The sequence below is a fragment of the Streptomyces akebiae genome, assembly GCF_019599145.1.
In the GTDB taxonomy this organism is placed as follows: domain Bacteria; phylum Actinomycetota; class Actinomycetes; order Streptomycetales; family Streptomycetaceae; genus Streptomyces; species Streptomyces akebiae.
Genome location: NZ_CP080648.1, coordinates 115,344 through 173,014, shown reverse-complemented (window position 1 = coordinate 173,014; position 57,671 = coordinate 115,344). Strand labels below are relative to the sequence as shown.

General features: G+C 75.0%; 3 protein-coding genes and 5 pseudogenes (2 of these 8 cut by a window edge). All 8 read right to left on the bottom strand.

The genetic code is table 11. From position 1 onward, the window contains the following. A protein-coding gene (locus tag K1J60_RS45035; protein WP_220652064.1) for a type I polyketide synthase crosses the window boundary here: on the bottom strand, nucleotides 1-8,945 show its 5' end (the start). 11,221 nt of this gene lie to the left of the window's left edge; only the first 8,945 of its 20,166 coding nucleotides appear in the window; its start codon is at nucleotides 8,943-8,945; the stop codon falls past the left edge of the window. A gap of 258 nt (nucleotides 8,946-9,203) precedes the next feature. Continuing rightward, nucleotides 9,204-10,406, bottom strand: a pseudogene (locus tag K1J60_RS47480) (beta-ketoacyl reductase); the annotation flags it as partial. Nucleotides 10,407-10,982: 576 nt separating this feature from the next. After that, nucleotides 10,983-15,824 (bottom strand): annotated as a pseudogene (locus K1J60_RS47475) (type I polyketide synthase); the annotation flags it as partial. A gap of 93 nt (nucleotides 15,825-15,917) precedes the next feature. Then, nucleotides 15,918-16,202 (bottom strand): annotated as a pseudogene (locus K1J60_RS47470) (polyketide synthase dehydratase domain-containing protein); the annotation flags it as partial. Nucleotides 16,203-16,355: 153 nt separating this feature from the next. Then, nucleotides 16,356-20,399, bottom strand: a pseudogene (locus K1J60_RS47465) (type I polyketide synthase); the annotation flags it as partial. 105 nt (nucleotides 20,400-20,504) lie between these two features. Then, a pseudogene (locus K1J60_RS47460) lies at nucleotides 20,505-38,846 on the bottom strand (type I polyketide synthase); the annotation flags it as partial. 66 nt (nucleotides 38,847-38,912) lie between these two features. Next, nucleotides 38,913-56,198, bottom strand: a complete 17,286-nt coding sequence (locus tag K1J60_RS44960; RefSeq protein WP_220652063.1) for a type I polyketide synthase — start codon at nucleotides 56,196-56,198, stop codon at nucleotides 38,913-38,915. A 242-nt stretch (nucleotides 56,199-56,440) separates the two neighbouring features. Then, nucleotides 56,441-57,671, bottom strand: the 3' portion of a protein-coding gene (locus tag K1J60_RS44955) for a hypothetical protein (RefSeq protein ID WP_220652062.1). It continues 629 nt past the right edge of the window; 1,231 of the gene's 1,860 nt are visible here — the last part of the coding sequence; its start codon lies off the right edge, out of view; the stop codon is at nucleotides 56,441-56,443.

Here is a 57,671-nt window from a genome sequence, read left to right as displayed (position 1 = left end):
ACGGCGCGGCGCTCGGCGGGCCCCTTTCCGGCGAGCGCGGACATGAGGGGTGTGGAGTCGGAGTCCGCCTCCGACATGGGTACGGCGGCGGACGGCGCGACAGCCTCGGGAACGTCGTCGAAGAGTGTGGTGGCGCGGCCCGATCCGAAGGCCGGTGCGAAGCGCGTCCAGTCGGCGTCGGCGGCGACGAGGCAGCCGAGGTCGCGGGTGACCGCGTCCTCCAGGATGGTCACGGCGAGACCGGGGTCGAGCGGGGTGAGGCCGCGGCGGCGCAGGTAGTCCTCGGCGTTCTCCTCGACCAGCATGCCGGCTTCGGCCCAGGGTCCCCAGGCCACCGAGGTGGCGGTCAGGCCACGAGCCCGGCGCTGCTCGGCCAGACCGTCGAGGTAGGCGTTGGCCGCCGCGTACGCGGACTGCCCGCCACTGCCCCACACGCCGGCGATCGACGAGAACAGTACGAACATGTCGGCCTCGGGCACCAGTTCGTCCAGGTGCCGGGCACCCAGCGTCTTCGCCCGCAGCACCTCCGCGAACTGCTCCGGACCGACACCCACCAACGGCACCGTGTCCACGACACCAGCCGTGTGGACCACGCCCGTGACCGGGTGCTCGGCGAGCAGCGCGGCCAGCGCCTCGCGGTCGGCGACGTCGCAGGCGACGACGGTCGCCGTCGCCCCGAGCGAACCCAGCTCGGCGACCAGCTCGGCGGCCCCCGGGGCCTCCATGCCCCGCCTGCTGCTCAGCACCAGCTCGGTGACGCCACGCCGGGCGAGGCGACGGGCGACAGCCGCGCCGAGGGCCCCGGTCCCACCAGTGACGAGAACCGCTCCGGCGGAGGTGAACTCCCCAGGAGCGTCAGCGTGCGGCTCCACACGGGCCACACGGCGGGCGTAGGTGCCGGATGCCCGGACGGCGACCTGGTCCTCGGACCCGGCCAGTACCCGTGCCAGACGCGAGCCCGCACGCTCGTCCAGCACCACCGGAAGATCCACCAACCCGCCCCAACGCTGCGGGAACTCCAACGCGGCAACCCGCCCCAGACCCCACACCTGAGCCTGCTCCGGATCCACCACACCATCAGCACGCCCCGTCGACACAGCACCCGACGTCACGCACCACAACGGCGCATCGATCTCCGCATCACCCAACGCCTGCACAAGCGCCAGCGACCACGCCACCGACACCGGCAACGCCTCCGGCACACCCGCAACACCCACACGCCAATCCAGCGCCGCCAGAGACAACACCCCAGCGACACCACCCCCGAACGCGTCCTCCTCCGTCAGCCGGGCAGCCAACTCCCAACGATCAAGCTCACCATCGTCCAACACCACCACGAACGGCTCCGCACCACCGCCCGCCAAAGCCGCCACACACGCCTCGACCCGCTCCTCAGGCACACCCTCCGTACCCACCACGAGCCAACGACCCGAAACAGCGCCGACCACGTCGTCCGCCACCCGCCACGAAACGCGATACCGCATCCCGTCCGCCCGCGAACGCTCCACCCGCTCACGCCGCCGGCCCGCCAGAGCCGGCAACACCGCCTCCACCTCACCAGCACCCACACGCAGCACCTCGGCCAGCGCCCCACTGTCACCGGCCTCCACCGCCGACCAGAACGCCTCATCCTCACCAACGCCGGAAGCCACCACCTCCGCGACCTCCGCCACCCCCAGCCAGTACCGCTCACGCTGGAACGCATACGTCGGCAGACCCACACCAGGCCCCGACACATACCGACCCCAGTCCACAGCGGCACCCTGGACGTACAGGCCGGCCAGGGCCCGCCCGAAGGCGCTCGTCTCCCCTGCCCCCGAGCGCAGGGCGGGCACGGTGGTCGCGTCCTCGCGGATGTGCGGGACGAGGGCGGAGAGGGTGCCGTCGGGGCCGAGTTCGAGGAAGACCCGCACGTCGGTGAGGGAGGCGATCGCGTCGGCGAAGCGGACGGGCTCGCGGATCTGGCCGACCCAGTAGTCCGGCGTCGCCAGGTCTCCGGGCGCCGTGGTGACGACGGAGATCGTCGGGGGGTTGTACGTCAACGATTCCGCGACGGCGGCGAACTCGGCCTGCATCGGCTCCATCAGGTGCGAGTGGAACGCGTGGGAGACGGCCAGCCGCTTGACCCGTACGCCCTGTGCCCGGAGCCGCTCCTCCAGCACCGCGATCGCGTCGGCGTCACCGGAAACGGTCACCGAGGTGGGCCCGTTCACGGCCGCCAGGTCCACGCCCTCGGGCAGTTCCAGCCCGTCCTCGGCCGTCTCCACGGCCAGCATCGCACCGCCCGACGGCAACGCGTCCATCAAACGACCACGCGCCGACACCAAACGGCACGCGTCGTCCAGGGACAGCACCCCGGCGCAGTGCGCGGCGGCCAGCTCACCGATCGAATGACCGACCAGGACGTCCGGAGTGACACCCCAGGACTCCACCAGCCGGAACAGCGCGACCTCGACCGCGAACAGCGCAGGCTGCGTGTACGCGGTCCGGGCCAGCAGCTCCGCATCCTCCCCGAACACGACGTCACGCAAGGGCCGTTCGAGGTCCACGCGTGCACAGACCGCGTCGAACGCGTCCGCGAACACCGGGAACGCCTCGTACAGCTCACGCCCCATCCCCACCCGCTGCGCACCCTGACCCGAGAACAGGAAGCCCGTACGCCCGTTCCGCACCGTGCCGGTGACGACCCGCTGCGAGGGCTCTCCCTCGGCCAGTGCGCGCAGTGCGGTCAGCAGTTCGTCGCGGTCGTCACCGAGCACGACCGCCCGGTGCTCCAGCGCCGCACGACCCGTCGCCAGCGTGTGCGCCACAGCCGACGAACCCACCTCAGGACGCTCGGCCAGGAACGACCCCAACCGCTCGGCCTGCGCCACCAACGCACCCTGCGACCGCGCGGACAACACCCACGGCCCCACAGCCCCCACCAGAGCCGGCCCAGCCACATCAACAACCTCAGCAGCCTCAGCAGCCTGCTCCAGGATGACGTGCGCGTTCGTACCACTCACACCGAACGACGACACACCGGCCCGACGCGGTCGCCCCGCCTCCGGCCAGTCCCGCGCCTCCGCCAGCAGCTCCACCGCTCCGGCCGACCAGTCCACATGCGGCGTCGGCTCATCCACGTGCAGCGTCCGGGGCAGCACACCCCGACGGATCGCCTCCACCATCTTGATCACACCCGCGACACCCGAAGCCGCCTGCGTGTGACCGATGTTGGACTTCACCGACCCCAGATACAGGGGCTCCACACGGTCCTGCCCGTACGTCGCCAGCAGCGCCTGCGCCTCGATCGGGTCACCCAGCCGCGTACCCGTACCGTGCGCCTCCACCGCGTCGACCTCGGACGTCTCAAGACCCGCCGCGGCCAGAGCCGCCCGCACCACCCGCTGCTGCGCGGGACCGTTCGGCGCCGTCAAACCGTTCGACGCACCATCCTGATTCACCGCCGAACCCCGCACCACAGCCAGCACCTCGTGCCCGTGACGACGCGCGTCCGACAGCCGCTCCAGCAGCAGCAGACCCACACCCTCACCCCAGCCCGTGCCGTCCGCGGCAGCCGCGAACGCCTTGCACCGGCCGTCCCCGGCCAGACCGTCCTGACGGTCGAACTCGGCGAAGACGCCCGGGGTGCTCATCACCGCGACGCCGCCCACGACCGCCATGGAGCACTCGCCGGTGCGCAGCGACTGCGCCGCCAGGTGCAGCGCCACCAGCGACGACGAGCACGCCGTGTCGACGGTCACCGCCGGGCCCTCAAGGCCGAACGAGTACGCGACCCGACCGGACAGCACGCTCCCCGACATACCGGTCAGGAAGTGCCCCTCGGAGCCGGAGTCGGTGGCCCCCACCCCGTACCCCGAGGGAGAGGCGCCGACGAACACGCCGGTCGGCGTCCCCTGGAGCGTGCGCGGGTTCATGCCCGCCCGCTCCAGCGCCTCCCACGCCGTCTCGAGCAGCAGTCGCTGCTGCGGATCCATCGCCAGCGCCTCACGCGGCGAGATCCCGAACAGCCCCGCGTCGAAGTCCGTGGCGTCGTGGACGAAGCCGCCCTCCAGGGCGAAGTCGACGCTCGCGCCCGGGGCCGCCCGCCAGCCGCGGTCGGTGGGGAAGGCTCCGACCCCGTCCCGGCCCTCGGCGACCAGGTCCCACAGCGCCTCGGGGGAGTCCACCCCGCCGGGGTAGCGGCAGGCCATGGAGACGATGGCGAGCGGTTCGTCGGACGCCGCGGTCACCGTGACGGCCGTACGCTCGTCGGCGCTGATCAGCGACAGCAGGTGCCGGGCGACCGCCGAGGGGGTGGGGTGGTCGAAGACGAGCGTCGCGGGCAGTTGCAGACCGACGGCGTCGGCCACGCGCTTACGGACCTGGAGCGCGGTGAGGGAGTCGACGCCCAGATCCTTGAACGGGCGCTCAGCCTCGACAGGTTCGGGGTAGCCGAGGACCGCCGCGGTCTCCCGGCGGACCAGATCGAGGACCGTACGGACCCATTCCGACTCGGGCACCCCGGCCAGCAGGGTCCGCACGGCGGCGGCAGAGGTGCCCGAACGGCCCTCGTCGCCGTCCGCGCCCTTCGCGAGGGCGTCGGCCGCCTCGGGCAGCTCGGCCAGCAGCGGACTGGACCGGCGGCTGGTGAAGGCAGGGGTGAAGCGTACCCAGTCCACGTCCGCGACGGTCACGCACGCGTCGTCGGAGTCGATCGCCCGCTCCAGCGCGGCGATGCACAGAGCCGCCGCCATGGGGCGCAGCCCACGGCGTCTCAGGTACTCGTCGGCGCCGTCCCGCGCGGCCATGCCGACCTCGGCCCAGGAGCCCCAGGAGATGGCGGTTCCGGCCCGGCCGGCCGCCCGGCGGGCGGTGGCGAGGGCGTCGAGATGGGCGTTGGCGGCGGCGTAGGCGCCCTGTCCGCCGCTGCCCCAGATCCCGGCGATGGACGAGAACAGCACGAACAGTTCGGCGTCGGGGAGGAGCGCGTCGAGGTGTTCGGCGCCGCAGGCCTTGGCCCGGAGGCCGTCGGCGAGCTCGGGCACCGATGTCGCGTCGAGCGGGAGGACCGGGTCGAGCCCCGCGGTGTGGACGACGCCGGTGACCGGGTGCTCGGCGAGCAGCGCGGCCAGCGCCTCGCGGTCGGCGACGTCGCAGGCGACGACGGTCGCCGTCGCCCCGAGCGAACCCAGCTCGGCGACCAGCTCGGCGGCCCCCGGGGCCTCCATGCCCCGCCTGCTGCTCAGCACCAGCTTCCGGGTGCCCCGGCGCGCGAGCATCCGGGCGGTCTCCGCGCCCAGCGCACCGGTGCCGCCCGTGATCAGGACCGCTTCGGGCGCGTCAGGGGGAAGGGCGGGGTCACCGGTGGCGGTGGAGGCGGCGTGGAGCAGGCGGCGTACGTAGACGCCTTCGGCCCGCACGGCGACCTGGTCCTCGTCCCCGGTGAGCACCGCGGCGAGGCGGGCCAGCGTGCGGGGCTCGGGGTCGGCGGGCAGGTCGATCAGCCCGCCCCAGCGTTCGGGGTGCTCCAGGGCGGCGACCCGGCCGAGTCCCCAGACGCGGGCGGCGGCGGGATCGGTGATCCGGTCGGCGCGGTTGGCGGCGACGGCGCCGGTGGTGGCGCACCACAGCGGCGCCGTGATCTCGGCGTCGGTCAGCGCCTGTACGACGGTGAGGGTGGCACCGAGCCCGACGGAGACCGCCGGATCCTCGGGGTGCGCCCGGCGGTCGTCGGCGAGCAGGGACAGGATCCCGGTGACCGGCGACTCGGCGGACTCGGCCGTCTCGCGCAGGAGTTGGCTGAGGCCCCACCGGTCGAGACCGGCGTCGGGCACCGTCAGCTCGGTCACGTCCGCGCCTGCCTCGCGCAGCGCCTCGGCGCAACGTGCGGCGTGGTCCGTGTCCGTCCCCCCTGTGCGCAGCAGCAGCCAGTGACCGTCGAGTGCGGTGGCGGGAGCGCGGTCGGCGGGCTGCCAGGCGACGCGGTAGCGCCAGGCGTCGACGGTGGAGCGTTCGGCGCGGCTTCGGCGCCACACCGAGAGGGCGGGCAGTACGGTCTCCAGGCCGTCGCCCGATTCCAGGTGCAGGGTGCCGGCGACCTGGTCGTAGTCGAGCCGGTCGACGGCGTCCCAGAACTCCGACTCGTCCGGATCGGCTCCCGTGGCCGCGTCCAGGGCGCGGGCTACCTCGGGGGGTTCGGTCATCCAGTATTGGGTGTGCTGGAAGGCGTAGGTGGGGAGGTCGACGGGTCGGCTGTCGGGCAGGACACCGGTCCAGTCGACGGGGACACCGGCCACGTGGGCTTCGGCCAGCGCGGTCAGCCAGCGTGTCGCGTCACCACGGTCGCGGTGGAGAGTGGCCAGCGTGACACCCGGATGACCGGACGCCTCCAACGACTGCTCGATACCAGGAGTCAGGACGGGATGCGGACTGGACTCCAGGAACACCGACCGGCCATCAGCCAGCAACGCGGCCGTCGCCTCGTCGAACCGCACCAACGACCGCAAGCTCTCATACCAATAGCCCGCATCCATCACCGCCGTATCGATACGCCCACCGGTCACCGACGAATACAACGGCACCGACGAGGACACCGGCTTCACCGGAGCCAGATCGGCGAGGATCCGCTCCCGCAACTCCTCCACCTGCACCGAATGCGACGCGTAGTCCACCGGCACCCGACGCGCCCGAACCCCACGCCCCTCACACAAAACCATCAAAGCATCGAGCGCATCCGGTTCACCCGACACCACCGTCGAACCCGGACCGTTGACCGCGGCCACCGAGACCCGGCCCCCAAAACCCGCCACCAGCTCCCCGGCCACCTCCGGACCGGCCGCCAGCGACACCATCCCACCCCGGCCCGCCAACACCCGCAGCGCACGCGAACGCAACGCCACCACACGAGCACCGTCCACCACCGACAGACCACCAGCCACCACCGCAGCCGCGATCTCACCCTGCGAATGCCCCACCACCGCCGACGGCACCACACCACACGAACGCCACAACCGCGCCAGCGACACCATCAACGCCCACAGAACCGGCTGGACCACATCCACCCGACCCCACAACACCTCGTCCCCGCTCTCCAACACCTCCCACAACGACCAGTCCACATGCGGCTCCAACGCCACCGCACACTCCTCAAGACCCTCCCGGAACACCGACGACCAGCCCGCCAGCTCCCGACCCATCCCCAACCACTGCGACCCCTGCCCCGGAAACACCAACACCGGAGCACCACCGGAACGCGCGACACCCCGCACCACACCCGCATGCGACACATCCCGCGCCAACGCCCGCAGAGCCCCGGCACGGTCCTCCCCCAACACCACCGCCCGATGCTCCAGCACCGCACGCGAGAGCAGGGAGCGGCCCACGCCCGCCGGGTCGGCCTCGGCCATGCCGGCGAGGCGGGCGGCCTGCGCCGCGAGGGCCTCGGACGTGTGCCCCGACAGCACCCACGGGACCACCGGGAGCACCGGCCGGTCGGCGTCGGCGGTCTTCGCCGCCTCGCCGCCGGTCTCGACGTTCTCGACCGTCTCCCCGGACTCGTCGTCGGCCCGTTCGGCCGTCGCGTCGGGGCCCTCCAGGATGATGTGGACGTTGGTGCCGCTGATGCTGAAGGAGGAGACGCCCGCCCGGCGCGGTCGCTCCGGGTCCTGGGGCCAGGCCACCGGATCGGTGAGCAGCCGTACCTGGCCCTGCGACCAGTCGACGTGCGGGGTGGGTTCGCTGACGTGGAGGGTCGGCGGCAGTTCCTCGTTGCCCAGGGCCAGCACCATCTTGATGAGCCCGGCGACGCCCGAAGCGGCCTGCGCGTGCCCGATGTTCGACTTGACGGAGCCCAGCATCAAGGGCTCGCGGCGGGTTGCCTGCCCGTACGTGGCGAGCAGTGCCTGAGCCTCGATCGGGTCACCGAGCGTCGTGCCGGTGCCGTGCGCCTCCACCACGTCCACGTCGGCGGGGTCGAGCCGGGCGTTCTCCAGGGCCGCCAGGATGACCCGCTCCTGGGCGGGGCCGTTCGGCGCGGTCAGGCCGTTCGACGCACCGTCCTGGTTGACGGCGGAGCCCCGGATGACCGCCAGGATGCGGTCGCCGCGGCGCTTCGCGTCGGCCAGGCGCCGGAGGACGAGCACACCTGAGCCCTCGGCCCACCCGGTGCCGTCGGCGTCCGCGGAGAACGGCTTGCAGCGACCGTCGGGGGCGAGGCCCCGCTGCCGGCTGAACTCGGTGAAGATGCCCGGGCTGGTCATCACGGTCACGCCGCCCGCGAGGGCCGCGTCGCACTCGCCCGACCGCAGTGCCTGCACGGCGAGGTGGGTCGCGACCAGCGACGACGAGCAGGCCGTGTCCACGGTGACGGCGGGCCCTTCCAGGCCCAGGGCGTAGGCGACCCGCCCGGAGACGACGCTGGGCGCGCTGCCGGTCAGCAGGTGCCCTTCCACTCCCTCGGGCAGGGCGCGCAGCCCGGCACCGTAGGCGGACGAGGAGGAGCCGACGAAGACGCCGGTGCGGCTGCCCCGCAGGGACAGCGGGTCGACGCCCGCCCGCTCGAAGGCCTCCCAGGAGGTCTCCAGGAACAGCCGCTGCTGTGGGTCCATGGCGAGGGCCTCGCGCGGCGAGATGTTGAACAGGCCGGCGTCGAAGCGGCCTGCCTCGTGGACGAATCCGCCCTCGCGCACGTAGGTGGTGCCGGCGGTGTCCGGGGCTTCGTCGTAGATGGCGGCAGTGTCCCAGCCGCGGTCCACGGGGAAGGCGGAGATGCCGTCGCGGCCCGTGGAGACCAGGTTCCAGAGGTCTTCCGGGGAGCGCACCTCCCCGGGGTAGCGGCAGGCCATGCCGACGACCGCCACGGGCTCGCTCCCGCGCGCCTCGGCGATCCGCAGGCGGCGCCGGGTCTGCCGCAGGTCCGCGGTGAGCCGCCTGAGATAGTCGAGATACTTCTGGTCGTCGGCCACTCGATGCCACCTTCTCCGGACCCGCAGCACACTTTCGCGGCGGAATTTCGCTGAATTACCCTGCCCGCGCGACAACGCAATTTCGCCTGGAATTTCTCCGACACCGAATGGTTAATTTCGGCAGGGGAAATTCCGTGCGGAAACTCTCGCTGAGCCTACGAACGGCGCCGAGGCATGGACAACCCCTAGCCCGACCCCTTAGGGGGCCGGGCCGGCAGGTGGCATTTGCGAGGGTGTTCGAGCAGGCGGGAAGGGGGTTCAGTCCTCCGGATTCTCGAACGCGGTCTGGATGAGCGCGTCGAGGTCCATCAGGTCGATGTCGCCCTCCGACGGACCCTCTTCGAGGCCGTCCGCGGGGATATCCGCGGAGGCGGGGGCAGGGTCCGGGTCCGTGGTGGGAGCGGCCTCTGCCGCGATCTCTTCCGACAGGTGGGCGGCGAGTGCGGCGGGGGTCGGGTAGTCGAAGATCATCGAGTTGGGGAGCCCCAGTCCGGTGGCTGCGGCGATCCTCCCCCGGATCTCGACGGCGGTCAGCGAGTCGAACCCGAGGTCGGCGAAGCCGCTCCTCGCTGCGATGCCGTCCACTCCCTGGTGGCCGAGTACGTCGGCGACCTGACGGCGCACCAGGTCGAGAAGGGCGCGTTCGCGCCGGGCCGGGGAGAATCCGGCCAGTCCGACGGCGTACGCGGTGAGTCCCTCCTCCGCTGCCTGCTCCTCGCCGGCCCCGCCCTCGGCGAGCGGGACGAACAGCGGGGCGGGCCGGCCGGCCGTGAAGGCGGGCAGGAAGCGGCTCCAGTCCACGTCGGCGACGGTCACGCAGGTGTCCTGCGCGCCGAGCGCGTCGGACAGGGCCCGCAGCGCCGTCTCGGGTGCCATCGCGGTCAGGCCGCGCCGGGCGAGGTAGGCGGCGGCATCGCCGTCGCCTCCGCCGAGTCCGGCCGCGGCCATGCCCTCCCCGGCCCAGGGGCCCCAAGCGAGGGAGAGAGCTGCGCGGCCCTGCGCGCGGCGGCGTTCGGCGAGCGCGTCGAGGGAGGCGTTGCCGGCCGCGTACGCCGCCTGCTCCCCGCTCCCCCACACCCCGGCGATGGACGAGAACAGGACGAACTGCTCGGCCTCGGGGAGGAGTTCGTCGAGGTTGCGCGCGCCGTCGACCTTGGCCCGGAGGACCTCGCGGAAGGTGTCCGCGTCGAGGTTTCGGAGGGGACGGGCGGTGTCGGTGCCTGCGGTGTGCACCACGGCCCGGACCGGGTGTGCGGCGAGCAGGGCGGCGAGGTCGTCGCGGTCGGCGACGTCGCACGCCGCCACGACGGCCGTGCAGCCCAGGTCCGCGAGTTCCGCCACCAGGGCCGCGGCACCCGGCGCCCGGGGACCCGACCTGCTGGTGAGGACCAGCTTCCCGGCCCCCTGCCGGGCGAGCAGGCGGGCGACGTGCCCGCCGAGGGCGCCGGTGCCGCCGGTGATGAGCGTGGTGCCCGCCGGGGTCCACGCCCCGCCGTGCGCCAGCGGTGCGCGGTCCAGGCGGCGGGCCAGGACCCGGCCGCCGCGGAGTGCCACCTGGTCCTCGGTACCGCCGAGGACGGCCGGGATCAGGGCCAGGGTGTCCGCACCGGGCTGCTCGGGCAGGTCGATGAGACCGCCCCAGCGGCGCGGGAGTTCGAGGGCCGCGACCCGGCCCAGACCCCATACCTGGGCCGCGCGGGGGTCGGCCACGGTGTCACCGGCGCCGACCGCCGACGTCGTCACGCACCACAGGGGCGAGCCGAGTCCGGTGCGCACCACGGACAGGACGGTCTCCGGGTCGTCGGAGAGCAGCAGCACTCTGTCGGCGGGGTCCGCCGCGGGCAGCTCGTCCGGCGTGCAGACGGTCGCCCCGGCGCCGCTGTCCCGCAGCGCGGCGGCCACGGCCGCGGCACGGTCGGTGTCCTCGCGTGCTGCGGCGACCAGCCAGTTTCCGTCGGCGGACCGGGCCGCCGGGAGGACGTCCGTCCACTCGACGCGGTACCGCCAGTCGGCCGCGGCCTCGCGCAGCATACGGGTGCGGCGCCAGGCGGCGAGCGCGGGCAGTGCCTCGGCCAGTGCGGCGGCCGTGCCGGGGTCCATTCCGGCCAGGGCCCCGAGGTCGCCGGAGTCGACGGCGTCCCAGAACTCGGTGTCGGCCGGGCCGGGTTCCGCAGTGCGGGCCTTTGGCCAGTAGCGGCTCCGGTCGAACGCGTAGGTGGGCAGTGCGGCCCGGGGGCCGGTGCCGAGGACGGCCTGCCAGTCCACGCCGGTGCCGCGGGTGTGCGCGGCGGCCACGGCGGTCAGCAGCGTGACCGGCTCGGCGCGGCCGGGCCGCAGCGCGGGTACGGCGACGACGTCCTGGCCGGCGGTGGCGCGGGCCAGCGCGGTGAGCACGCCGTCCGGGCCGAGCTCGACGCAGGCACCGACGTCCCGGCGCCACAGTTCGGCGACGGCGTCGGCGAACCGGACCGGCTCGCGGACCTGGCGCACCCAGTACGCGGGAGTCGCCGGGTCGCCCGGTGCCGTGCAGACCAGCGGGATGACCGGTGCGTGGTACGTCAGCCGTTCGGCGATCTCGCGGAAGGCGTCGAGCATGGGCCGCATGCGGTGCGAGTGGAAGGCGTGCGAGACGACGAGCCGCCGGACCTTGCGGCCCTCCGCCCGCCAGTGCTCCTCGCAGCCGGCGATCGCTTCCTCGTCGCCCGAGAGGGTCAGCGCCTTCGGGCCGTTGACCGCCGCGAGGTCCACGCCGTCGGGCAGCGTGATCTCGTCCTCGGCGGCCTCGACCGCGAGCATGGCGCCCCCTGCGGGCAGCGCCTGCATCAGCCGGCACCGGGCCGCCACCAGCGTGCACGCGTCGTCCAGTGACAGCACGCCGGCGACGTGCGCGGCGGCCAGCTCGCCGATCGAGTGGCCGACCAGCACGTCCGGTCGTACGCCCCACGACTCCACCAGCCGGAACAGCGCCACTTCCAGTGCGAACAGCGCGGGCTGGGTGTACTCGGTCCTGGCCAGGATGTCGTCGTCGGTGCCGAACACCACGTCCCGCAGGGGCCGGCCGAGCTCCAGCCGGTCGCAGACGGCGTCGAAGGCTCCGGCGAACACCGGGTACGCGTCGTACAGTTCGCGGCCCATGCCGGCGCGCTGCGCGCCCTGGCCGGCGAAGAGGAACGCGGTGCGTGACTCGTCCGCCCTGCCGGTGGGGGCGCCCGTGACGCCCTCGGTGAAGGCGCGCAGGGCGGCCAGCAGCGTCTCGCGGTCGGCGCCGAGCAGCGCCGCGCGGTGCGCGAGCCGGGCGCGCGAGCCGGTGAGAGCGCGGGCGATGTCCACGGCCGAGGTCTCCGGGTGCGCGTCGGCGAAGGCGAGAAGCCGCGCGGCCTGGCCGCGCAGGGCGGCCGCGGAGCCCGCGGAGAGCAGCCAGGGCAGTACGGCGGGTGCCGCGCCCGGCTCCTGCGGTGCGGTCTGCTCCGCCTGCCGCTCGTGCGGGGCCTCCTCGATGAGGACGTGGGCGTTGGTGCCGCTGATCCCGAACGAGGACACGCCCGCCCGGCGCGGGCGGCCGGTCCGCGGCCAGGGCCGGGCCTCGGTGAGCAGTTCCACCGCGCCCGCCGACCAGTCCACCTCAGGGGTCGGCTCGTCCACGTGCAGCGTCTTCGGCAGCGTGCCGCGCCGTATCGACTCGACCGTCTTGATGACGCCGGCGACACCGGCGGCGGCCTGGGTGTGGCCGAGGTTCGACTTGACCGAACCCAGGTGCAGCGGCTCGTCGCGGTCCTGGCCGTAGACCTCCAGCAGGGCCTGCGCCTCGATCGGGTCGCCGAGCCGGGTGCCCGTGCCGTGCGCTTCCACCGCGTCGACCTCGGACGGCTCCAGGCCGGCCGCGGTCAGCGCGGCGCGTATGACGCGCTGCTGGGAGGGGCCGTTGGGGGCGGTGAGACCGTTGGAGGCACCGTCCTGGTTGACGGCGGAACCACGGACCACCGCGAGCACCGGGTGGCCGTTGCGGCGGGCGTCGGAGAGCCGCTCCAGCAGCAGCAGGCCCACCCCCTCGCCCCAGCCGGTGCCGTCGGCCGCGGCGGCGAACGCCTTGCAACGGCCGTCGGCGGCCAGGCCGTTCTGCCGGCTGAAGCCGATCAGCACGTCCGGGGTCGCGACCACGGTGACGCCACCGGCGAGCGCCATGGTGCACTCGCCCGCCCGCAGCGCCTGCGCGGCCAGGTGCAGCGCGACCAGCGACGCCGAGCAGGCGGTGTCCACGGTGACGGCCGGGCCCTCCAGGCCGAAGGTGTAGGAGACCCGGCCGGAGGCGACGCTGCCGGCGCTGCCGGTGACCAGGTGGCCCTCGGCGTCCTCGGGCATCTGCAGCCCCACGCCGTAGCCGGATCCCATCGCGCCGGCGAAGACGCCGGTCCGGCTGCCGCGCAGGGTCGCGGGGTCGATGCCGGCGCGCTCGAAGGTTTCCCAGGCGGTCTCCAGCAGGAGCCGCTGCTGCGGGTCCATGGTGAGGGCCTCGCGCGGCGAGATACCGAAGAGCGCCGCGTCGAAGTCGCCGGCGGTGTCGATGAACGCGCCGCCGCCGGCCCGGATGGCGTCGCCGCCCCGGGAACCGAGGTTCCAGCCTCGGTCGGCGGGGAACGGGCCGACCACGTCGCGTTCCTCGGCCATCAGCCGCCACAGGTCCTCGGGCGACTCCACCCCGCCCGGGTACCGGCAGGCCATCGCGACGATGGCGATCGGCTCGCCGGCCGGCGGGGTCGGGGCGGCCACGGGCGCGGTGGTTCGCCTGGCGCGGCCCCCGGCGGGCTGCAGGTGCGAGTGGTCCGCCAGGGCGGGGGCTGCCTCGGGCGCGGCGCTCCGCGTGGCGCGGACCGTGCCGGCGAGCCGCTCGTGCAGGTGGTCCGCCAGGGCCCTGGGGGCCGGATGGTCGAAGACCACGGTCGCGGGCAGCTTGAGACCGGTGGCGGCCGAGAGCCGGTTGCGCAGTTCCACCGAGGTGAGCGAGTCGAAGCCCATGTCGCGGAAGGCCCGGTCCGGGGAGACCCGCTCGCCCGGCGCGTGGATCAGCACCGCGGCGACCTCGTCGCGGACCAGGTCGAGCAGCGGCCCGGTCGGGTCGGCGGCCGCCGCCAGCCGCTCCGCCAGGCCGCTTCCCCGGTCCCCGCCGGACGCGCCGGCCTTGCGGAGCTGGGCCGGGACGCGCACCAGCGCGCGCAGCAGCGGCGGCACTTCGTGCGCCGCGCGCACCGGTGCCGGGGAGAAGCGGGTCGGCACCAGGTGGGCCCGGTCGGCGGCGAGCGACGCGTCGAAGAGGGCGAGGCCCTCCTCGGCGCCGAGCGCGTCACCGAGGCGGGTGAGCCGGGCGACGGCCGTGCCGTCGAGGTGCTCGGACATCGCGCCCGGCTGCGCCCACAGGCCCCAGCCGAGCGAGACGGCGGGCAGGCCCCGGTGCCTGCGGTGCGCGGCGAGGCCGTCGAGGACGGCGTTGGCCGCCGCGTAGTTGGCCTGTCCGGCGGCACCGATGGTCGCGGCCAGCGAGGAGTACAGGACGAACATGGCCAGGTCCTGGCCCGCTGTCAGCTCGTGCAGGTGGACGGCGGCCTCGGCCTTCGGCGCGAACACCGCGGCCAGCCGCTCGGGGGTCTGTGCCTCCAGGACCCCGTCGTCGAGGACACCGGCGGTGTGGACGACCCCCGTCAGCGGGTGTTCGGCCGGTATCCCCGCGAGCAGCGCGGCCAGCGCCTCGCGGTCGGCCGCGTCGCAGGCGACGACGCGGACGTCCGCGCCCTGTTCGGCCAGTTCCCGGACCAGTTCCCGCGCGCCGGGGGCGTCGGGGCCCCGGCGGCCGGTCAGCAGCAGGTTCCTGACGCCATGGCGCGCCACCAGGTGGCGGGCCAGCATCGCGCCCAGCGCACCGGTGCCGCCGGTGATGAGAACGGTCCCGTCGGGGTCGAGCCGTACGACGGTGTCCGTACCGTCGGGCCGGAAACGCCGCAGCCTGGGCACCAGCACCCGGCCGTCACGCACCGCCGCCTGCGGTTCGTCCGCCCCGGACAGCATGCCGAGGACCGTCGCCGCCTCTTCGTCGGTGTCCGCGTCGAGCAGTACGAAGCGTCCGGGGTGTTCGGTCTGCGCGGTTCGCACCAGGCCCCATGCGGCGGCGGCGAGCGGATCGGCGACGTCGTCGCCGGTGACGGCGGCGACCGCGCCGCGGGTGAGGACCACCAGCCGCGCGTCGGCCGTGCGCTCGTCGGCGAGCCAGGCCCGTACCCCGGCGAGCGTCGCGGTCGGGTCGGTCGGCGCCCGCCACAGGGCCACCGGCGGCACCTCGGCGAGGCCGTCCGGATCGTCCACGGTCACGCACGCCTCGTCGGCGGCGCTCCCGGCCGTCTCGTCCAGCCGGGTCCACACCACCTCGAACAGGGATTCGACCGCCGGCTCTTGGGCCGACTGCGCGGCCGCTTCCCGCAGCGTCAGCGACGCGACGGACAGCACGGGCAGGCCCGCGTCGTCGAAGGCGTCCAGCGTCACGGAGTCCGGGCCGGCGGGCGTGATGCGTACCCGCAGGGTCCGTGCGCCGACCGCGTGCAGGGCGACGCCCGACCACGAGAACGGCAGCCGCGGTGCCGGTGGCCCCGCGTCCCCGGGGCCCGCCAGGGCCAGCGCGTGCAGTGCGGCGTCCAGCAGTGCGGGGTGCGCCGCGTAGGCGTCGCCGCGCTGCGGGTCCGGCAGCGCGACCTCGGCGTGGAGCACGTCGCCGGACCGCCAGGCGGCCCGCAGTCCCCGGAAGGCCGGTCCGTACTCCAGGCCCGCCGCGTCCAGCAGCTCGTAGTGCCCCTCCAGGTCCACGGGCTCCGCGCCCGCCGGGGGCCACACCGGGTGCGGCGCCGGCTCCGGCGGCAGGGCCGCTGCGAGCACGCCCGCGGCGTGCCGGACCCAGGGTCCGTCGGTGCCGGACTCGGGGCGGGCGTAGACCGCCACCTCGCGTCCGCCTCCGGACGCGCCGTCCTCGGCTCCGACCACGACCTGGAACCGCACGGCCGTCCGCTCCGGCAGGACCAGCGGCGCGTGCAGGGTCAGTTCCTCGACGAGCCGGCCTCCGGTCATCCGGGCGGCCTGCAGCGCGAGTTCGAGCAGCGCGGTGCCCGGGACCAGGACCGTGCCGCCGAGCCGGTGGTCCGCGAGCCAGGGGTGGACCGAGGTGGACAGGCGCCCGGTGAGCACCAGGCCGTCGTCGGTCACCGACGCCACCGCCGCGCCCAGCAGAGGGTGGTCCACGCCGGCGAGACCGGCGCCCTCCACGTCGGCGGGGCCGGATGCGGACAGCGCCCAGTACCGGCGGTGTTCGAAGGCGTACGTGGGCAGGTCTGCGCCCTCGACCGCGTCCAGCGGCCAGTCCACCGTCGCACCCGACACGTGCAGCCCGGCCAGCGTCTGCAGCAGGGCGTCGGGCTCGGGGACGCCGGACCGCAGCGTCGGCACGGCGACCGCGTCGTCCACCAGCTGCTGGGCCACGGCCGACAGCCCGCCCTTCGGTCCGATCTCGACGAACCGCCGCACCCCGCGCAGGCCGCGCACGGCGTCGGCGAAGCGGACGGTCCGACGCATCTGCTCGACCCAGTACTCCGGTGTGTCGAGCCGCCCGGGGCCGGTGGCCGCCATGGGGACGGCGGGCTCGTGGTGGGTGAGGCCGGCCGCGACGGCGGCGAGTTCGCCGAGGGCCGGGTCCACGTGGTGGGAGTGGGCGGCGAGGGAGACGGAGATGTCCTTCACGCGCCGGCCCTCGGCCCGCCAGCGGTCCCCGAGCGCGTCGAGCACGTCCGCGTCGCCGGAGACGACCAGCGACTCGGGCCCGTTGACCGCGGCGAGGTCGACGCCGTCGGGCAGGGGCAGCACGTCTTCCTCACGTGCCTCGACGGCGAGCATCTTCCCGTCCTCGCGCAGGCCGAGCAGTAGCCGGGCGCGTGCCTCCACCAGGGTGCAGGCGTCGTCGAGCGAGAGGATGCCGGCGATGTGCGCGGCGGCCAGCTCGCCGGTGGAGTGGCCGAGCACCACGTCGGGGGCGACGCCCCAGGACTCCAGCAGCCGGGCGAGGGACACCTGGAGGGCGAACGTGCCGGCGTGGGCGTTGCCGGCCCGTTCGAGCTGGTCCCCGTCCCCGAAAAGCAGCTCGGTGAGCGGTGTCCCCATGTCGATCCGGGCCGCCACAGCGTCGAACGCCTCGGCGAACGCCGGGTGGGCGGCATAGAGTTCGCGCCCCATACCGGCGTACTGGGAGCCCTGGCCCGTGAACACGAAGGCCGTACGCCCCTGAACCGCGGTGCCATGGACCACGGAGGCCACCGAGGTCTCCGACACGAGCGCGTCGAGCCCGGCGAGCAGACCGTCGAGGTCGTCGGTCCGCCCGACCACCACAGCCCGACGGTCCAGCGCGGCCCGGCCGGTGACCAGGGTCCGGGCGATCTGCGCCGCGTCCGGACCGGGACGTTCGGCCGCGAACGCGCGCAGGCGGGCGGCCTGGGCGCGCAGGCCCTCGGTGGTGCGTGCGGAGACCGGCCAGGCGACGGGGCGCGCCGGGGCGTCGGTGGCCGGTGCGGCCTCCGGCTTCCGGGCGGGCGGCAGCGCGCGAGGGGCCAGTGCCTCTTCGAGGATGACGTGCGCGTTGGTCCCGCCGATCCCGAAGGACGACACCGCGGACCGGCGCGGCCGGTCCCCGCGGTGCCACGGCCGCGCCTCGGTGAGCAGCGCGACGGCGCCGGAGGACCAGTCCACCTGCCCGGTCGGCTCGGAGACGTTGACGGTCTGCGGCAGGACGCCGTGCCGCATCGCCTCCACCATCTTGATGACGCCGCCGACACCCGCCGCGCACTGGGTGTGGCCGATGTTCGACTTCAGCGAGCCGAGCCAGAGCGGTTGGTCGTCCTCGCGCTCCTGGCCGTACGTCGCCAGCAGCGCCTGGGCCTCGATCGGGTCGCCGAGCCGCGTACCGGTGCCGTGCGCCTCGACGGCGTCGACGCCCGATGGCGCGAGGCCCGCCGCGTCCAGCGCGGCCCGGATGACCCGCTGCTGGGCGGGGCCGCTGGGCGCGGTGAGGCCGTTGGAGGCGCCGTCCTGGTTGACGGCGGAGCCGCGGACCACGGCCAGGATGCGGCGGCCGTTGCGCCGCGCGTCGGAGAGGCGCTCGACGATGATCATTCCGGCGCCCTCGGACCAGCCGGTGCCGTCGGCGTCCGCCGAGAAGGACTTGCAGCGCCCGTCGGGCGCGAGCCCCTTCTGCTTGCTCAGCTCCGTGAAGACGTCCGGGGCCCCCAGCACGGTCGCGCCGCCCGCCAGGGCGAGGTCGCACTCGCCGTTGCGCAGCGACTGCACCGCCAGGTGCAGGGCGACCAGCGAGGCCGAGCAGGCGGTGTCCACGGTGACGGCGGGACCCTCGAGACCGAAGGTGTAGGCGATCCGGCCGCAGACGACACTGCCGGACATGCCGGTGAGCAGGTGCCCGTCCACCTCCTCGGGGAGGTTCGCGCCGCTGGCGTAGCCGACGTTGGTGGCCCCGACGAAGACGCCCGCCTGGGTGCCGCGCAGGCCGGCGGGGTTCATGCCGGCCCGCTCGAACGCCTCCCAGGAGGTCTCCAGGAGCAGCCGCTGCTGCGGGTCCATGGCGAGCGCCTCGCGCGGCGAGATGCCGAACAGGTCGGCGTCGAAGTCGCCCGCGCCGTCGAGGAATCCGCCGAGCCGGACGTCGGAGCTGCCCCGGCGGGTCGGGTCGGGGTCGTACAGCGCGTCGAGGTCCCAGCCCCGGTCCTCGGGGAAGGGCATCGCGACGCTGTCGCCGGCCATGACGAGCCGCCACAGGTCCTCGGGGGAGGCGACCCCGCCGGGGTACCGGCAGGCCATGCCGATGATGGCGATCGGCTCGTCGCTGCGGGCGGCCGTCGCACGGGGCTTCGCGGCGGTCTCCCGGGCGCCGCCCAGTTCGACCAGCAGGTGCTCCGCGAGGGCGGTGGGGTTGGCGTAGTCGAAGACGAGGGTGGCGGGGAGCCTGAGGCCGGTGACCGTGTTGAGACGGTTGCGCAGCTCCACCGAGGTGAGCGAGTCGAAGCCCAGCTCACGGAAGGCGCGGTCCGCCGTCACCTCGTCGCCGGACGCGAACCCGAGCACGGCGGCACTCTCGGCCCGGACCAGGTCGAGGAGCCGACGCGCCGGGTCGGCCGCGGTGGCCAGGGCCGCCGCGAGGCCTTCCCGGCCCCGCCTGCCGCCGACCCGCCCGGCCGTGCTCCGGGTGGTGCCCGCAAGGCCACGCAGGATCGCGGGGACTTCCGTGGCTGCACGCAGCCGGGCCCGGTCCACGACCGCCGCCACCAGGTGCGGGCGGGCGGCGTCGAGCGCCGCGTCGAAGAGGGCACACCCCTGCGCGTCGGACAGGGGAGCGCCGAGCCGGCTCGCGCGGGCGAGGGCGGGCGCATCGAGGTGTCCGCTGATGGCACTCGAACGGGCCCACAGACCCCACGCCACCGACACGGCCGGCAGGCCCAGCGCCGCCCGGCGCTGCGCCACGGCGTCGAGTACGGCGTTGGCCGCCGCGTAGTTGGCCTGCCCCGGGGTGCCCAGGGTGGCGGCCACGGACGAGTAGAGGACGAAGAACGACAGGTCCAGGTCGCGGGTCGCCTCGTCGAGCACGACCGCCGCGTCCGCCTTGGGCGCGAGGACCGAGCGCAGGCGCTCGGGCGTCAGGGTGTCGGCCACTGCGTCGTCGACCACGCCCGCCGCGTGCACGACACCCGTGAGCGGGTGCTCCACAGGAACGCCGGCCAGCAGGGCCGTGAGGGCGTCCCGGTCTCCGGTGTCGCAGGCCGCGAACCGCACCGAGGCTCCCAGGGCCGCCAGCTCGGCGGCCAGTTCGGCGGCGCCCGGGGCGTCGGCGCCGCGCCTGCCGGTCAGCAGCAGGTGCCGGGCGCCGTGCCGCTCCACCAGGTGACGGGCGAGCAGCGAGCCGAGCGCGCCCGTGCCGCCGGTGATGAGGACGGTGCCCTCGGGGTCGAGGGCCGGGGTGGGCCGCGTCTCGGGCGGCTCGCCCGGGGTACGCAGCCGGGTGAGCCGGGGCACCAGCAGGCGGCCCGCGCGCAGCGCCGCCTGCGGCTCGCCGGAGTCGAGCAGCCTCCCGACGGCCTCTGTCAGGCCGTCCTCGGTGTCCGCGTCCAACAGGACCAGCCGGTCGGGGTGTTCGGACTGGACCGAACGGACCAGCCCCCAGGCCGCAGCCCGCTCCGGGTCGGTGATCCCGGCCCCGTCGGCGGCCGCGACGGCGCCACGGGTGAGGACCACCAGGGGCGTGCCCTCCGCCGGTGCACCGGCGAGCCAGGCCTGGAGGCCCGCAAGGACCGCCACCACATCGGCCGGCGCCCGCCACACCAGCAGCCCGGCCGCGTCCGGTTCTGCCGGGTCGTCCACGACCAGGAAGTCAGGTCCCGGGTTCTCGGCCGGAGTCTCCGCCGCGCCGAGCGGCGTCCACGCCACCTCGTACAGCGGGTCGGCGGTCGGTGCGGTCGGTCCGCCGAGGGTGCGCAAGGTCAGCGCGTCGGCCGTCAGCACCGGCATGCCCGACTCGTCGAAGGCGGCCACCGACACCGCGTCCCCGCCGGCCGGTGCCAGGCGGACCCGAAGCACCGTGGCGCCCGGGGAGTACAGGGAGACGCCTCTGAAGGCGAACGGCACCCGGGCCGCCCCGTCCTCACCGAGCGGACCGGCGGCGAGCGCCTGGAGCGCGGCGTCGAACAGGGCCGGGTGGAGGGCGTACCCGGCCGCCGCGCCCTTCCCGGGCAGGGCGACCTCGGCGTACAGCGTCTCGCCGGACCGCCAGGCGGCTCGCAGGCCCTGGAAGGCGGGGCCGTAGGCCAGCCCGGCGTCCGACAGCGCGGAGTAGTGGGCGTCGAGGACGACCGGCTCCGCGTCGGCGGGCGGCTCGGCCGCGGAATCGGCCGGGAGCGGGAGCTCCTCGCCGGTGAGCAGACCGCTCGCGTGCAGGGTCCACGGGTCGTCCTCGTCGGACTCGGACCGCGCATGGACGTCGACCGCGCCGTCGGCCGCGACCCGCACCTGTACCTGTACTCCGCCGCGCTCGGGAAGCACGAGCGGGGTGTGCAGGGTCAGTTCGTCGAGCCGTACGAGCCCGGCGGACGCGCCCGCGTGCAGGGCCAGCTCGACGAACGCGGTGCCGGGCAGCACGATGCTGTCGTGCACGACGTGGTCGGCCAGCCAGGGCTGGGCGGCGGCGGAGAGTCGGCCGGAGAGCAGCAGTCCGCCGCCGACGGCCGGAGACATCTCGGCCCGCAGCAGCGGGTGCCCGCCGGCGCGCATCCCGGCGGCACCGAGGTCACCGGCGCCGGGGCGGGGATGCAGCCAGTAGTCCTCGCCCTGGAAGGCGTACGTGGGCAGGTCGATGCGCCGGGGGGTCCAGGGTGCGTACACGGCGGCCCAGTCGGGCGTGGCGCCGGCGGTGTGCACGTGGGCCAGGGCGGTGAGCACGGACTCGGTGTCGTCCCGGTCACGACGCAGCAGGGGGACGGCGGGCGTGCTGTCGTGCAGGTACGGAACGAGCGCGGACAGCACCCCGTCCGGCCCGAGTTCGAGGAAGACCCGCACGTCGGTGAGAGGGGCGACCGCGTCCGCGAAGCGGACGGGCTCACGGATCTGGCCGACCCAGTAGTCCGGGGTCGCCAGGTCTCCGGGCGCCGTGGCGACGACCGGGACCGTCGGGGCGTGGTACGTCAACGATTCCGCGACGGTCGCGAACTCGTCGAGCATCGGCTCCATCAGATGCGAGTGGAACGCGTGGGAGACGGTCAGTCGCTTGACGCGTACGTTCTCTGCCCGGAGCCGCTCCTCCAGCGCGCCGATCGCGTCGGCGTCACCGGAAACCGTCACCGAGGTGGGGCCGTTCACGGCCGCCAGGTCCACGCCCTCGGGCAGCTCCAGCCCGTCCTCGGCCGTCTCCACGGCCAGCATCGCACCGCCCGACGGCAGCGCGTCCATCAAACGACCACGCGCCGACACCAAACGGCACGCGTCGTCCAGGGACAGCACCCCGGCGCAGTGCGCGGCAGCCAGCTCACCGATCGAATGACCCACCAGCACGTCCGGGGTCACACCCCAGGACTCCACCAGCCGGAACAACGCCACCTCGACCGCGAACAGCCCCGCCTGCGTGTAGACCGTCCGGTCCAGTGCCTCGCCGTCCTCGAACACCACGTCTCGCAAGGGTCGTTCGAGGTCGACCCGCGCGCACACCGCGTCGAAGGCGTCGGCGAACACCGGGAACGCCTCGTACAACTCACGGCCCATACCGACCCGCTGCGCACCCTGACCCGAGAACAGGAACCCGGTCCGGCCCTCACGTGCCGTGCCTCGGACGACTGCGGGGTTCGGGCGGCCCTCGGCGAGGGCGGTCAGCGCCTGCGCCGCCTGCTCCGGGTCGTGCGCCAGCACCACAGCGCGGTGGACGAGCGCGGCCCGGCCGGTCGCCAGGGTGTGGCCGATGTCCGCGGGTCGCGCGTCCGGCGCGCCGAGCAGTCGGCCGGCCTGCGCGGCCAGCGCATCGGCGGTGTGCCCGGACAACGGCCACGGCACGACGGCCGGCTCCGGCTGCGGGGCCGCGGCGGCCTCGGTCTGCTCCGGCTCCTCCGGGGGCGGCTCTGCCAGGACGACGTGGGCGTTGGTGCCGCTGATGCCGAACGACGAGACGCCCGCCCGGCGCGGTCGTCCGGACCGGAACCACGGTCGGGGGCGGTCGAGCAGTTCCACCGCTCCGGTCGACCAGTCGACGCTCGACGCGGGACGGTCGGCGTGCAGGGACGCGGGCAGCAGGTCGTGGCGCATCGCCTCGACCATCTTGATGACTCCCGCGACGCCCGAAGCGGCCTGGGTGTGGCCGATGTTGGACTTCACCGACCCCAGGTACAGCGGCCGCTCGGCGTCCCGGCCCTGGCCGTACGTGGCCAGCAGCGCCTCCGCCTCGATCGGGTCGCCGAGCTTGGTGCCGGTACCGTGCGCCTCCACCGCGTCCACGTCCGCCGGCTCGAGTCCCGCGGACGCCAGCGCGGCGCGGATGACCCGCTGCTGCGACGGGCCGTTCGGGGCCGTGAGGCCGTTGGACGCGCCGTCCGAGTTCGTCGCGGAGCCGGCGACCACGGCGAGTACCGGGTGGCCGTGGCGGCGTGCGTCGGACAGCCGCTCCACCAGCAGCAGGCCGATCCCTTCGCCCCAGCCGGTGCCGTCGGCCGCGTCGGAGAAGGGCTTGCAGCGGCCGTCGGCGGCCAGCCCCTGCTGTCGGCTGAACTCCACGAAGGCACCGGGGGTGGCCATCACGGTCACACCGCCGGCCAGCGCGAGGTCGCATTCGCCGTTGCGCAGCGACTGCGCGGCCAGGTGCAGGGCGACCAGCGACGACGAGCACGCGGTGTCCACGGTCACCGCCGGGCCCTCGAGCCCGAAGGCGTAGGCGACGCGGCCGGACAGGATGCTCGCGGAGCCGCCGGTGGCTACGTGACCCTCCAGTTCGCCGGAGTCGGCGAGGGTGAGCCGGGTGTAGTCCTGGCCGTTGGTGCCGGCGAAGACGCCGGTGCGGCTGCCGCGCAGCGCGTGCGGGTCGATTCCGGCGCGTTCCAGGGTCTCCCAGGAGGTCTCCAGGAGGAGCCGCTGCTGGGGGTCCATCGCCAGCGCCTCGCGCGGCGAGATGCCGAACAGGGTGGCATCGAAGCGGCCCACGTCGTCGAGGAACGCTCCTTCGTCGACGTACGAGGTGCCGGGGCCGTCCCCGGCGGCGAGCGCTTCCAGGTCCCAGCCCCGGTCCGTGGGGAAGGCCCGGACGGCGTCGCGTTCCTCGGTGACCAGCTTCCACATGGTCTCGGGGTCGGTCACCCCGCCGGGGAAGCGGCAGGCCATGGACACGATGACCACCGGGTCGTCGCCGGCGGCGACCGTGCCGCGGGCTTCGGCCGCGAACGATGCCGGGTCGGCGGGCTCGCCGAGCAGCTCGGCGAGGCGGGCGGCGAGGGAGGCGGCCGTGGGGTGGTCGAAGGCGATGCCGGCGGGCAGCCGCAGCCCGGTGGCCGCGTTGACGCGGTTGCGGAGCTCGACGGAGGTCAGCGAGTCGAAGCCCAGATCGGCGAACGCCCGCTGCGCGGCGACGTCCTCGGCGGAACGGTGGCCGAGCGCGGCGGCGGCCTCGGCGCGGACCAGGTCGGTCAGCTGCCGGATCCGCTCGGTGGGCGGCGCGGCCTGCAGCCGGGCGGTGAACTCGGTCGCGGCGCCGGTGGTGGTCTCCTGGTCGGGCGCCGCGACGAACTCCTCAAGGAGCGGGCTCGGGCGGCCGCTGGTGAAGGCGGCGCCGAAGCGGCTCCAGTCGACGTCCGCGACGGTGACGCAGGTGTCGCCCGCGTCGACGGCGTCCCCGAGTGCGGCCAGCGCACGGTCGGGGCGCAGGGCGTTCAGGCCGCGGCGGCGCAGGGCCTCTTCGGCCTCGGCGTCCACGAGCATGCCGGACTCGGCCCAGGGGCCCCAGGCCACCGAGGTGGCGGGCAGTCCCAGGCCGTGGCGGTGTTCGGCCAGGGCGTCCAGGTAGGCGTTGGCCGCCGCGTACGCGGGCTGGCCGCCGCTGCCCCAGACTCCGGCGATCGACGAGAACAGCACGAACGCGTCGAGGTCGGCGTCGGCGAGCAGGTCGTGCAGATGGGTCGCGCCCGCCACCTTGGCCCGCAGGACCTCGGCGAACTCCTCGCCGGTGACGGTCTCCAGCGGCTGCGTCCCGTTCACGCCCGCGGTGTGGATCACGGCTGTGACGGGGTGCGCGGCCAGAGTTGCGGCCAGGGAGTCGCGGTCGGCCACGTCGCAGCTGACGGCCTCGGCCCGTACGCCGCGCTCCGCCAGCGCGGCGACCAGGTCGGCCGCGCCCGGCGCGTCGGGTCCGCGACGGCTGGTCAGCACCAGGTCGCGGGCCCCGCGGTCCGCCAGCCAGTGGGCCACGCGGGCGCCGAGACCGCCGGTACCGCCGGTGACCAGCACGGTCCCCGACGGACGCCAGGGCTCGGTGGCGCCGGACGCTGAGTCGGTCAGCGGGGCCCGGCGCAGCCGCCGGGCCAGCACGCCGGATTCCCGTATCGCCACCTGGTCCTCGCCCGACGCGTGGGTGAGGACGGCGAGGAGCCGGGCGGCGGCACGGCGGTCCAGCGCGGCGGGCAGGTCGATCAGCCCCGCCCAGCCGCGGGGACGTTCGAGGGCGGCGACGCGGCCCAGGCCCCACAGCAGGGCGCCCGAGGGGTCGGTGAGCCGGTCGGCACGGCCCACCGCGACACTGCCGCGCGTCAGCACCCACAGCGGGGCGGGGAGTTCGGCACGGAAGAGAGGCAGCACGTCGTCCGGGGCCGAGGGAAGGCAGACCACTCCCGCGACATCGGTGAAGGCCTCGAGTGCGGCGTCGAACCGGGCGCCGATGAGGCGGCCGGAGAACGCTTCGGCGAGGTCGTCGGGGACCGAGCCGTCGGCGGTGAGCACCAGCCATGTGCCGGTGGGCAGGGCGGTCCGCTCGGGCAGCGGCTGCCAGACGGCGCGGTAGCGCCACGAGTCGAGCACGGCCCGCTCGCGCCGTCCGCCGCGCCAGGCGGACATCGCGGGCAGGACGGCGTCGAGGGTGTCGGCGTCGAGGCCGAGGGTCCGGGCGACCTCGACGGCGTCCTGCCGCTCGATGGCCTCCCAGAATCGGCTCTCCACCGCATCGGCCCCGGCCGCGGGCTGCGGAGTGGGGTCGATCCAGAAGCGGCGCCGCTGGAACGCGTAGGTGGGCAGGCCGTCGGCCCGTACGGCACCGGCGGGTACGAGGGCGGACAGGTCCACGGACACGCCGTTGACGTGCAGCGCCGACACGGCGCACAGCAGCGCCTCGGGCTCGGAGGTCTCGGTGCGCTGTGCGGGCGTAGCCACGACGGGACGCCCGTCGAGGCAGCGCAGGGTGGCCCCGGTGAGGGTCCCGTCGGGGCCCAGCTCCAGGAAGACGTCGGCGCCGGCGTCCGCGGCCTGGCGTACGGCGTCGGCGAAGCGGACGGGCTCGCGGATCTGGCCGACCCAGTAGTCCGGCGTCGTCATGTCGCCGGGCGCCGTGGTGACGACGGAGATCGTCGGGGGGTTGTACGTCAACGATTCCGCGACGGCGGCGAACTCGTCGAGCATCGGCTCCATCAGGTGCGAGTGGAACGCGTGCGAGACGGCCAGCCGCTTGACGCGTACGCCCTCGGAGCGCAGCCGCTCCTCCAGCGCGCCGATCGCGTCGGCGTCACCGGAAACGGTCACCGACATGGGCCCGTTCACGGCCGCCAGATCCACGCCCTCGGGCAGCTCCAGCCCGTCCTCGGCCGCCTCCACGGCCAGCATCGCACCGCCCGACGGCAACGCGTCCATCAGCCGGCCACGCGCCGAGACGAGAGCACACGCGTCGTCCAGGGACAGCACCCCGGCGCAGTGCGCGGCAGCCAGCTCACCGATCGAATGACCCACCAGCACGTCCGGAGCCACACCCCAGGACTCCACCAGCCGGAACAACGCCACCTCGACCGCGAACAGCGCAGGCTGCGCATACACCGTCCGGGCCAGAAGCTCCGCATCCTCCCCGAACACCACCTCACGCAAAGGCCGTTCGAGATCCACCCGCGCACACACCGCGTCGAACGCGTCCGCGAACACCGGGAACGCCTCGTACAGCTCACGCCCCATACCGACCCGCTGCGCACCCTGACCCGAGAACAGGAAGGCGGCACGGCCGAAGGCGTTCGTGCCCCGGACGACGGCCGGGGTCGTGCGGTCCTCCGCGAGGGCCGTGAGGCCCGCGAGGAGGTCGTCCCGGCCGGAGCCGACCACGACGGCACGCTGATCGAGGGCCGCCCGACCGGCGGCCAGGGCGCGGGCGTGGCCGACGAGGTCGGCCTCGGGACGCTCGTCGAGTGCCTGACGCAGCCGGTCCGCCTGAGCGCGCAGTGCGTCGGCCGTCCGGCCGGACACCGGCCAGGCGAGTACCGGCGGGACGGGGACCGGCGCGGGCACACCGCCCGGCACCGAGTCCGGCTCGGTGCCGGGCACCGTGTCCGGCGCCTGTTCGATGACGACGTGTGCGTTGGTGCCGCTGATGCCGAACGACGACACACCCGCCCGGCGCGGGCGGTCCGCCTGCGGCCACGGGCTGTGCTCGGTGAGCAGGGCGACCGTGCCGGCCGACCAGTCCACGTGCGGCGTCGGCTCGTCCACGTGCAGGGTGCGGGGCAGTTCGGCGTGGCGCAGCGCCATGACCATCTTGACGACGCCGGCCAGCCCGGCGGCGGCCTGGGTGTGCCCGATGTTGGACTTCAACGAGCCGAGCCACAGCGGCCGTTCCGGTTCCCGGTCCTGCCCGTACGTGGCGAGGAGTGCCTGCGCCTCGATCGGGTCGCCGAGCTTGGTGCCCGTACCGTGCGCCTCGACCGCGTCCACGTCGGAGGGCTCAAGGCCCGCCGACGCCAGCGCGGCCCGGATCACGCGCTGCTGGGCGGGGCCGTTGGGGGCCGTGAGGCCGTTGGACGCGCCGTCCTGGTTGACGGCCGAGCCGCGCACCAGGGCCAGGACCTCGTGGCCGTTGCGCACGGCGTCGGAGAGCCGCTCCACTAGGAGGACCGCGACGCCCTCGGACCAGCCCGTGCCGTCGGCCGCGGACGCGAAGGACTTGCAGCGACCGTCGGCCGCGAGGCCGTCCTGCTTGGCGAACTCGCTGAAGCCCGCCAGCGTGGGCATGACGGCGACGCCGCCCACCACGGCCAGGTCGCACTCGCCGGTGCGCAGGGCCCGCGCGGCCAGGTGCAGCGCGACCAGCGACGACGAGCAGGCGGTGTCCACGGTGAGCGCCGGGCCCTCGAGCCCGTACGTGTACGCGAGGCGTCCGGACAGCACGCTGTTGGAGGTGCCGGTGAGCAGGTGCCCGCCGACCTCCTCGGGCGGGGTGGTGCCGGTGCCGTATCCGCTGTGGGAGGCGCCGACGAAGACGCCCGCATGGCTGCCGCGCAGCGAGGTCGGGTCGATGCCGGCCCGTTCGAACGTCTCCCACGAGGTCTCGAGCAGCAGCCGCTGCTGCGGGTCCATGGCGAGCGCCTCGCGCGGCGAGATGCCGAAGAGTTCGGCGTCGAACTCGGCGGCGTCGTACAGGAATCCGCCCTCGGTCGTGTGGCCGAGGCCGTCCAGCTGCCAGCCGCGGTCCGTCGGGAAGCCGGAGATGCCGTCGCGTCCCTGGGCGACCAGCTGCCACAGGTCCTCGGGCGAGCGCACGCCGCCGGGCAGCCGGGTGCCCATGGCGACGATGGCGAGGGGCTCGTCGGTGGACACGGTCCGGGAGCCGTGGACCGATGCCGTGTCCGTGCCGCCGAGCAGCGCGCCACGGACATGGGCGGCGAGCAGCAGCGCGGTGGGGTGGTCGAAGGCCAGGGCGGCGGGCAGCGGCAGGCCGGTGGCCGCGGCGAGCCGGTCGCGCAGTTCGACGGCGGTCAGCGAGTCGAGACCGAGGTCGCGGAAGGCCGCCGACGGGTCGACGGCGGCGCGGTCACGGTGACCCAGGACGCCGGCGACGGTCGTGGTCACGAGGTCGAGCAGGACTCGCTCGCGTTCGGCGGCGGGCAGCGCGCTGAGCCGGTCGCGCAGTGCCGCACCGGCGGCGGGCGCGGGAGTGGCGGCGGTGTCCCCCACCTCGGGAAGCTCCGTCAGCAGCGGGCTCGGCCGGGTGGCGGTGAAGGTGGCGGCGAACCGTTCCCACTCCACGTCGGCGACGGTCACGCACGCGTCACCGGAGGCGACGGCCCGGTCCAGGGCGGTGACGGCCAGCTCGGGGTCGAGCGGTCGCAGGCCGCGACGGCGCAGGTGGGTGACCGCCTCGTCGCTCGCGGCCATGCCGGCCTCGGCCCAGGGGCCCCACGCCACCGAGGTGGCGGGCAGCCCGGCGGCGCGGCGGCGCTCGGCCAGCGCGTCGAGGTGGGCGTTGGCCGCGGCGTACGCGGCCTGCCCGCCACTGCCCCAGACGCCGGCGATGGACGCGTAGGTGACGAACGCGGTGAGCGAGCCGAGTTCGGCGGTGAGCTCGTCGAGGACGTGCGCGGCGTCGGCCTTGGCGCGCAGCACGGCGCCGAGGCGCTCCTCGGTCAGCTCCGTGAGGGCGATGTCGTCGCTGACGCCCGCCGCGTGCACCACCGCGGTGAGCGGGTGGGCGTCGGGTACGTCGGCGAGCACGGCGGCCAGGGCGTCACGGTCGGCGGCGTCGCAGGCCACCACCGAGGCGGTCGCGCCCGACCGGGCCAGCTCCTCCACGAGGTCGGCCGCGCCGGGGGCGTCGGGCCCCCGGCGACTGGTCAGGATCAGGTACGGGGTGCCGCGCGCGGCGAGCGTACGGGCAAGGTAGGAGCCCAGGGCGCCGGTGCCACCGGTGATGAGAACGGTGCCGTCCGGCCTCCAGGGCGCGGCGGCCGGCTCGGGTGCGGCGTGGCGCAGACGGCGGGCGAAGACGCCGGTGTCGCGGATCGCGAGCTGGTCCTCGACGCCGATGCCGGCCAGGACGGCGGCCAGTCGGGCGCCCGCCCGGCGGTCCAGCGTCTCGGGAAGGTCGAGGAGTCCGCCCCAGCGGTCGGGGTGTTCCAGCGCGGCGACCCGGCCGAGACCCCAGATCTGGGCGGCGGCGGGGTCGGTGAGCGGGTCGAGGCGCCCGGTGGAGACGGCGCCCCGGGTGGCGGCCCAGCAGCGCACGGTGCCGCCTGCCCGGTCGAAGGCGTGGAGGAGGGCGAGCAGGTCGCCCGCGTCGGGACGCAGGGCCAGGACTCCGGCCAGGTCGTCGGCGAGGAGCAGCTCGGGACGGACGTCGGAGGGCGCGCACTCGGCGACGTCGGCGCCGGCGGCACGCAGCGCGTCGGCCACGTCGGGCTGGGGTTCGCCCACAAGCAGCCAGGTGCCGGTGAGCGCGGTCTCGGGCCCGCTCTCCAGCGGCGTCCAGGCGGTGCGGTACCGCCAGGAGTCCACCACGGAGCGCTTGCGGCTCTCCCGGCGCCAGGCGGTGAGGGCGGGCAGCACGGTGTCGAGGCCCGTGTCGTCGTCGTCCAGGTCGAGCGCGGCGGCCACCGCGCCCCGGTCGGCCGCGTCGATGGCGCTCCAGAACCGCTCCTCGGCCTCGCCGGTCGCCTCGGTCGCGGCACGGGCGGGCGTGGCGTCGAGCCAGTAGCGCTCGCGTTGGAAGGCGTACGAGGGCAGTCCGACCAGTCGGCCGCCTGCGGTGAGGCGAGTGAGTTCGACGTGTGCGCCGTGACTGTGCAGGCGGGCGACGGCGCGCAGCAGGCTCGCGGCCTCGTCCTGCCCGGAGCGCAGCGCGGCGACGGCGGTCGCGTCCTCGGCGATGTGCGGGACGAGAGCGGACAGGGTGGTGTCCGGGCCGAGTTCGAGGTAGGTCCAGATGTCGGTGAGGGAGGCGATCGCGTCGGCGAAGCGGACGGGCTCGCGGATCTGGCCGACCCAGTAGTCCGGGGTCGCCAGGTCGCCGGGCGCCGTGGTGACGACGGGGACCGTCGGGGGATGGTACGTCAACGATTCCGCGACGGTCGCGAACTCGTCGAGCATCGGCTCCATCAGATGCGAGTGGAACGCATGGGAGACGGTCAGCCGCTTCACCCGTACGTTCTCAGCCCGGAGCCGCTCCTCCAGCGCGCCGATCGCATCGACGTCACCGGAAACGGTCACCGACATGGGCCCGTTCACGGCCGCCAGATCCACGCCCTCGGGCAGCTCCAGCCCGTCCTCGGCCACCTCCACGGCCAGCATCGCACCGCCCGACGGCAACGCGTCCATCAGCCGGCCACGCGCCGAGACCAGGACACAGGCGTCGTCCAGGGACAGCACCCCGGCCACATGTGCGGCAGCCAGCTCACCGATCGAATGACCCACCAGCACATCCGGGGTCACACCCCAGGACTCCACCAGCCGGAACAACGCCACCTCGACCGCGAACAGCGCAGGCTGCGCGTACACCGTCCGGGCCAGCAGCTCCGCATCCTCCCCGAACACCACATCCCGCAAAGGCCGTTCCAGATCCACCCGCGCACACACCGCGTCAAACGCGTCCGCGAACACCGGGAACGCCTCGTACAGTTCACGCCCCATACCGACCCGCTGCGCACCCTGACCGGAGAACAGGAAGGCGGCACGGCCACCGCGTACGGCGTCCGTCGGCGCCTCGCCCGCGGCCAGCGCCGTCAGCTCTGCGACGAGTTCCGCGCGGTCGGCGGCCACCAGCGTGGCGCGGTGGTCCAGGGCGGGCCGGGACACGGCCAGGGAGTGGGCCAGGTCGACGGGGCGCAGTGTCTCGTCGCGCTCCAGCAGGTCGAGCAGCCGGGCCGCCTGGCCCGTGAGCGCGGCTGCGGACCGCGCCGACACCCTCACCAGCACCGGATGCGTGGGCTCGGACACGGCGGGCGCCGCGGCCGGCTCAGTCCGGTCGGGCGCCTGCTCGATGATGACGTGCGCGTTGGTGCCGCTCACGCCGAAGGAGGAGACACCCGCGCGCCGGGGCCGCCCGGCCGACGGCCAGGGGTGTGCCTCGGTCAGCAACGCCATGCTGCCGGCCGACCAGTCCACGTGCGGCGTCGGCTCGTCCACGTGCAGGGTGCGGGGCAGCACGCCATGGCGCAGCGCCTCGATCGTCTTGATGATGCCGCCGACGCCCGCTGCGGCCTGGGTGTGCCCGATGTTCGACTTCAACGACCCCAGGTACAGGGGCTCGTCGCGGTCCTGCCCGTACGTCGCCAGCAGCGCCCCGGCCTCGATCGGGTCGCCGAGCTTGGTGCCCGTACCGTGCGCCTCGACCGCGTCCACGTCGGAGGGCTCAAGGCCCGCCGACGCCAGCGCGGCCCGGATCACCCGCTGCTGCGCCAGGCCGTTGGGGGCGGTGAGCCCGTTGGACGCACCGTCCTGGTTGACGGCCGAGCCGCGGACCACGGCCAGCACCTGGTGCCCGTTGCGCACGGCGTCGGAGAGCCGCTCCACGAGCAGCATGCCGACGCCCTCGGACCAGCCGGTGCCGTCCGCGTCCGCCGAGAACGACTTGCACCGTCCGTCGGCGGACAGACCGCGCTGGCGGGAGAACTCGGTGAAGATCGCCGGCGTCGCCATCAGGCTCACGCCGCCGGCCAGCGCCATGGTGCACTCGCCGTTGCGCAGCGACTGCACGGCCAGGTGCAGGGCGACCAGCGACGACGAGCACGCCGTGTCGACGGTGACGGCCGGGCCCTCGAGGCCGTACGTGTACGCGAGGCGCCCCGAGGCGACACTGGTGGAGCTGCCGGTGAGGAAGTGGCCCTCGACCCCTTCGGGCAGGCGTACGCCCACTCCGTAGCCGGACGAGGCGGCTCCGACGAAGACGCCTGCCTGGCTGCCGCGCATGACGTGCGGGTCGATGCCCGCGTGCTCGAAGGTCTCCCAGGAGGTCTCCAGGAGCAGGCGCTGCTGCGGGTCCATCGCCAGCGCCTCGCGCGGCGAGATGTCGAAGAGGCCCGCGTCGAACTCGGCGGCGTCGGACAGGAATCCGCCGGCGCGGGCGTAGGTGGTGCCGACGCGGTCGGGGTCGGGGTCGTACAGCGTCTCCAGCTCCCAGCCGCGGTCGGTGGGGAACGGCCCGGTGGCGTCGCCGCCTTCGGAGACCAGCCGCCACAGGTCCTCGGGCGAGCGCACGCCGCCGGGGAAGCGGCAGGCCATCCCTACGACGGCGATGGGCTCGTCGGCCGGGGCCGCGGCGGTGGCGACGGTGGCGGTCCCGCCTCCGGCGAGCAGCTCCCGCAAGTGGGCGGCGAGGGCGGCCGGGGTGGGGAAGTCGAAGACGAGGCCGGCGGGCAGGCGCAGCCCGGTGGCCGCGTTGACACGGTTGCGCAGTTCGACGGAGGTCAGCGAGTCGAAGCCGAGTTCCTTGAACACCCGGTCCGGGGCGACCGAGTCCACGCCGGCGTGGCCGAGGACGGCGGCGGCCTCGGCGCGTACGAGGCCGGTGAGCAGGCGGTGCTGTTCGGCGGCGGGGAGCGCGGCGAGGCGTTCGGCGAGCCCCGAACCGCCGGTGACCGTACCGGCGATGCGGCGCGCGGGGGCGCGCACCAGGCCGCGGAGCAGCGCGGGCACGGGCCGCAGCGTCCGGGCGGTGGACAGGTCGAAGCGCAGAGGGAGCAGGTACGGCAGACCCGTGTCGTGGGCCGTGTCGAAGAGGGCGAGCCCCTCGTCGGTGGCGAGCGCGCCGCCGACGCGGGTCGCGCGGGCGACACCGGTGGCGTCGAGGCCGCCGCTGATGGCGCTCTCCTCCGCCCACAGGCCCCAGCCGAGCGCGGTCGCGGCGAGTCCGCGGGTACGGCGATGCTGGGCCAGCGCCTCCAGGAAGGCGTTGGCGGCGGCGTAGTTGGCCTGGCCCGGGGAGCCGAAGGCCGAGGACGCCGAGGCGTAGAGGGTGAACAGGGCCAGGTCGTGGCCGGCCGTCAGCTCGTGCAGGGCGAGCGCGGCGCGGGCCTTGGGGCGCAGTACGCCGGTGATCCGCTCGGGCGTCAGTGCCTCGATGACACCGTCGTCGGCGACGCCGGCCGCGTGCACGACTCCGGTGAGCGGGTGCTGGGCGGGGAGGGTGCCCAGGAGCGCGGCCAGCGCCTCCCGGTCGGTGATGTCGCAGGCCGCGACCCGTACCTGTGCGCCGAGCGCGCCCAGTTCCTCCGTGAGTTCCCGGACGCCCGGCGCGGCGGGTCCGCTCCGGCTCACGAGCACCAGGTGCCGTACGCCCCGGTGCTCGACCAGGTGGCGGGCCAGTCGCTGCCCGAGCACACCGGTGCCGCCGGTGATCAGGACCGTGCCGTCCGGGTCGAGGGCGCGCGGCAGCGTCAGGACGTTCTTGCCGACGTGCCGGCCCGCACCGACGTACCGGAAGACCTCTTCAGCCTGCCGGACGTCCCAGGTCCGCGCGGGCAGCAGCGTGAGGCGGCCCGTGCGGAACAGCTCCAGGACCTCCCGCAGCATCTCCTGGAGCCGGTCCGGTCCCGCCTCGCCGAGGTCGAAGGCGCGGTAGGTGCGGTCGCCGAACGAGTCCGGGTCGCGCAGGTCCGCCTTGCCCATCTCCACGAAACGGCCGCCGGGGGCGAGCAGGCGCGCCGAGGCGTCGATGAACTCGGCGGCAAGCGCGTTGAGGACGACGTCGACACCGCGCCCTGCGGTGCGCTCGGCGAAGGCCGCCTCGAAGCCCAGGTCACGCGAGGAGGCGAGGTGTGCGGAGTCCAGGCCGGTCGCCGACCACTTCGCGGGCGAGGCCGTTCCGTACACTTCCGCGCCCAGATGCCGCGCGATCTGCACGGCGGCCATCCCCACGCCGCCGGCGGCGGCGTGGATCAGCACCGACTCGCCGGGCGCGAGTCCCGCGAGGTCCACCAGCGCGTAGTACGCCGTCAGGAAGGCCATCGGCACCGTGGCCGCGTCCGTGAAGGTCCACCCCTGCGGCACCGGCGCCACCATCCGCCGGTCCACCACCGCGAGCGGACCGAAGCCGCCGGCGAACAGGCCGAAGACGCGGTCGCCCGGCGCGAGATCCGTGACGTCGGAGCCGACCTCGACCACGGTCCCCGCGCCCTCCGACCCCATCAGGGCCGTGGGGTCCGGGTACTGGCCGAGCGCGATCAGCACGTCGCGGAAGTTGACGCCGGCCGCACGGACCGCGATCCGTACCTCGCCCGGCGCCAATTCCGCGGTCGTCTCGGGAGCGGGGGTGAGGGCCAGGTCGCGCAGGGAGCCGGAGGCGCGGTCGGCGGTGAGCCGCCACGCTTCCGTGTCGGGCACGGCGAGGGTGCCGGATGCCGACGCGCGGGCCAGCCGGGGGGCGAGCAGCGTGCCGTTGCGCAGGGCGAGCCAGGGTTCGTCGCCGTACGCGAGCACGGCGAGCAGGTCGTCGTCGGGGGTCGTGTCGGTGTCGAGCAGCACGAACCGGTCGGGGTGCTCGGCCTGCGCGGAGCGTACGAGTCCGCCGGCGGCCGCTCCGGACAGACCGGTGACGTCGTCACCGGTCGCGGCGGCCACGGCGGAGCGGGTGACCAGCACCAGACGGGACGCGGCGAACCGTTCGTCGGCCAGCCACGCCTGGAGGCCGGCCAGGACCTCGGTGACGGCGGTGTCGGTGTCCGCGTCGGCCAGGGGCCACGCGACGACGTCGGGTGCCGCGCCGGAGAACCCGGCCAGGAAGATGCCGAGTCCGTCGGCGGCCGTGGCGAGCGAGCCCCGCCGTTCCGGCGTGGGTACGGTCGTCCAGTCGAGGGTGAACAGCGCGTCGTCGTGGCGCGGGCCGACGGCGGTCGCGGCCCGCAGGGTGAGCGACTCGACGGTGGCGACGGGGCCGCCCTCGGGGTCGCTGATCCGCAGCGTCCAGGCGTCCGCCCCGGCGGGTGCCAGGTGGACACGAGCGCTGGTGGCGCCGGTCGCGTGCAGGGTGGCGCCCTCCCACGCGAAGGGCAGCCCGGCCCGCTCCGGGTCGAGGCCGGTCAGGTGCAGCGCCGCGTCGAGCAGGGCGGGGTGCAGTCCGCAGCGGCCCGCCTCGCGATGGGCCGGGTCCGGCAGCTCCACCTCGGCGTACAGCTCGTCGCCCGCCCGCCAGGCGGCCTTCAGTCCCTGGAAGACGGGGCCGTAGGCGAAACCGGCCTGGGCGGCCCGAGCGTAGAAGTCGTCGAGGTCCACCGGCTCGGCCTCCGGCGGCCACACCTGCGCCGCGCCGGCCGGGTCGGCGGCGGAGGCGGTGAGCACGCCGACGGCGTTGCCGGTCCACTCCTCCTCGCCGTCGAGACGCGAGTGGATCTCCAGGCGGCGGGTACCGTCCTCGTTCTCCGCCCCGGCGCTGACCTGGATCTGCACGCCGCCCAGGGCGGGCAGCACGAGCGGTACGGCGAGGGTGAGGTCCTCCACGGTCCCGCAGCCGACGTACTCCCCGGCCTGCCAGGCGAGTTCGACGAACGCGGTGCCCGGGACGAGCACATTCCCGTGGATCGTGTGGTCGGTGAGCCAGCCGTGCGTGGCGGCGTTGAGCCGACCCGTGAGCAGCACTCCTCCGCCGGCGGCCAGCGACACGGCGGCGCCCAGCAGGGGGTGACCCGCCGCGCCGAGCCCGACGGACGTCAGGTCCCCGGAACCGATCCGGGCGCTCGGCCAGTACGCCTGCCGCTCGAACGGGTACGTGGGCAGCTCCACGCGCCGGGCACCCGCCGCGGCGAGCGGCGCCGACCAGTCGACGGGGGCGCCGTGCACGTGGGCACGCGCGATGCCGTGCAGCAGCGACGCGGCCTCGTCCCGGCCGGAGCGCAGGGCGGGAACGGCGGTGGCGTCCTCGGCGACGTGCGGGACGAGGGCGGAAAGGGTGCCGTCGGGGCCGAGTTCGAGGAAGCGGGTGGCGCCGACGTCGTGGGCCTGGCGTACGGCGTCGGCGAAGCGGACGGGCTCGCGGATCTGGCCGACCCAATAGTCCGGCATCGTCATGTCGCCGGGCGCCGTGGCGAGGACCGGGATGGTCGGGGGGTTGTACGTCAACGATTCCGCGACGGTCGCGAACTCGTCGAGCATCGGCTCCATCAGGTGCGAGTGGAACGCGTGCGAGACGGTCAGCCGCTTGACCCGGACGCCCTCGGAGCGCAGCCGCTCCTCCAGCGTGCCGATCGCGTCGGCGTCGCCCGAGACCGTCAGGGAGGTGGGCCCGTTCACGGCCGCCAGATCCACGCCCTCGGGCAGCTCCAGCCCGTCCTCGGCCGCCTCGACAGCCAGCATCGCACCGCCCGACGGCAACGCGTCCATCAGCCGGCCACGCGCGGAGACGAGAGCACACGCGTCGTCCAGGGACAGCACCCCGGCCACATGCGCGGCGGCCAGCTCACCGATCGAATGACCCACCAGCACGTCCGGGGTCACACCCCAGGACTCCACCAGCCGGAACAACGCCACCTCGACCGCGAACAGCGCAGGCTGCGTGTACGCGGTCCGGGCCAGCAGCTCCGCATCCTCCCCGAACACGACGTCACGCAAGGGCCGTTCGAGGTCCACGCGTGCACAGACCGCGTCGAACGCGTCCGCGAACACCGGGAACGCCTCGTACAGCTCACGCCCCATCCCCACCCGCTGCGCACCCTGACCCGAGAACAGGAACGCCGTGCGGCCGGGGGCCGCCATGCCGGACTCCGCCTCCGGCGGGACCGTGCCCTCGGCAAGTCCGGTGAGGGCACGCAGCGCGTCGTCACGCCCTGCCGCCAGTACCACGGCCCGCGAGGCCAGCGACGCGCGCGTCGTGGCCAGCGAGTAGCCGAGGTCGGCCAGACGTGCGTCTGGCTGCTCGGTGAGGAGCACGCGGAGACCTGCCGCCTGCTCGCGCAGGGCGCGCGGGGTGCGGGCGGAGAGCGGGAGCGGGATCAGAGGCGGTTCGGCGGCCGTGGGCGACGGCGCGGCCGGGGCCTCCTCGGAGCCGGGACCGGCTTCGGGGGCCTGCTCCAGCACCGTGTGCGCATTGGTGCCGCTCACCCCGAAGGAGGAGACGGCGGCGCGGCGGGTCCGGCCGGGACCGGACCAGGGTCGGTTCTCGGTGAGCAGCCGGACGGCACCGGCCGACCAGTCCACCTGCCGGGTGGGCTCGTCGGCGTGCAGGGTGCGGGGCAGCACGCCGTTCCGCAGCGCCATGACCGCCTTGATGACGCCGGCCACACCGGCGGCGGCCTGGGTGTGCCCGATGTTGGACTTCACCGACCCCAGCCAGAGCGGGCTGTCGGCGGGACGGTTCCGGCCGTACGTCGCGAGCAGCGCCTGCGCCTCGATCGGGTCGCCCAGCCGCGTACCCGTACCGTGCGCCTCGACCAGGTCCACGTCGGAGGGCGTCAGCCCCGCCGAGGCCAGCGCATCGCGGATGACACGCTGCTGGGAGGGGCCGTTGGGGGCGGTGAGCCCGTTGGACGCACCATCCTGGTTGACGGCCGAGCCACGCACCACGGCCAGCACGTCGTGGCCGTTGCGCACGGCGTCCGAGAGCCGCTCCACGAGCAGCACGCCGACGCCCTCGCCCCAGCCGGTGCCGTCGGCACCGTCGCCGAACGCCTTGCAGCGGCCGTCGGCCGCAAGACCCCGCTGACGGCTGAACTCGACGAAGGCGGCAGGCGTGGCCATCACCGTGACGCCGCCCGCCAGCGCCATGGTGCACTCGCCCCTGCGCAGCGACTGCACCGCGAGGTGCAGCGCCACCAGGGACGCCGAGCACGCGGTGTCCACGGTGAGGGCGGGGCCTTCAAGGCCGAAGACGTACGAAAGACGGCCGGACAGCACGCTCGCGACGGCCCCGGTGGCGAGGTAGCCCTCGGCTGCCGCCGGGTCGGCGGCGAGCGCGGTGGCGTAGTCCTGCCCGTTGGTGGCGGCGAAGACGCCTGTCCGGCTGCCGCGCAGCGACTTCGGGTCGATGCCCGCGCGCTCGAACGCCTCCCAGGAGGTCTCCAGGAGCAGCCGCTGCTGCGGGTCCATGGCGACGGCCTCGCGCGGCGAGATCTCGAAGAGCCCGGCGTCGAACTCGGCCGCGTCGGGCAGGAATCCGCCCTCGTGGGCGTAGCTGCCGCCGGGCCGCTCGGGGTCGGGGTCGCGCAGCGCGTCCAGGTCCCAGCCCCGGTCGGCCGGGAAGGGACCGATCGCGTCGCGGCCCTCGGTGACCAGCTCCCACAACTGCTCCGGGGTACGGACGCCGCCGGGGAACCGGCAGGCCATGGCCACGATGGCGATGGGCTCGGAGTCCCGCTCCTCCTGTTCGCGCAGTAGCTGGTGCGCCTGCCGGAGCTCACCCGTGACGAACTTCAGGTGATCGAGCAGCTTTTCTTCATTCGCCATCAGCGTGACTCCCAGCAGGCGGGACCGTACGTGTCATCAGGACTTGCCGAATTCTTTGTGGATCAGGTCGAAGAGGTCGGACGCGCTCGCCGACTCCAGATCGATCTCGCCGTCGCCGACCGTGGGCCCGGAATGGGCGGGGGGTGCGGCGGTCGCGGTACGGAGCCGGTCGGCGAGGTCGCGCAGCCGGGCGAGCAGAACCGCCGTCTCCCCGGCGTCGGGTGGGGTCTCGAGGAGCCCGGCCTCGAACTTCTCCAGCCGGGCGACCGCGCTCTGCGAACCCACCGCGTCGGTGGCCGGTTCCGGCCCGCCCACGAGGTGCCCGCGCAGGTACGCGGCGAGAGCGGCGGGGGTCGGGTGGTCGAACGCCAGGGTCGCGGGCAGGGACAGTCCGGTGGCGGCGTCGAGCATGTTGCGCAGCTCGACGGCCATCACCGAGTCGGTGCCCAGGTCGCGGAACTGCCGGTCCGGGTCGATGGCGGCCGGGGTGCGGTGGCCGAGTGCGGCGGCGGTCCGGGAGACGACCAGGTCGAGCAGGATGCGCTCCTGTTCCGCCCGCGGCGCCCGGGCGAGCCGTTCGGCCAGGTCCGCCCCCTGCCCCTGCCCGTCGGGGACGGGCGGTGCGGGCCGCGGTGCGGCGGGCAGCAGGTCGAGCAGCCGTCCGCCGCGCCCGGCCTCCAGCACCGGGCCGAAGCGGCTCCAGTCGATACGGGCCACACAGACCGTCGTCCGGTCCTCGGCCAGGGCCTCGTCGAACGCCAGGAGGGCCTGGTCCGGCGGCAGCGGTGTCACTCCGGTGCGCTGCTGCTGCTCGCTCGCCGCCGTGCCCGCCCCGACGCCCGCGCCGGCCCACGGGCCCCACGCGAGGGCCGTGGTGGTGCGCCCGGCCGCGCGGCGCCGCTGGGCGAAGGCGTCCAGCGCGGCGTTGCACGCGGCGTAGGCGGCCTGCCCGAGGTTGCCGACGACACCGGCGAAGGAGGTGAACAGCACGAACCGGTCGAGTCGGTGACCGGCGGTCAGCTCGTCGAGGTGACGGACGGCCGCCAGGCGGGTGTGCAGGAGGTCCGCGACCCCGTCGGCGCCGAGTGAGCTGATCACGCCGTCGACCACCGTCCCGGCCGCGTGTACGACGCCGGTGAGTGGCAGTTCCTCCGGGATGCCCGCGAGCAGTTCCGCGAGCGCGGCGCGGTCGGCGAGATCGCAGGCGGCGAGGGTGACGCGGCTGCCGAGCGCGGTCAGTTCGGTGGCCAGTTCGCCGGCTCCGGGCGCGTCCGGTCCCCGGCGTCCGACGAGCAGCAGGTGCGGGGCGCCCTGCCGGGCGAGCCGGCGGGCGGTGTGCGCGCCGAGCGCGCCGGTGCCGCCGGTGACCAGCACCGTGCCGGTCGGCCGCCACGCGTCGGCCGTACGGTCCCATCGGGAGAGGGCGCCCTCGACGAGACGCCTGCCGAGCACGCCGGTACGACGGATCGCGACCTGGTCCTCGGACCCGTCCGCGCCGAGCAGCGCGGCCAGCCGTACACCGGTCCGGTCGTCCCACTCGGCGGGCAGGTCGACCAGCCCGCCCCAGGTGCGGGGCATCTCCAGGGCCGCGACCCTGCCGAAGCCCCAGAGGGCCGCCTGGTCCGGGTTGGGCCCGGGGTCGTCCGTGGAGACCTGGACCGCGCCCTGGGTGGCGCACCACAGCGGACCCGGCACACCGGCGTCGTCGAGGGCCTGTACGAGGGTCACCACGGAGGGCAGGCCGGCCGCGCCGGGCGGCAGGGCCAGCACACCGGCCGGCGTGGTCTCCTCCGTCGCGGCGCGCAGCCGGGCCGCGAGGGCGGCACGGTCGGTGCCGCCGGGGACGACGACGACACGGGCGCCGGCACGGTGCAGCGCACGGCCCGCCTTGTCGGCCTCCGTGTCCGCGCGGTCGTCCCCGCCGGGCGGCGTGACCAGGAGCCACGTACCGGCGGGCCGGGCGGCTCCTTCGGCCACTGGCACCCAGGTCACCTCGTACCGTCCCTCGCTGGAAGAGGCACGGTGGGCAGCTGGGGCGGCCTGGGGCCAGAAGCGGGTGTGCTGGAAGGGGTAGGGCGGCAGGGTGACGGGCGGTGCGTCGGGGAACGCGGCAGCCAGGTCCACCGCCGTGCCCTCGACCCACAGCCGGGCCAGGGCGGCGAACAGGGACTCCGTCTCCGGACGGTTGCGGCGCATCACGGGTACCGCAGCGGGGACGAGCGCGCTCAGGGTGCCGTCGGGGCCGAGTTCGAGGAAGCGGGTGTGCTCGGTGGCAAGGGAGGCGATCGCGTCGGCGAAGCGGACGGGCTCGCGGATCTGGCCGACCCAGTAGTCCGGCGTCGCCATGTCGCCGGGCGCCGTGGTGACGACCGGGACGGTCGGAGGGTGGTACGTCAACGACTTCGCGACGGTCGCGAACTCGTCGAGCATCGGCTCCATCAGATGCGAGTGGAACGCGTGGGAGACAGTGAGCCGCTTGACCCGTACGCCCTGTGCCCGGAGCCGTCCCTCCAGGTGTGTGACCGCGTCGGCGTCACCGGAAACGGTCAGGGAGGCGGGACCGTTCACGGCCGCCAGGTCCACCCCGTCGGGCAGCTCCAGCCCGTCCTCGGCCGCCTCCACGGCCAGCATCGCACCGCCCGACGGCAACGCGTCCATCAGCCGGCCACGCGCCGAGACGAGAGCACACGCGTCGTCCAGGGACAGCACCCCGGCGCAGTGCGCGGCGGCCAGCTCACCGATCGAATGACCCACCAGCACGTCCGGGGTCACACCCCAGGACTCCACCAGCCGGAACAACGCCACCTCGACCGCGAACAGCGCAGGCTGCGCATACACCGTCCGGGCCAGAAGCTCCGCATCCTCCCCGAACACCACCTCACGCAAAGGCCGTTCGAGATCCACCCGCGCACACACCGCGTCGAACGCGTCCGCGAACACCGGGAACGCCTCGTACAGCTCACGCCCCATCCCCACCCGCTGCGCACCCTGACCCGAGAACAGGAACCCGGTTCGGCCCTCGCGCACCGTTCCGCGGATGGTCCCGGCGGCCGGCTCGTCGGCCGTCAGTGCCGTCAGGCCGGCGGAATAGCCGGCGATGTCCTCGGCGAGCACGACCGCGCGATGTGCCTGCCCGACGCTCGTCGTGGCGAGCGCACGGCCCGCCGCAACGGCGGGGACGCCGGGGGTGTCGCACAGCGTCCTCAGCGTCTCCGCCCGTGCGCGCAGTGCCGCGTCGGAGTGGGCCGAGAAGGCCCAGGGAAGCACGGAATGCTGGGAGGGCGCCGACAGTACGGCGACATCGGCCTGCTCCAGGACGACGTGGGCGTTCGTACCACTGATCCCGAAGGAGGAGACGGCCGCCCGACGCGGCCGGCCGGCCCGTGCCGTCCACGGGGTCGCCTCGGTGAGCAGGCGCAGGCCGCCCGTGTTCCAGTCGACCGCCGGTGACGGCTCGTCGGCGTGCAGCGTGCGGGGCAGCACGCCATGGTGCATCGCCAGCAGCATCTTGATGACGCCGGCGATGCCCGCCGCCGCCTGGGTGTGCCCGATGTTGGACTTCACCGAGCCCAGGTGGAGGGGTTCCGTGCGGTCCTTGCCGTACGTGGCGAGCAGCGCCTCCGCCTCGATCGGGTCGCCGAGCTTGGTGCCCGTACCGTGCGCCTCGACCGCGTCCACGTCCGACGGCCACAGTCTGGCCGAGGCCAGCGCGGCGCGGATCACCCGCTGCTGCGCGGGGCCGTTGGGGGCGGTGAGGCCGTTGGACGCGCCGTCCTGGTTGACCGCGCTGCCCCGCAGTATCCCGAGCACGCGGCGGCCGTTGGCCCGTGCGTCCGAGAGCCGCTCCAGCAGCACGAGGCCGACGCCCTCACCCCAGCCGGTGCCGTCGGCGGAGGCGGCGAACGCCTTGCAGCGCCCGTCGGCCGCCAGGCCGCGCTGGTGGGCGAACTCGAGGAAGGCGATGGGCCCCGCCATGACCGTGACGCCGCCCGCGAGCGCCATCGAGCACTCCCCCGACCGCAGCGACTGCGCCGCCAGGTGCAGGGCGACCAGCGACGACGAGCATGCCGTGTCCACGGTGATCGCCGGGCCCTCGAGCCCGTACGTGTAGGAGATCCGGCCGGACAGCACGCTGGCCGCGCTGCCGGTGGCCACGTGGCCCTCCAGGCCCGACCCGACGGCCGGGAACAGACCGGCGTAGTCCTGTCCGTTGGTGCCCGCGAAGACGCCGATACGCCGGCCCTTGAGGGAGGCGGGGTCCAGCCCGGCCCGTTCGAAGGTCTCCCAGGAGGTCTCCAGCATCAGCCGCTGCTGCGGGTCCATGGCCAGCGCCTCGCGCGGGGAGACGCCGAACAGGTCCGCGTCGAAGCCGGCGGCGTCGGGCAGGAAGGCGCCGCGGCGGGCGAAGTCGGGGGCGTCGCGCAGGTCCCATCCGCGGTCCGCGGGGATGTCGCCCACCAGGTCGAGTCCCTCGGCCAGCAGGCCCCAGTACTCCTCCGGGGTGGCCGCGCCGGGGAACCGGCAGCCCATCGCGACGATGGCTATCGGGTCGTCGGACGCGGCGGACGCCGCGGACGCGGAGGGAACGTGGGAGGCGGCCGGGGCGGCGGCCTCGGCCGCGCCGGTCAGTTCGGCGCGCAGCCGGGCGGCGAGGGCGGCCGGTGTCGGGTGGTCGAAGATCAGGCCCGCCGGGAGCAGAAGGCCGGTGGCGGCCCGCAGGGCGTTGCGGAGTTCGACGGCGGTGAGCGAATCGAAGCCCAGGTCACGGAACGCCTTGTCGGGCGCGACGGTGGCCGCCGTGCCGTGGCCGAGCACGAAGGCGGCCAGCGTACGCACCAGGTCCTCGGTGATCCGGCGCCGCTCGCCCTCACCGGCGGCGGCGAGGCGTGCGGCAAGACCGGTGGCTCCGTTCGGGTCCTCGGCGCCGTCCGGCGGGCCGGCGGGGACGAGTTCGCGGAGCAGCCGGCTCGGGCGCGCCGCGGTGAACCCGGAAGCGAACCGCTCCCAGTCGACGTCCGCGACGACGACGGCCGCGGCGGCCGCCCCGTCGGCGTCCGTGTCCGTGCCGTCGAGCGTCCGGCCGAGGACGGTGACGGCGAGGTCCGGGGACAGGGGGGTGAGTCCGGAGCGGCGCAGCCGCTGGGTGAGGGCCTCGTCCTCGGCCATGCCGGTCTCGGCCCACGGCCCCCAGCCGATCGAGGTGGCGGGCAGTCCCTGGGCACGGCGGCGCTCGGCGAGTGCGTCGAGATGTGCGTTGGCGGCGGCGTAGTTGGCTTGGCCCGCCGTGCCGACGGCACCGGTGAAGGACGAGAAGAGGACGAACGCGTCGAGCGGCAGGTCACGCGAGAGGGCGTCGAGGTTCTCGGCGGCCAGCGTCTTGGACCGGAGCACCTGCTCGAAGCGGTCCGGGGTCAGGCCGTCGAGGACCCCGTCGTCCAGCACGCCGGCGGCGTGGACGACGGCGGTGAGCGGGTGCTGCTCCGGTATGCCGGCGAGCAGCGCGGTGAGCGCGTCGCGGTCGGCGATGTCGCACGCCACGGCCGTCGCGGTGGTGCCCGCTGCCGCCAGTTCGGCGACCAGCTCGGCGGCTCCGGGCGCCTCGGGTCCCCGCCTGCCGACGAGCAGCAGCCGGGTGTGGCCCCGCGCGGCGAGCAGACGGGCCACCTGGGCGCCGAGCGCGCCGGTGCCTCCGGTGACCAGCACGGTGCCATCGGTGCGGGGCCCGGGGGCCACGGCGAGGGCCGGCGGCGCGGCGGCGACGAGACGGCGGGCGTAGACGCCGTCCGCCCGGACCGCCACCTGGTCCTCCACGTCGCCGTCCCCGTCGCGCGCCCTGCCGGTGGCGAGTACGGCGCACAGCCGGTTCCCGGCGCGGACGTCCAGGGTCTCGGGCAGGTCGAGCAGCCCGCCCCAGACGTGGGGCAGTTCCAGGGCGGCGACCCGGCCGAAGCCCCAGATCTGGGCCTGGGCGGGGTCGGGCGGCCCGTCGGCGCGGCCGGTCGAGACCGCTCCCCGGGTGAGGGCCCACAGCCGGACGTCGGCGTCGGCGCAGGCCTGGGTGAGCAGGAGCGTGGCGGCGAGCCCGCTGCTGAGGGCGGCGCCCCCGTGCAGGGCCGTCGTGTCCGTTCCCAGCAGCGAGACGACGCCCGCCAGTTCTCCGTACGAGCGCAGCCGCTCGGCGAGCGCGGCCCGGTCGACGCCGGGGTGCGGCAGGCCTAGGACGGTGGCTCCGCCGCGCCGCAGCGCGTCGGCGATCTGCGCGCCCGCGCTGTCGGAGTTGTCTGCGCGGTGCGTGCTGTCCGTGCTGTCCGTGCTGTCCGGGCTGTCCGGGCTGTCCGGGCCGACGACGAGCCAGACGCCGTCGAGTACGGCGGGCGCCGCGGCGACGGGCCGCCACACGGTCCGGTGGTACCAGGAACCGACGGTCGCGTCGGTGCGCCGGCGGTCGTGCCAGGACGAGAGGTGCGGCATCAGTCCGGCGAGGCCGCGCCGCGCGTCGTCGTCGGGCAGACCCAGAGTGTCGGCGAGCCGCTCGACGTCCCGCCCGGCGACGGCCGTCCAGAAGCCGGCCTCGGCCTGGTCGCGGGCGGCCGTGATGCCGGCGTCGGCCACGGCGTCGGGCCAGTAGCGCTCGCGCTGGAAGGCGTACGTCGGCAGCTCGACGGGACGGCCCCCGAGCGGCGCGAAGTACGTTCCCCAGGCGACGTCGGTGCCGTGTACGTACAGCGCGGCGACAGCTCGCAGCAGCGTGGCGTGCTCGCCCTGCGCGGAGCGCAGGGCGGGGACGGCGGTGGCGTCCTCGACGACGTGCGGGACGAGGGCGGACAGGGTGCCGTCCGGGCCGAGTTCGAGGAAGGCCCGCACATCGGCGAGCGAGGACACCGCGTCGGCGAAGCGGACGGGCTCGCGGATCTGGCCGACCCAGTAGTCCGGCGTCGTCATGTCGCCGGGTGCCGTGGTGACGACCGGGACGGTCGGGGCGTGGTACGTCAGCGACTTCGCGACGGTCGCGAACTCGTCGAGCATCGGCTCCATCAGATGCGAGTGGAACGCGTGCGAGACGGTGAGCCGCTTCACCCGTACGCCCTCGGAGCGCAGCCGCTCCTCCAGCGCGCCGATCGCGTCGGCGTCGCCCGAGACCGTCAGGGAGGTGGGGCCGTTCACGGCCGCCAGATCCACGCCCTCGGGCAGCTCAAGCTCACCCTCGGCCGCCTCGACAGCCAGCATCGCACCGCCCGACGGCAACGCGCCCATCAGCCGACCGCGCGCCGAGACCAGGACACACGCGTCGTCCAGGGACAGCACCCCGGCGCAGTGTGCGGCAGCCAGCTCACCGATCGAATGACCGATCAGCACATCCGGAGTGACACCCCAGGACTCCACCAGCCGGAACAACGCCACCTCGACCGCGAACAGCGCAGGCTGCGCGTACACCGTCCGGGCCAGCAGCTCCGCATCCTCCCCGAACACCACCTCACGCAAAGGCCGTTCCAGGTCCACCCGCGCACACACCGCGTCGAACGCGTCCGCGAACACCGGGAACGCCTCGTACAGCTCACGCCCCATCCCCACCCGCTGCGCACCCTGACCCGAGAACAGGAAGCCCGTACGCCCGGACGACGCGACGCCGCTCGGCGCGTTTCCGCGCCCCACCGCGAGCGCGTCGAGTTCACGCAGGAGCTCGTCGCTTCCCGTCCCCAGGACGACCGCCCGGTGCTCCAGCGCCGTACGCCGGGTCACCAGCGAGAGCCCGACATCGGCCGGCTTCTCGGCCGCGGCCGTGGCGCGCAGCCGGGCCGCCTGGGCGCGCAGCCCCTCCGGCGAGGCTCCGCTGAGCACCCAGGGCACGAGCGTGTCCGGCGCCTGGGACAGCGGATGGCCCGCGGGCTCGTCCGGTGCCTGCTCGATCATGGTGTGCGCGTTGGTGCCGCTGATCCCGAACGACGAGACCGCCGCGCGCCGGGGTCGCCCGGTCGTCGGCCAGGGCCGCTCCTCGGTGAGCAGCTCGACGGCACCCGCCGACCAGTCCACGTGCGGCGAGGGCGCGCCCGCGTGCAGGGTGCGGGGCAGCACACCATGCCGCAGCGCCATGACCGTCTTGATGATGCCGCCGACCCCTGCCGCCGCCTGGGTGTGTCCGATGTTGGACTTCAACGACCCCAGCCACAGGGGCTGTTCGGGGTTCCGGTCCCGCCCGTAGGTCGCCAGCAGCGCCTCCGCCTCGACCGGGTCGCCGAGCTTGGTGCCCGTGCCGTGCGCCTCCACCATGTCCACGTCGCCGGGGGTCAGGCCCGCGTCGGCGAGCGCCGCCTTGATGACGCGCTCCTGGGAGGGGCCGTGGGGCGCGGTGAGGCCGTTGGACGCGCCGTCCTGGTTGACGGCCGAGCCGCGCACCACGGCCAGCACCTGGTGCCCGTTGCGACGGGCGTCGGAGAGCCGCTCCACCAGCAGCACACCGGCGCCCTCGGACCAGCCGGTGCCGTCCGCGTCCGCCGAGAAGGACTTGCAGCGGCCGTCGGGCGCGAGCCCCCGCTGCTTGCTGAAGTCCACGAAGACGCTGGGTGTGGACATCACGGTGACGCCCCCGACGAGGGCCATCGAGCACTCGCCGGCCCGCAGCGACCGGGCGGCCAGGTGCAGGGCGACCAGGGACGAGGAGCACGCCGTGTCCACGGTGACGGCCGGGCCCTCGAGCCCGTACGTGTACGCGATCCGGCCGGACACCACGCTGCCCGCGCCACCGGTGGCCCGGTAGCCCTCGGTCTCGGGGAGGGTCTCGGCGGCCGCCGCGTAGTCGTGGTACATGACGCCGGCGAAGACGCCGGTGTCACTGCCGCGCAGACCGGCCGGGTCGATGCCGGCCCGCTCGAAGGTCTCCCAGGACAGCTCCAGCATCAGCCGCTGCTGCGGGTCCATCGCCAGCGCCTCACGCGGGGAGACGCCGAAGAGCCCGGCGTCGAAGGCGGCGGCGTCGTGCAGGAAGCCGCCGTGCCGCGCGTAGGTGGTGCCGGGGCGGGAGGGGTCGGGGTCGTGGAGGCGGGCGAGGTCCCAGCCGCGGTCGGTGGGGAACCCGGTGATGCCGTCGCGTCCCTCCCGGACCATGCACCAGAGTTCCTCGGGGCTGTCCACCCCGCCCGGGTAGCGGCAGCTCATCGCGACGATGGCGATCGGCTCGTCCGTCGCGGCGGCACGCCGGGGGCGCGGCGCGGTGGTGACGGCCGCGGCTCCGCTCAGCTCGTCGCGGAGGTGGGCCGTGAGCGCGGCGGGGCTGGGGTGGGAGAAGACGAGGGTGGCGGCCAGCCTCAGCCCGGTGGCGGCGGCCAGCCGGTTGCGCAACTCGACGCCGGTGAGGGAGTCGAACCCGAGGTCCTTGAACGTCCGGTCGGCGTCCACGCGCGTACCGGAGGAGTGACCCAGCACGGCCGCGACCGTCGTCCGTACCAACTCCTCGACGGCGCGCGTCCGCTCGGGCTCCGGCAGCGCGGCGAGGCCGTCGGCGTCCGCGGCCGGGTCCGCCGCGGCGGCCGAGCGGAGCACGGGGCGCGCCAGGTGCCGCAGCAGCGGCGGCGCGGAGCCGTCGGGGGCGGGCTCGGCGGCCATGGCCAGGACGTGCGCGGGCCCGGCGGTCGTGGCCGCGTCGAGCAGCTGTACACCCTGGTCCGGGTCGAGCGCGCCGCCCAGCGCGGTGAACCGCGCGCGGTCCGCCGCCCCGAGGCCGTCGGCCATGCCCCCGGCCCCACCCCACAGCCCCCAGCCCACGGCGACGGCGGGCAGGCCCTCGGCACGGCGGCGGGCGGCGAGGCCGTCGAGGAAGGCGTTGGCCGCGGCGTAGGACGCCTGGCCGGCGGTGCCGAAGGAGGCGGCCACGGACGAGAACAGCACGAAGGAGGTCAGGCCGAGATCGCGGGTCGCCTCGTCGAGGAGTGCGGCCGCCTCGGCCTTGGGGCGCAGCACGGCGGCGACGCGTTCGGGGGTGAGCGAGGTGAGCAGGCCGTCGTCGAGGACGCCTGCGGTGTGGACGACGGAGGTGACGGGGTGGTCGGCGAGCACCCGGTCGAGGTCGCGCCGGTCGGCGGCGTCGCCGGCGACGACGGCCACGGTGACGCCCTGGGCGGTCAGCTCGGCGGCCAGATCCGTGGCTCCCGGCGCCTCGGGGCCCCGCCGGCTGAACAGGACCAGTCCCGTGACCCCGTGTGCGGCGGCCAGGTGGCGGGCGACGCGGGCGCCGAGCGCCCCGGTGCCGCCGGTGATCAGAACGGTGTCGTGCGCGCCCCACGGCGGGGTGGCGCCGGCCCGCAGCCGGGCCGCGCGCGGGGTCAGTGGGGTGCCGGAGCGGAAGGCCGTCTGCGGGGTGTCGCCGGGCAGGCCCGCGGCGAGCGCGGAGGCCGACGCGGCCGTACCGTCCAGGTCAACCAGGCCGAATCGGTCCGGGTGTTCGGTCTGCGCGGACCGCACCAGGCCCCAGACCGCGGCGGCGGCCGGGTCGACCGTCTCGCCGTCGCCCGTGGCGACGGCGTTCCGGGTGACGACGACCAGCCGGCTGTCGGCGAGACGCTCGTCGTGCGCCCAGTCGCGGAGCAGGCCGAGGACGGCGGTGACCGTGTCGTGCGTGCGCCGCGCGAGGGCGGCGCCGGTCGCGAGCGGCTCGGGGCCGCCGGCGCCCACGCAGGCGAGCACGGTGCCGGACACGGCCTCCGCCTCCGCGAGGGCGTCCAGGCCACGGAGACCGGTCACCGCGGCGACCGTGTCGAGCAGCTCGGTGGTGCCCACGGGCACGGCCGCGAGCGGCGCCTCACGCTCCCCGCCACCGGCAGGGGTCCAGTCGACGCCGTAGAGCACGCCCGTGGACGCGGCGGCCAACCGGTCGGCGGCCACGGGCCGGAAAGCGAGCGACCGCGCCGTCAGCACGGGCGCGCCCGCCGGGTCTGCGAGGCGCACCTCGTACTCGTCGGGGCCGCGCCGGGTCAGCGTGACGCGCAGCGCGGTGGCGCCGTCGGCGTGCCGGGTCACACCGGACCAGGCGAACGGCAGCAGGGCGGTGCCGTCCTCGCGGAGCAGGCCGGTGGCACCGAGCGCGTGCAGCGCGGCGTCGTACAGCGCGGCCTGCGGCCCTTCGGGCAGCTCGACCTCCGCGTGCACGGTGTCGCCGTCGCGCCAGGCTGCGCGCAGGCCCCGGAAGGCGGGGCCGTAGGAGAGTCCGTACGCCGCGAGTGTGTCGTACTCCGGTGAGACGGCCGCGCCCGCGGGCGGCCAGGTGTCGCCGGGCCCGGGGTCCGCCTGAGGCGGGCGGACGGGCTCCAGGGTGCCGACGGCGTGGGTGGCCCAGGGTGCCCCGGTGTCTCCGGCGGGGCGGCTGTGGATCTCGACGGTCTGCCCTGCCACCGTCATCTGGAGCTGGGTGCCGCCGTGCTCGGGCAGGACCAGGGGCTCGCTCACGATCAGCTCGGCGAGCCCCGGCAGTCCGGTCCGGCTTCCCGCGTGCAGGGCGAGATCGACGAGGGCGGTGCCGGGCAGCACGATCCGGCCGTGGATGACGTGGTCGGCCAGCCAGGGGTGGGTGGCGAGACCGATGACACCGGTCCAGACCTGACCACCGCCGCCCGCGAGCGGCACCACGGCCCCCAGCAACGGGTGCCCGGCCACGGCCAGACCGGCGCCTGCCAGCGCGGTGGTGGAGAGCGCCTGGGACGTCCAGTAACGGGTGCGCTGGAAGGCGTAGGACGGCAGCTCCACGGGGCGGGCGCGGCCGGGACCGGCGACGACTGCCCAGTCCGGCGCCACGCCCCAGGTCCACAGCGCGGCTCCGGCGGTGAGCACGGAGCCGACGTCGCCCTGGTCGCGGCGCAGCAGCGGCACGGCGGTGGCGTCCTCGGCGATGTGCGGGACGAGGGCGGAGAGGGTGCCGTCGGGGCCGAGTTCGAGGAAGACCCGCACATCGGCGAGGGAGGCGATCGCGTCGGCGAAGCGGACGGGCTCACGGATCTGACCGACCCAGTAGTCCGGCGTCGCCAGGTCTCCGGGCGCCGTGGTGACGACGGAGATCGTCGGGGGGTTGTACGTCAACGATTCCGCGACGGTCGCGAACTCGGCCTGCATCGGCTCCATCAGATGCGAGTGGAACGCGTGCGAGACGGCCAGCCGCTTCACCCGTACGTTCTCAGCCCGGAGCCGCTCCTCCAGCACCGCGATCGCATCGGCGTCACCGGAAACGGTCACCGACATGGGCCCGTTCACGGCCGCCAGATCCACGCCCTCGGGCAGCTCCAGCCCGTCCTCGGCCACCTCCACGGCCAGCATCGCACCGCCCGACGGCAACGCGTCCATCAGCCGGCCACGCGCCGAGACCAGGACACACGCGTCGTCCAGCGACAGCACCCCGGCGCAGTGCGCGGCGGCCAGCTCACCGATCGAATGACCCACCAGCACGTCCGGGGTCACACCCCAGGACTCCACCAGCCGGAACAACGCCACCTCGACCGCGAACAGCGCAGGCTGCGCGTACACCGTCCGGGCCAGAAGCTCCGCATCCTCACCGAACACCACCTCACGCAAAGGCAGTTCGAGGTCCACCCGCGCACACACCGCGTCGAACGCGTCCGCGAACGCCGGGAACGCCTCGTACAGCTCACGCCCCATCCCCACCCGCTGCGCACCCTGACCCGAGAACAGGAAGCCCGTACGCCCGGACGACGCGACGCCACGGAGCACGCCCGCCGCGTCGTGGCCCTCCGCCAGCGCGTCGAGGCGGTCCGCCAGTTCCTCGCGGTCGGCGGCGAACACGGCCGCGCGGCGGTCCAGGGAGAAGCGGGTCGTGGCCGACGACCGCGCGATCGCGGCCACCGGTACGGTCGGTTCGGCGTCCAGGAAGGTCCGCAGCCGGGCTGCCTGGGCGCGCAGCGCGGCGTCGCCGCGCCCGGAGAGGAGCACGGGAAGCGCCGGGCCGGGTGTCGGTCCCTCCTCTTCCCTGGGGGCCGGTTCGGGTGCCGCCTCGATGACCGCGTGGGCGTTGGTGCCGCTGATCCCGAACGACGACACGGCGGCCCGGTACGGCCGGTCCGCGGGTGGCAGGGTGACGTTCTCGGTGAGCAGCCGTACCGCGCCCGACTCCCAGTCGACGTGCGGCGACGGTTCGTCGGCGTGCAGGGTGCGGGGCAGCACGCCGTGCCGCAGCGCCATGACCGCCTTGATGACGCCGGCCACACCGGCGGCGGCCTGGGTGTGCCCGATGTTGGACTTCACCGACCCCAGGTACAGGGGTTCGTCGCGGTCCTGCCCGTACGTCGCCAGCAGCGCCCCGGCCTCGATCGGGTCACCCAGCCGCGTACCCGTACCGTGCGCCTCGACCACGTCCACGTCGGAGGGCTCAAGGCCCGCCGACGCCAGCGCGGCCCGGATCACCCGCTGCTGCGCCAGGCCGTTGGGGGCGGTGAGCCCGTTGGACGCACCGTCGGAGTTGACGGCGGAACCTCGTACCACGGCCAGGACGCGCTGCCCGTCGGCCAGGGCGTCGGACAGGCGGCGCAGGACCAGTACGCCCGCGCCCTCGGACCAGCCGGTGCCGTCGGCCGCCGCGCCGAACGCCTTGCAGCGGCCGTCGGGGGAAAGGCCGCCCTGCCGCGCGAACTCGGCGAGGACGCCGGGCGTGGCCATCAGGGTGACGCCGCCCGCGAGAGCGGTGGAGCACTCCCCCGCGCGCAGCGCCTGCGCGGCCAGGTGCAGCGCCACCAGCGAGGACGAGCAGGCGGTGTCCACGGTCACCGCCGGGCCGTCGAACCCGAAGGTGTAGGCGATGCGGCCGGAGGCGACGCTCGCGGTCGAGCCGGTCAGCAGGTAGCCCTCGGAGCCCTCGGCGGGTTCGTGCATCCGCGGACCGTAGTCCTGCGCGGTGGCTCCGATGAAGACGCCGGTGCGGCTGCCGCGCAGGGCGGCCGGGTCGGTGCCGAGCCGTTCCAGGGCCTCCCAGGAGGTCTCCAGGAGCAGCCGCTGCTGGGGGTCCATCGCCAGGGCTTCGCGCGGGGAGACGCCGAACAGGTCCGCGTCGAAGCCCGCGATGTCGTCCAGGAACCCGCCGGAGGAGGGAAGTTCGGTGTCCAGTGCGTCCAGGGACGGCTGCCAGCCCCGGTCGGTGGGAAGATCGCCGAGCACTTCGCGGCCCTCGCTCAGCACGTCCCACAGCGCTGCGGGCGAGTCGATGCCGCCGGGGAAGCGGCAGGCCATGGCGACGATGGCGACGGGTTCGCCGGGCTCCACGTGCGCCGCGGGGACCGTGCCGCGCGGCGGGCCGTCGGTGTCCTCACCGCGCAGCACGTCGCACAGGTGACGGGCGACCGCGGCAGGGGTGGGGCGGTCGAAGAGGTAGGTGGGCGGCAGGGTGAGACCGGTGGCGACGGCGAGCCGGTCCCGCAGTTCGACCAGGGTCAGGGAGGCGAGCCCCAGGGCCTTGAAGGTCAGTTCCGGGTTCACGTCCGCAGCCGCGGCGAACCCTCCGACCACGGCGGCGTGGGACCGGACCAGTTCCAGCACGGTGCCGCGGGCGGACTGCGGCGAGGCGGCGCGCAGTTGCTCGCGCAGCGGGTCGTCCCGGTCGATGGCGGTCTGCGGGCCGGCGGTGTCCGGTACGGCGGAGTTCCGAGCGGGCTCGCCGGAGCCGCTCCACTGCGCGGCGGCCGTGCCGGGCCGCCAGTGGCGTTCGCGCTGGAAGGCGTAGGTGGGCAGGTCCACGACCTCGCCGGGAGGGGCGGGCAGGCGGACGTCGCGGCCGTGGGCGAGCAGTTCGGCGGCCGAGCCGAGCAGCCGGGTCAGGGTTCCCTCGCCGCGCCGCAGCGAGCCGACGACCGCGGTACCGGGTACGTCCAGTTCGGCCAGGGTGTCGCGCACGGCGGGCACCAGGACCGGGTGGGGGGTGACCTCGACGAGGAAGCGGAAGTCCTCCTCCGCCAGTCGCCGGACGGCAGCGGAGAACTCGACGGTGGAGCGCAGGTTCCGGTACCAGTACGCGGCGTCCAGGCCGGCCGTGTCCGTCCACTCGCCGGTGACGGTGGACAGGAACGGCACGTCGGACGTGCGGGGCCGGATGCCGGCCAGTGCCGTCATCAACTCGTCGTGAATCCGTTCGACGTGCGCCGAGTGCGAGGCGTAGTCCACCGGTATCCGCCTGGTCCCGACACCGTGCGACGCGCACCGGGCCGCGAAGTCGTCGAGGGCGGCGTCCGGGCCCGACACCACGACCGCTGCCGGCCCGTTGTCGGCGGCGAGCGAGAGCGTGGAGGCCTCGTCCAGCCACGGCCGGACCCGGGCCGCCCCGGCCTGCACGGACAGCATCCCGCCCTGCCCGGCCAGCGCACGCAGGGCGCGGCTGCGCAGCGCGACCACCGCGGCCGCGTCCTCGAGCGACAGCGCGCCCGCCACGCATGCCGCGGCGATCTCGCCCTGGGAGTGTCCGGCGACGGCGTCGGGCTGGACGCCCAGCGACCGCCAGGTCTCGGCCAGGGCCACCATCACGGAGAAGAGCGCGGGCTGCACCACGTCGACGCGCTCCAGCGTGGGGGCGCCCTCGGCGCCGCGCAGGACGTCCGTCAGTGAGAAGTCCGTGTGCGGTGCGAGCGCCTCCTCGCAGGCGTGGATGGTACGGGTGAACACCTCGTCGACGTCGAGGAGTCCGGCGGCCATGGCGGGCCACTGGGAGCCCTGCCCGGAGAAGAGCATGGCCAGCCGTCCGGTGCGCGCGGTGGCCTCGCTGACGCCCGGCGCGGGCAGGCCCGCGGCCACCGCGCCGAGCTGTGCGAGCAGCTGCGCGCGGTCCTCGGCGAGGAGCACGGCGGTACGGGCGAACCGGGTGCGGGTGGTAGCCAGCGAGTGCGCGACGTCCGCCACGGCCAGGTCGGCTTCCTCCACCGCGTCCCGCAGCCGGGTGGCCTGGGCGCGCAGCGCCTGCGCGGTGTGGGCGGAGACCACGACCGGCGTGGGCAGCCCGTTCCCGTCGGCGGCCGGAGCCGTGGAAACGGCGGCCGGAGCCGCGGAAACGGCGGCCGGGGCCGCGGAGGCGGCGGCCGGACGGGCCGCCGGGGCGGGCGCCGGGCCCAGCACCAGGTGGCAGTTGGTGCCGCCCATGCCGAACGAACTGACTCCGGCGAAGCCCTCGCCCCCCAGGGCGCCGGTCTCGGTCTGCACCCGCAGGTTCAGCCGCTCCAAGGGGATGCCGGCCGGTGCGGACCGGAAGTTGAGGCTCGGCGGCACGACGCCCCGCTCGACCGCGAGCACGGCCTTCAGCAGGCCCGCGATGCCGGCGGCGCCCTCCAGGTGCCCGATGTTGGTCTTCACCGAGCCGACGGGCAGCGGCGCGGTGCGGGCCGCGCCGAGCGCGGCGCCGAGAGCCGCGGCTTCGACGGGGTCGCCGACCGGGGTGCCGGTGCCGTGCAGTTCGACGTAGCCGACCGCGTCCGGGGCGATCCCCGCGCGGGCGTGGGCGGTGCGCAGGACGGCCTCCTGGGCCGCGGCGCTCGGCGCGGTGAGGCTGGGGCCGCCTCCGTCGTTGTTGACGGCACTGCCGCGGATGACCGCGTGGATGCGGTCGCCATCGGCGAGGGCCCGGGCCAGCGGCTTGAGGACGACGACGGCGCCGCCCTCGCCGCGTACGAAACCGTTGGCGCGTTCGTCGAAGGTGAAGCAGCGGCCGTCCGGGGAGAGCCCGCCGAAGCGCAGCGCGGCAACGGTGCTGTCGGGGGCCAGGATCAGGCTGACACCGCCGGCGAGGGCGAGGTCGGACTCGCCGCGCGCCAGGCTTTCGCAGGCGAGGTGGACCGAGACCAGGGAGGAGGACTGGCCGGCGTCCACGGTGAGGCTGGGGCCGTGCACGCCGAGCGTGTAGGACACGCGGTTGGCGATGACACCGCGCTGCAGGCCGGGCATGGAGTACCGGTCGATGCCGGCGTCGCCCTCGCGGTGCAGAAGGGTGGCGTAGTCGTCCCAGATCGCGCCGAGGAAGACTCCGGTACGGCTGCCGCTCAGGCCGGCCGGGATGTGCCGGGCGTCCTCCAGCGCCTCCCAGGCGAGTTCGAGGGCGAGGCGCTGCTGGGGATCGGTGGCGGCGGCCTCGCGGGGGGAGATGCCGAAGAAGGCGGCGTCGAAGTCGGCGACGTGCTCGATGAATCCGCCGCGCGGGACTCCGGGCACCCGCACGCGGTCGGCGGGGGTTTCGGTGATCGCGTCAGCGCCCGCGACGAGCAGGTCCCACAGCGGTGCCGGTCCGGGTGCGCCGGGCAGCCTGCACGCGTACCCGATGATCGCTACGGCCTCGGAACCACCGGTGTACGTATCCGACATGAATGCCCCGAATCACTCGACGTCGCGAGTTTCACCGGAACCAAGTCTTCCGGCCGATGGCCGGGGCGGGCGCGGGCGCGCCAGCCGTGTGGTCCGGCTGCTTCCTCGACTGAAGCACTCCGGACGCTAGCCAGGGCCCGACGGGCGGCCAACCCCTAGCCTCCGCGCCGCCGCCCCTAAACCACCTGGCCAGGGGGCGGCGGCACGGCCGGCTCAGAGGTGCGCGGACCGGGGGGCGCGGCTCACGCGGCCACCGCCTGGATACGGTTCTTCTCGGCGCGGTAGAGCCAGTAGGCGGCCCAGAAGCCCGTGACGCCGATCAGGACCATGGCGACGATCACCGGCCACTGCCACGGGTCGGAGACGTGCAGCGCGAGGAACCAGACCTTGTCCGTGGAGCCGCTGAGTTTGATGCCCAGCGGCGCCAGGCCCTGCGGGAACAGGCCGAGGATGCCGACGGCCATGGCCGTCCACAGGAGGGTCTGGCGTTTGGCGGACATCGTCTCGAACGGGGACTTGCCGGCCTCGTCCTCGCCGACGGCGGTCGACGCCGGGGCGCCCGAGCGCATCAGGTGCAGCAGTTCCGGGCCCTTGTCCCGCAGTTGCTTCGCCGCCACCGAGCCGAGCAGTACATGGCTGACCACACCCGTGAGCAGGGCGACCGGGAGGCTCGCCCACAGCAGCGCGGGCTGCTCCAGCGCGTGGCCCGCCCAGGCGACCCCGAGCGCGGGGCACATGGCCAGCGCGACCAGGAAGAACATCAGGAACGACTGTCCCGTGACGTCGCCGTGGTCCATCGGCGAGTTCTTGCTCTTGTGCGGGTCCGGGCCGGGCACCAGGACCGCGACGGAGGCCCAGATCAGCAGGCCGGAACCGCCGCCGAGCGCGGCGAGGTTGCCCGCGAGCGCCCACGGCACCAGGGCGGGGTCACCGTGCACGAGAGATCCGGCAAGCGTCAGCAGCAGCGTGAGCGGGCCGAAGACGACCAGCCAGGCGAGCTGCCGTGCGCGGACGTCGGCCTTCTCCTTCCCGGGCACCGTCAGGGTCAGCCAGAGCGCGGTGCCGTCCTGGCCGTAGAGGTTGGCGCAGGTCGCCGCGGCCATCAGCGCGCCGGCCGCGCCGACGAACGGGAACGCGGCGGTGAAGTCGAAGATCAGCGGGAACAGCGCGGTGATGACCGCGAAGGCCGGGCCGAGCACGATGCTCTGGGTGCGCATCGGGTCGCGCCACCAGGTGCGCAGCTCCTTGAGGCAGATCATCCCCACGTCGCCGCGGAACAGCGGGCGACGTCGTACGGCCTCGCGTGCGGAGGAGCCCCGGACGACCGGGCGGGCCAGCCGCTGCGGTCCGAGGAGCGCGCTCCATGTGGCGAACAGCGCCGCCACCAGCACGGCCAGCGCGAGCAGCGGACCGAACGTCCACAGCCAGTCGCCGCGGCCTGCCGCCTCGACGGCGAGCAGTCCCCAGCTGGAG

Bases quoted from the DNA above. Each gene is read 5' to 3' on its own strand.
- K1J60_RS44960 (WP_220652063.1), bottom strand. From the start codon at position 56,198: ATGTCGGATACGTACACCGGTGGTTCCGAGGCCGTAGCGATCATCGGG.